This window comes from Microbacterium sp. PF5 (assembly GCF_004794315.1).
Taxonomy (GTDB): domain Bacteria; phylum Actinomycetota; class Actinomycetes; order Actinomycetales; family Microbacteriaceae; genus Microbacterium; species Microbacterium sufflavum.
Genome location: NZ_SSDQ01000071.1, coordinates 1 through 55,234, shown reverse-complemented (window position 1 = coordinate 55,234; position 55,234 = coordinate 1). Strand labels below are relative to the sequence as shown.

At 70.4% G+C, this 55,234-nt stretch carries 59 protein-coding genes and 1 tRNA gene (1 of these 60 cut by a window edge); 31 read left to right on the top strand and 29 right to left on the bottom strand.

Annotated features, from left to right (window positions below; translation table 11 throughout):
* The 3 genes in view from DW297_RS05575 to DW297_RS05565 are tightly spaced (at most 38 nt apart) and all read left to right on the top strand, a layout consistent with a single transcriptional unit that may run on beyond the window.
* Positions 1-583 carry the 3' portion of a DUF262 domain-containing protein gene (locus DW297_RS05575; RefSeq protein ID WP_136030207.1) on the top strand. It extends 1,421 nt beyond the left edge of the window, so only the last 583 of its 2,004 coding nucleotides appear in the window; its start codon lies off the left edge, out of view; its stop codon occupies positions 581-583.
* 1 nt (position 584) lies between these two features.
* On the top strand, positions 585-1,835 hold the full coding sequence (locus tag DW297_RS05570) for an alpha/beta fold hydrolase (protein WP_136030205.1): 1,251 nt from the start codon (positions 585-587) through the stop codon (positions 1,833-1,835).
* Between the two features lie 38 nt (positions 1,836-1,873).
* On the top strand, positions 1,874-2,158 hold the full coding sequence (locus DW297_RS05565; protein WP_136030203.1) for a hypothetical protein: 285 nt from the start codon (positions 1,874-1,876) through the stop codon (positions 2,156-2,158).
* A 62-nt stretch (positions 2,159-2,220) separates the two neighbouring features.
* On the opposite strand, the gene DW297_RS05560 is transcribed toward DW297_RS05565, so the two are convergent.
* From DW297_RS05560 to glgA, 3 genes are all read right to left on the bottom strand, one after another.
* Complete coding sequence (locus DW297_RS05560; protein ID WP_047520045.1) at positions 2,221-2,478, bottom strand: type B 50S ribosomal protein L31; 258 nt, start codon at positions 2,476-2,478, stop codon at positions 2,221-2,223.
* 92 nt (positions 2,479-2,570) lie between these two features.
* Entirely contained in the window at positions 2,571-3,356 is a 786-nt protein-coding gene (locus DW297_RS05555) for an ABC transporter ATP-binding protein (RefSeq protein WP_136030201.1), read from the bottom strand.
* Positions 3,357-3,373: 17 nt separating this feature from the next.
* Complete coding sequence (glgA, locus tag DW297_RS05550; RefSeq protein WP_136030199.1) at positions 3,374-4,558, bottom strand: glycogen synthase; 1,185 nt, start codon at positions 4,556-4,558, stop codon at positions 3,374-3,376.
* A gap of 69 nt (positions 4,559-4,627) precedes the next feature.
* Here glgA and DW297_RS05545 point away from each other — a divergent pair, with 69 nt between their 5' ends.
* The 3 genes from DW297_RS05545 to DW297_RS05535 are packed head-to-tail and all read left to right on the top strand — an operon-like array spanning position 4,628 to position 7,290.
* Entirely contained in the window at positions 4,628-5,869 is a 1,242-nt protein-coding gene (locus tag DW297_RS05545) for a glucose-1-phosphate adenylyltransferase (RefSeq protein WP_136030197.1), read from the top strand.
* Between the two features lie 48 nt (positions 5,870-5,917).
* On the top strand, positions 5,918-6,553 hold the full coding sequence (serB, locus tag DW297_RS05540; RefSeq protein ID WP_136030194.1) for a phosphoserine phosphatase SerB: 636 nt from the start codon (positions 5,918-5,920) through the stop codon (positions 6,551-6,553).
* 41 nt (positions 6,554-6,594) lie between these two features.
* Complete coding sequence (locus DW297_RS05535; protein ID WP_136030192.1) at positions 6,595-7,290, top strand: alpha/beta fold hydrolase; 696 nt, start codon at positions 6,595-6,597, stop codon at positions 7,288-7,290.
* Positions 7,291-7,332: 42 nt separating this feature from the next.
* Here DW297_RS05535 and DW297_RS05530 read toward each other — a convergent pair whose 3' ends face one another.
* Complete coding sequence (locus DW297_RS05530; RefSeq protein WP_136030190.1) at positions 7,333-8,043, bottom strand: beta-ketoacyl-ACP reductase; 711 nt, start codon at positions 8,041-8,043, stop codon at positions 7,333-7,335.
* 127 nt (positions 8,044-8,170) lie between these two features.
* Between DW297_RS05530 and DW297_RS05525 the strand changes: the two genes are divergently transcribed.
* Genes DW297_RS05525 through DW297_RS05515 form a run of 3 tightly spaced genes read left to right on the top strand, consistent with a single transcriptional unit; the run spans position 8,171 to position 9,515 of the window.
* Positions 8,171-8,515, top strand: coding sequence for a DUF3099 domain-containing protein (locus DW297_RS05525; protein WP_136030188.1), 345 nt, complete (start codon positions 8,171-8,173; stop codon positions 8,513-8,515).
* Positions 8,512-8,706: a hypothetical protein gene (locus DW297_RS05520; protein ID WP_136030186.1), complete on the top strand. Its 195-nt coding sequence runs from the start codon at positions 8,512-8,514 to the stop codon at positions 8,704-8,706. Before DW297_RS05525 ends, DW297_RS05520 begins: the two co-directional genes overlap by 4 nt.
* Positions 8,703-9,515, top strand: coding sequence for an SURF1 family cytochrome oxidase biogenesis protein (locus DW297_RS05515; protein ID WP_136030184.1), 813 nt, complete (start codon positions 8,703-8,705; stop codon positions 9,513-9,515). The genes DW297_RS05520 and DW297_RS05515 overlap by 4 nt, the downstream gene beginning before the upstream one ends.
* Positions 9,516-9,533: 18 nt before the next feature.
* Here DW297_RS05515 and DW297_RS05510 read toward each other — a convergent pair whose 3' ends face one another.
* Both DW297_RS05510 and DW297_RS05505 read right to left on the bottom strand, forming a co-directional pair.
* On the bottom strand, positions 9,534-10,124 hold the full coding sequence (locus DW297_RS05510) for a pyridoxine/pyridoxamine 5'-phosphate oxidase (protein WP_205828236.1): 591 nt from the start codon (positions 10,122-10,124) through the stop codon (positions 9,534-9,536).
* Between the two features lie 40 nt (positions 10,125-10,164).
* Positions 10,165-11,763, bottom strand: coding sequence for an ABC-F family ATP-binding cassette domain-containing protein (locus DW297_RS05505; RefSeq protein WP_136030182.1), 1,599 nt, complete (start codon positions 11,761-11,763; stop codon positions 10,165-10,167).
* A 163-nt stretch (positions 11,764-11,926) separates the two neighbouring features.
* On the opposite strand from DW297_RS05505, the gene DW297_RS05500 reads away from it, so the two are divergent.
* The 4 genes from DW297_RS05500 to DW297_RS05485 all read left to right on the top strand — a co-directional run bounded on the left by DW297_RS05500 (position 11,927) and on the right by DW297_RS05485 (position 15,899).
* A complete protein-coding gene (locus tag DW297_RS05500) occupies positions 11,927-12,544 on the top strand; it encodes a DedA family protein (RefSeq protein ID WP_136030180.1) in 618 nt (205 codons plus the stop codon).
* A 5-nt stretch (positions 12,545-12,549) separates the two neighbouring features.
* A complete protein-coding gene (locus DW297_RS05495; protein WP_136030178.1) occupies positions 12,550-13,839 on the top strand; it encodes a sensor histidine kinase in 1,290 nt (429 codons plus the stop codon).
* Positions 13,836-14,507, top strand: coding sequence for a response regulator (locus DW297_RS05490; protein ID WP_136030177.1), 672 nt, complete (start codon positions 13,836-13,838; stop codon positions 14,505-14,507). The genes DW297_RS05495 and DW297_RS05490 overlap by 4 nt, the downstream gene beginning before the upstream one ends.
* A 96-nt stretch (positions 14,508-14,603) precedes the next feature.
* Positions 14,604-15,899: an acyltransferase family protein gene (locus tag DW297_RS05485; protein WP_136030175.1), complete on the top strand. Its 1,296-nt coding sequence runs from the start codon at positions 14,604-14,606 to the stop codon at positions 15,897-15,899.
* 3 nt (positions 15,900-15,902) lie between these two features.
* On the opposite strand, the gene DW297_RS05480 is transcribed toward DW297_RS05485, so the two are convergent.
* Together DW297_RS05480 and DW297_RS05475 are read right to left on the bottom strand one after the other, a co-directional pair.
* Entirely contained in the window at positions 15,903-16,496 is a 594-nt protein-coding gene (locus tag DW297_RS05480; RefSeq protein WP_136030173.1) for an energy-coupling factor transporter transmembrane component T family protein, read from the bottom strand.
* A complete protein-coding gene (locus DW297_RS05475; protein ID WP_205828235.1) occupies positions 16,493-17,197 on the bottom strand; it encodes an energy-coupling factor ABC transporter ATP-binding protein in 705 nt (234 codons plus the stop codon). Before DW297_RS05475 ends, DW297_RS05480 begins: the two co-directional genes overlap by 4 nt.
* A gap of 51 nt (positions 17,198-17,248) precedes the next feature.
* On the opposite strand from DW297_RS05475, the gene DW297_RS05470 reads away from it, so the two are divergent.
* The gene (locus DW297_RS05470) at positions 17,249-17,833 is read left to right on the top strand and encodes a TetR family transcriptional regulator (protein ID WP_136030171.1); all 585 of its coding nucleotides are present in this window, start codon (positions 17,249-17,251) and stop codon (positions 17,831-17,833) included.
* Here the strand turns inward: DW297_RS05470 and DW297_RS05465 are convergent.
* The 7 genes from DW297_RS05465 to sufB all read right to left on the bottom strand — a co-directional run bounded on the left by DW297_RS05465 (position 17,796) and on the right by sufB (position 24,475).
* A complete protein-coding gene (locus DW297_RS05465) occupies positions 17,796-19,166 on the bottom strand; it encodes an MFS transporter (protein WP_136030169.1) in 1,371 nt (456 codons plus the stop codon). The genes DW297_RS05470 and DW297_RS05465 overlap by 38 nt on opposite strands.
* The gene (locus DW297_RS05460; protein ID WP_136030167.1) at positions 19,163-20,317 is read right to left on the bottom strand and encodes a MalY/PatB family protein; all 1,155 of its coding nucleotides are present in this window, start codon (positions 20,315-20,317) and stop codon (positions 19,163-19,165) included. The genes DW297_RS05465 and DW297_RS05460 overlap by 4 nt, the downstream gene beginning before the upstream one ends.
* Positions 20,318-20,413: 96 nt before the next feature.
* Positions 20,414-20,743, bottom strand: coding sequence for a metal-sulfur cluster assembly factor (locus tag DW297_RS05455; RefSeq protein ID WP_017202280.1), 330 nt, complete (start codon positions 20,741-20,743; stop codon positions 20,414-20,416).
* A gap of 10 nt (positions 20,744-20,753) precedes the next feature.
* Positions 20,754-21,524, bottom strand: coding sequence for a Fe-S cluster assembly ATPase SufC (sufC, locus tag DW297_RS05450; RefSeq protein WP_101845421.1), 771 nt, complete (start codon positions 21,522-21,524; stop codon positions 20,754-20,756).
* A 3-nt stretch (positions 21,525-21,527) separates the two neighbouring features.
* Positions 21,528-21,854: a non-heme iron oxygenase ferredoxin subunit gene (locus DW297_RS05445; RefSeq protein ID WP_136030165.1), complete on the bottom strand. Its 327-nt coding sequence runs from the start codon at positions 21,852-21,854 to the stop codon at positions 21,528-21,530.
* Complete coding sequence (gene sufD, locus DW297_RS05440) at positions 21,851-23,056, bottom strand: Fe-S cluster assembly protein SufD (RefSeq protein WP_136030163.1); 1,206 nt, start codon at positions 23,054-23,056, stop codon at positions 21,851-21,853. The genes DW297_RS05445 and sufD overlap by 4 nt, the downstream gene beginning before the upstream one ends.
* Positions 23,057-24,475: a Fe-S cluster assembly protein SufB gene (sufB, locus tag DW297_RS05435; protein WP_136030161.1), complete on the bottom strand. Its 1,419-nt coding sequence runs from the start codon at positions 24,473-24,475 to the stop codon at positions 23,057-23,059.
* 231 nt (positions 24,476-24,706) lie between these two features.
* On the opposite strand from sufB, the gene DW297_RS05430 reads away from it, so the two are divergent.
* From DW297_RS05430 to DW297_RS19200, 3 genes are all read left to right on the top strand, one after another.
* A complete protein-coding gene (locus DW297_RS05430; protein ID WP_136030159.1) occupies positions 24,707-25,852 on the top strand; it encodes a COX15/CtaA family protein in 1,146 nt (381 codons plus the stop codon).
* Positions 25,853-25,917: 65 nt separating this feature from the next.
* The gene (locus DW297_RS05425; protein ID WP_240744529.1) at positions 25,918-26,121 is read left to right on the top strand and encodes a hypothetical protein; all 204 of its coding nucleotides are present in this window, start codon (positions 25,918-25,920) and stop codon (positions 26,119-26,121) included.
* Positions 26,085-26,390: a hypothetical protein gene (locus DW297_RS19200; RefSeq protein ID WP_240744528.1), complete on the top strand. Its 306-nt coding sequence runs from the start codon at positions 26,085-26,087 to the stop codon at positions 26,388-26,390. Before DW297_RS05425 ends, DW297_RS19200 begins: the two co-directional genes overlap by 37 nt.
* On the opposite strand, the gene DW297_RS05415 is transcribed toward DW297_RS19200, so the two are convergent.
* Entirely contained in the window at positions 26,336-27,241 is a 906-nt protein-coding gene (locus DW297_RS05415; protein ID WP_136030155.1) for a heme o synthase, read from the bottom strand. The genes DW297_RS19200 and DW297_RS05415 overlap by 55 nt on opposite strands.
* 249 nt (positions 27,242-27,490) lie before the next feature.
* On the opposite strand from DW297_RS05415, the gene tkt reads away from it, so the two are divergent.
* Genes tkt through pgl form a run of 6 tightly spaced genes read left to right on the top strand, consistent with a single transcriptional unit; the run spans position 27,491 to position 35,589 of the window.
* Positions 27,491-29,587 carry a transketolase gene (gene tkt / locus DW297_RS05410; RefSeq protein ID WP_136030258.1) on the top strand — a complete coding sequence of 699 codons (2,097 nt, stop codon included), beginning with the start codon at positions 27,491-27,493 and terminating at the stop codon, positions 29,585-29,587.
* Entirely contained in the window at positions 29,584-30,696 is a 1,113-nt protein-coding gene (gene tal, locus DW297_RS05405) for a transaldolase (protein WP_136030153.1), read from the top strand. The genes tkt and tal overlap by 4 nt, the downstream gene beginning before the upstream one ends.
* Positions 30,693-32,300 carry a glucose-6-phosphate isomerase gene (locus tag DW297_RS05400; RefSeq protein ID WP_136030151.1) on the top strand — a complete coding sequence of 536 codons (1,608 nt, stop codon included), beginning with the start codon at positions 30,693-30,695 and terminating at the stop codon, positions 32,298-32,300. Before tal ends, DW297_RS05400 begins: the two co-directional genes overlap by 4 nt.
* A 21-nt stretch (positions 32,301-32,321) precedes the next feature.
* Positions 32,322-33,872: a glucose-6-phosphate dehydrogenase gene (gene zwf, locus DW297_RS05395; protein WP_136030150.1), complete on the top strand. Its 1,551-nt coding sequence runs from the start codon at positions 32,322-32,324 to the stop codon at positions 33,870-33,872.
* The gene (locus DW297_RS05390) at positions 33,869-34,804 is read left to right on the top strand and encodes a glucose-6-phosphate dehydrogenase assembly protein OpcA (RefSeq protein WP_136030148.1); all 936 of its coding nucleotides are present in this window, start codon (positions 33,869-33,871) and stop codon (positions 34,802-34,804) included. Before zwf ends, DW297_RS05390 begins: the two co-directional genes overlap by 4 nt.
* A 5-nt stretch (positions 34,805-34,809) precedes the next feature.
* Positions 34,810-35,589, top strand: a complete 780-nt coding sequence (pgl, locus tag DW297_RS05385; protein WP_168442802.1) for a 6-phosphogluconolactonase — start codon at positions 34,810-34,812, stop codon at positions 35,587-35,589.
* An 86-nt stretch (positions 35,590-35,675) separates the two neighbouring features.
* Here the strand turns inward: pgl and DW297_RS05380 are convergent, their stop codons facing one another.
* Positions 35,676-36,779: a DMT family transporter gene (locus DW297_RS05380; protein WP_308194377.1), complete on the bottom strand. Its 1,104-nt coding sequence runs from the start codon at positions 36,777-36,779 to the stop codon at positions 35,676-35,678.
* Positions 36,780-36,840: 61 nt separating this feature from the next.
* Here DW297_RS05380 and def point away from each other — a divergent pair, with 61 nt between their 5' ends.
* Both def and DW297_RS05370 read left to right on the top strand, forming a co-directional pair.
* The gene (gene def / locus DW297_RS05375) at positions 36,841-37,407 is read left to right on the top strand and encodes a peptide deformylase (protein WP_136030144.1); all 567 of its coding nucleotides are present in this window, start codon (positions 36,841-36,843) and stop codon (positions 37,405-37,407) included.
* 118 nt (positions 37,408-37,525) lie between these two features.
* On the top strand, positions 37,526-38,038 hold the full coding sequence (locus tag DW297_RS05370; protein ID WP_206251150.1) for a septum formation family protein: 513 nt from the start codon (positions 37,526-37,528) through the stop codon (positions 38,036-38,038).
* A gap of 3 nt (positions 38,039-38,041) precedes the next feature.
* Here the strand turns inward: DW297_RS05370 and DW297_RS05365 are convergent, their stop codons facing one another.
* From DW297_RS05365 to dusB, 6 genes are all read right to left on the bottom strand, one after another.
* On the bottom strand, positions 38,042-39,457 hold the full coding sequence (locus DW297_RS05365; protein WP_136030139.1) for an amino acid permease: 1,416 nt from the start codon (positions 39,455-39,457) through the stop codon (positions 38,042-38,044).
* Positions 39,458-39,610: 153 nt separating this feature from the next.
* Positions 39,611-39,686 (bottom strand) — tRNA-Asn (locus tag DW297_RS05360).
* Positions 39,687-39,783: 97 nt separating this feature from the next.
* Complete coding sequence (locus DW297_RS05355) at positions 39,784-40,557, bottom strand: ATP-binding cassette domain-containing protein (RefSeq protein WP_136030137.1); 774 nt, start codon at positions 40,555-40,557, stop codon at positions 39,784-39,786.
* A gap of 37 nt (positions 40,558-40,594) precedes the next feature.
* Positions 40,595-42,454, bottom strand: coding sequence for a DNA primase (gene dnaG / locus DW297_RS05350; RefSeq protein WP_136030135.1), 1,860 nt, complete (start codon positions 42,452-42,454; stop codon positions 40,595-40,597).
* Entirely contained in the window at positions 42,454-43,839 is a 1,386-nt protein-coding gene (locus DW297_RS05345) for a deoxyguanosinetriphosphate triphosphohydrolase (protein WP_136030133.1), read from the bottom strand. The genes dnaG and DW297_RS05345 overlap by 1 nt, the downstream gene beginning before the upstream one ends.
* Positions 43,829-44,983 carry a tRNA dihydrouridine synthase DusB gene (dusB, locus tag DW297_RS05340; protein ID WP_136030131.1) on the bottom strand — a complete coding sequence of 385 codons (1,155 nt, stop codon included), beginning with the start codon at positions 44,981-44,983 and terminating at the stop codon, positions 43,829-43,831. The genes DW297_RS05345 and dusB overlap by 11 nt, the downstream gene beginning before the upstream one ends.
* 59 nt (positions 44,984-45,042) lie before the next feature.
* Here dusB and DW297_RS05335 point away from each other — a divergent pair, with 59 nt between their 5' ends.
* Both DW297_RS05335 and DW297_RS05330 read left to right on the top strand, forming a co-directional pair.
* Positions 45,043-45,537, top strand: a complete 495-nt coding sequence (locus DW297_RS05335; protein ID WP_136030129.1) for a glutathione peroxidase — start codon at positions 45,043-45,045, stop codon at positions 45,535-45,537.
* A 154-nt stretch (positions 45,538-45,691) separates the two neighbouring features.
* Positions 45,692-46,888, top strand: a complete 1,197-nt coding sequence (locus tag DW297_RS05330; protein ID WP_168442801.1) for a metallophosphoesterase family protein — start codon at positions 45,692-45,694, stop codon at positions 46,886-46,888.
* A gap of 69 nt (positions 46,889-46,957) precedes the next feature.
* Here DW297_RS05330 and DW297_RS05325 read toward each other — a convergent pair whose 3' ends face one another.
* Positions 46,958-47,632, bottom strand: a complete 675-nt coding sequence (locus tag DW297_RS05325; protein WP_136030127.1) for a DsbA family oxidoreductase — start codon at positions 47,630-47,632, stop codon at positions 46,958-46,960.
* A 56-nt stretch (positions 47,633-47,688) separates the two neighbouring features.
* On the opposite strand from DW297_RS05325, the gene DW297_RS05320 reads away from it, so the two are divergent.
* Positions 47,689-48,300 (top strand): AAA family ATPase, encoded by a 612-nt coding sequence (locus DW297_RS05320; RefSeq protein ID WP_136030125.1) that lies wholly within the window; start codon positions 47,689-47,691, stop codon positions 48,298-48,300.
* Here DW297_RS05320 and DW297_RS05315 read toward each other — a convergent pair.
* Together DW297_RS05315 and recO are read right to left on the bottom strand one after the other, a co-directional pair.
* Positions 48,240-49,043 (bottom strand): isoprenyl transferase, encoded by an 804-nt coding sequence (locus DW297_RS05315; RefSeq protein WP_136030123.1) that lies wholly within the window; start codon positions 49,041-49,043, stop codon positions 48,240-48,242. The genes DW297_RS05320 and DW297_RS05315 overlap by 61 nt on opposite strands.
* Positions 49,040-49,783 (bottom strand): DNA repair protein RecO, encoded by a 744-nt coding sequence (recO, locus tag DW297_RS05310; RefSeq protein ID WP_136030121.1) that lies wholly within the window; start codon positions 49,781-49,783, stop codon positions 49,040-49,042. Before recO ends, DW297_RS05315 begins: the two co-directional genes overlap by 4 nt.
* A gap of 34 nt (positions 49,784-49,817) precedes the next feature.
* Here recO and DW297_RS05305 point away from each other — a divergent pair, with 34 nt between their 5' ends.
* The gene (locus tag DW297_RS05305; protein ID WP_136030119.1) at positions 49,818-50,510 is read left to right on the top strand and encodes a trimeric intracellular cation channel family protein; all 693 of its coding nucleotides are present in this window, start codon (positions 49,818-49,820) and stop codon (positions 50,508-50,510) included.
* Here the strand turns inward: DW297_RS05305 and DW297_RS05300 are convergent, their stop codons facing one another.
* Positions 50,511-51,242, bottom strand: a complete 732-nt coding sequence (locus DW297_RS05300) for a TetR/AcrR family transcriptional regulator (protein ID WP_136030117.1) — start codon at positions 51,240-51,242, stop codon at positions 50,511-50,513. It lies immediately after the preceding gene.
* A 66-nt stretch (positions 51,243-51,308) separates the two neighbouring features.
* Between DW297_RS05300 and DW297_RS05295 the strand changes: the two genes are divergently transcribed.
* Positions 51,309-51,686, top strand: a complete 378-nt coding sequence (locus DW297_RS05295) for a VOC family protein (RefSeq protein ID WP_136030114.1) — start codon at positions 51,309-51,311, stop codon at positions 51,684-51,686.
* Positions 51,687-51,750: 64 nt separating this feature from the next.
* Here the strand turns inward: DW297_RS05295 and leuA are convergent, their stop codons facing one another.
* Positions 51,751-53,505 (bottom strand): 2-isopropylmalate synthase, encoded by a 1,755-nt coding sequence (gene leuA, locus DW297_RS05290; RefSeq protein WP_136030113.1) that lies wholly within the window; start codon positions 53,503-53,505, stop codon positions 51,751-51,753.
* 192 nt (positions 53,506-53,697) lie between these two features.
* Between leuA and DW297_RS05285 the strand changes: the two genes are divergently transcribed.
* Positions 53,698-54,345, top strand: a complete 648-nt coding sequence (locus tag DW297_RS05285; protein ID WP_240744527.1) for a hypothetical protein — start codon at positions 53,698-53,700, stop codon at positions 54,343-54,345.
* A gap of 10 nt (positions 54,346-54,355) precedes the next feature.
* On the opposite strand, the gene DW297_RS05280 is transcribed toward DW297_RS05285, so the two are convergent.
* On the bottom strand, positions 54,356-55,234 hold an 879-nt coding region (locus DW297_RS05280; protein ID WP_136030108.1), incomplete at its 5' end, for an NADP-dependent oxidoreductase.

Sequence of the window (55,234 nt, the reverse complement as noted above, 5' to 3'; positions counted from 1 at the left end):
GCTCGAGCAGGGGCTGACCGAGCGCGTGTTCGGAGCATCGTTCCCGGTCAAGCGCGACGAGGCCTACGCGCGCAGCACCGTGCCGGCCACGCGAGAGCTGACCGCCGCTGCGGCCTGGGGCACCGCCGCCATCACGGCCCGCACGGTCGCGCTGACGACCGAGCTGCTGCGGATCTGGGCCCGCCCTGCCCTGCCGGAGATCGACGACGACGGCCTCACCCCGATCCTCGACGCCGTCCGCCGGCGCGGCTGGCCGGCCGGCTGGGAGCGCGAGTTCGACTACGTCGAGTACCGCGGAGAGCGCTGGGAGGTCTACGACGTCAAGCACCTCTTCAACCGCGTGTTCCGGCGTGCGTGGACCGACACCCGTGAGGCGGCCGTCGCGTACTGCGCCGCGCACGGCGGCCCCATCTACGACGCCCAGGCGTGGAAGGGCCAGTGGGACCGGCTCGACGACGAGCACTCGCTGTACATGGGGTGGGACTCGAACTACATGATGACCGCGGTGCAGGGCGTGCTGGAGGAGTCCGGGCTCGCCTCCGAGGTCTTCGTCAAGTACTCCTACATCGGGAACGTGATGTGACATGACGACCACCGTCCGCCGCCGCCTGCTCGACCTGACCGTCGACGAGCACACCCTGACCGTGCCGCTCGTGTGGGACGACCCCGCCGACCCGCGCACCATCGACGTGTTCGCCGCGGTGGTCGCGCGCGAGGGCGGAGAGCAGCTGCCGTACCTGGTCTTCCTGCAGGGCGGCCCGGGGCACGAGGCGCCGCGGCCGTTCCACTCCTCCACCGCCCCGGCGTGGCTCGACCAGGCGCTCGCGCACTACCGGGTCGTGCTGCTCGACCAGCGGGGCACCGGTCGTTCCACCCCCGTCGGCGACGACGACCTCGCTCAGGGAGCCGACGCGGTGGCCGAGCACCTGACCCACCTGCGCGCCGATGCGATCGTGCGCGACGCCGAGGCGATGCGCGAGCACCTCGGTGCCACCACCTGGAGCGTGCTGGGTCAGTCGTTCGGCGGGTTCACCACGCTCGCCTACCTGTCGACCGATGCCGGGTCGCTGCGCGACGTGTTCATCACCGGCGGCCTCAGCACCGTCGAGCGGCACCCCGACGAGGTCTACGCGCTGTGCTACGACAAGATGCGCATGGCCTCCGAGCGCTACTACCGCCGGTTCCCCGAGCACCGCGACACCATGCGCCGACTGATCGACCTCGCCGACGAGGGCCGCATCGTCCTGCCGGACGGCGAGGTCGTCTCGCGCTCGCGCCTGCGCTCGGTCGGCTCCGCGCTCGGCACCGACGACGGATGGCAGACGGTGTGGTCGCTCCTGGAGCGCGACCCCTCGTCGAACGCCTTCCGGTACGACCTGATGCACGCCATGCCCTTCGGCGGCCGCAATCCGCTGTACTACGTGTTCCATGAGTCGAGCTATGCGAGCGGCCATGCGACCCGGTGGTCGGCCGAGCGCGTCGAACCCGCCGACTTCCAGGACGATCCCACGCTGTTCACGGGCGAGCACATCCGCCGCGAGTGGACCGACACGGTTCCGGCGCTGCGGCCGTGGCGCGAGGTCACTCTGGCCCTGGCCGAGCATGCCTGGCCGCAGATCTACGACCCCGCGGCGATCACCGCCTCGGGTGCGACGGGAGCCGCCGCCGTGTACGTGGATGACGTGTACGTGCCGCTCGAGTTCTCACTCGAGACCGCGCGACTGCTCACCGGGGTATCCCTGTGGGTGACCAGCGAACACGAGCACAACGGCTTGCGGACGGGCCAGGTGCTCTCCCGCCTGATCGACCTCGCCGCGGGTCGACGCCTGCGCTGACGCCCCACGGCGACGCTGCAGCCGCCTATCCTGGGGGCATGCGAGACGTCATGGCGTGGGCGACGGTCGCGCTGGTCCTGGTCACGGGTCCCGCGCTGCTGATCGCCGGGGTGCGACACACGTTCTCGCGCAAGCCTGTCGAGGAGAAGTACGAGCACGCGACCGGCGGCGGGCTCGTCGGCGCATTCGACAGCGTGTGGTCCCCCTCGGCTCACGAAGCCGGCCAGGAGCGCGATCGGCAGACACGGCGCACCGCCCCCGCCCCCTCCCCGGGCGACCCGCCCGACCGCATCCGCGGCACCAGGATCATCATCGACCTGTGACGGGCGCCGGGAATGACGAAGGCCCCGCGTTCCGAGGAACGCGGGGCCTTCGTCGGGGGCCCTTACTTGGAGGAGCCGCCGAAGCCCTTGAAGCGCTGGTTGAACTTCTCGACGCGACCGGCCGAGTCCATGATGCGCTGCTTGCCCGTGTAGAAGGGGTGCGAAGCCGAGGAGATCTCGACGTCGATCACCGGGTACTCCACGCCGTCCAGCTCGATGGTCTTGTCGCTGGTGACGGTGGAACGGGTGAGGAAGGTCTCGCCCGAGCCGAGGTCGCGGAACACGACGGCCTGGTAGTCGGGGTGAATGTCAGTCTTCATGGGATTCCTTAGTTGCTGCCCTGGATTGTGCCAGGGACGAGGGAAGTCTGCGGTGCAGAGAGCACCAAGGGTCGATTCTATCAGATGCCGCGTCAGGACGCGGCGCGGGCGGCGTAGCGGCCACCCTCCTGAGACAGCGTGATCGGCATCCCGAACGCGGCCGTCAGCGACTCGCTCGTGAGCGACTCCTCGATCGGCCCCGCCGCGACGACGACGCCGTCACGCAGCAGCAGCACGTGCGTGAAACCGACCGGGATCTCCTCCACGTGGTGCGTCACCATCAGCATCGCGGGCGTCGACGGCGCCGAGGCGTACCCGCCGAGCAGGCCGAGCAGCTCCTCACGCGAGCCGAGGTCGAGCGAGGCCGTCGGCTCGTCGAGCAGCAGCAGCTCCGGGTCGGTCATGACGGCGCGCGCGATCTGGACACGCTTCTGCTCGCCGTCGCTGAGCGTGCCGAACGTGCGGTCGGCGAGGTGATCCAGACGCCAATCGCGCAACACGCGGAGGGCGCGGCGCTCATCGATGTCCTCATAGCTCTCGTTCCACCGGCCGAGCACCGAGTACGCGGCCGTGAGCACCGTGTTGAGCACGGTCTCGTCACGCGGAACCCGCTTGGCCATCGCGGAGGAGGCGAACCCGATCCGGGGGCGGATCTCGAACACGTCGGTGCGACCGAGCGTCTCCCCCAGCACGGTGACCGTGCCGGCCGTCGGGTGCATGAGCGTGTCGGCCAGCTGCAGCAGCGTGGTCTTGCCCGCGCCGTTCGGCCCGAGGATCACCCATCGCTGATCGTCGGCGACCTGCCAGGTCACGTGATCGATGATGTTGCGCCCCTCTCGGCGCACGACGACGTCAGCGAAATCCAGAGCGATCGGCATGCGGCCAGCCTATCGGCTCAACGGATCAGCTCCGCGTAGAGCGCGCGGGTCGCTTCCGCGATCGCGGTCCAGCTGAACTGGGTCCGCGCCCGCTCCCGTCCGGCTTCACCGTATGCGCGGGCGCGCTCCGGATCCGTCGCGACCTCGGTCAGCACGGCGGCCAGGTCGGCGACGAAGCGCTCCGGGTCGATCGGGGTGCCCGTGCCGTCCTGCACCTGCTCGATCGGCACCAGGCGGCCGGTCACGCCGTCGTCGACCACCTCCGGGATCCCACCCGTGGCCGTGCCGACAACCGCGGCGCCACACGCCATCGCCTCCAGGTTCACGATGCCCAGCGGCTCGTACACCGAGGGGCACACGAACGTGGTCGCTGCGGCGAGGATGGCCGACAGCTCGTCGCGGGGGAGCATGCGCTCGATCCAGATGACGCCCTCGCGAGTCTGCTGCAAAAGCCGCACCCCCTCCTGCACCTCGGCCATGATCTCCGGGGTGTCCGGGGCGCCGGCGCACAGCACCAGCTGCACCTCCGGCGGCAGGAGCCGGGCCGCCTGGAGCAGGTACGGCAGTCCCTTCTGCCGGGTGATCCGCCCGACGAACACCACGGACGGGCGAGCGCGGTCCATGCCGATCGACTCCAGGAACGCGGCGTCCTCGACCGGCCGCCAGCGCTCCACATCGATGCCGTTGTGGATCACCCGGACACGCGCGGGGTCCACCCCGGGATAGCTGCGCAGGATGTCGGCGCGCATCCCCGCGCTCACCGCGACGACGGCGGCCGCGTTCTCGTACGCCAGCTTCTCGATCCCGCTCGACACCGCGTAGCCGCCGCCGAGCTGCTCCGCCTTCCACGGTCGCAGCGGCTCCAGGCTGTGCGCGGTCAGCACGTGCGGGATGCCGTGCAGCTGCGACGCGAGGTGACCGGCGAAGTTCGCGTACCAGGTGTGGCTGTGCACGAGGTCGGCCCCGCCGATCGCGGCGACGATCTCGAGGTCGGTGCCCAGCGTCTGCAGCGCCGGGTTCGCGCCGGCCAGTCCGGTCGGCGTGCGGTACGCGAACGTGCCCTCCTCCTCGCGCGGCGCACCGAAGGCGCGGACCGTCACATCGATGCTCTCGCGCAGGGCGGCGACCAGCTCAGCCACGTGCACTCCGGCGCCGCCGTAGATCTCCGGCGGGTACTCCTTGCTGATCATCTCGACTCGCATGCCTAGACGCTAGCGACCGGCTTGTCCAGACGCTAGTTTCCCCCGCGCGGCGGCATCTATGGTGGAGCCATGTCCGCTCCAAAGAAGGTCTTCGGGATCATCCTCGCCGGCGGCGAGGGCAAGCGACTCATGCCGCTGACAGGGGATCGTGCGAAGCCTGCCGTGCCGTTCGGCGGCCAGTACCGCCTGATCGATTTCGCCATCTCCAACCTGATCAACTCGGGCCTGCGTCAGATCGTGGTGCTCACCCAGTACAAGTCCCATAGCCTGGACCGGCACATCTCGCAGACCTGGCGGATGTCGGCACTGCTCGACTCGTACGTCGCCTCCGTCCCCGCGCAGCAGCGACTGGGCAAGCGCTGGTTCTCCGGCTCGGCCGACGCGATCCTGCAGAGCATGAACCTGATCAACGACGAGAAGCCGGACATCGTCGTGGTGATCGGCGCCGACCACGTCTACCGCATGGACTTCCGCCAGATGCTCGAGGCGCACATCGAGTCGGGCGCCAAGGCCACCGTGGCCGGCATCCGGCAGCCGCTCGCCCTCGCCTCGCAGTTCGGCGTGATCGACGCGGACCCGGAGTCCGGACGCATCCGGCAGTTCCTCGAGAAGCCGACCGACGCCACCGGTCTCGCGGACTCCCCCCACGAGGTGCTGGCCTCGATGGGCAACTACATCTTCGATGCGGACGCCCTGATCGCCGCCGTCGAGGCGGACGGCGAGTCCCCGACGTCGAGCCACGACATGGGTGGCGACATCGTGCCGTACTTCGTCGACCGCGGCGAGGCCGGCTACTACGACATGAAGCAGAACGACGTCCCCGGCTCGTCGCCGCGCGACCGCTCCTACTGGCGGGATGTGGGGACGATCGACTCGTTCTTCGACGCGCACCGTGATCTGATCTCGACACTGCCCGTGTTCAACCTCTACAACATGGAGTGGCCGATCCACTCACAGGCGGTGAACTCGCCGCCTGCGAAGTTCGTGCGCGATTCCGTCGGCCGCATCGGCAACGCGATCGACTCGATCGTGTCCCTCGGCTCCGTCTTGTCCGGCACGCACCTCGAGCGGAGCGTGGTGGGACCGTGGACCCTGGCCGGTGGCGGTTCGACCATCACCGACTCCGTCGTGTTCGATCATGTGCACGTCGGGCAGGGCGCTCGCGTGCACCGGGCGATCCTCGACAAGAACGTCGTCCTCGCGGACGGCGCGACGGTCGGTGTGGACCGTGAGCGAGACCTCGCGCGCGGCTTCACGGTAACGGAGTCGGGCATCACCGTGGTCGGCAAGGGCGTCTTCATCGAGCGCTGAGCCGTCACGCCGTCCGGGCCCGTGCGCCCGCATCGCTAGGCTCGGAGGGTGACCTCCGCGCGCTTCCTCGTCGTCCTTGATGCCGATTCCACGCTCATCCGCAACGAGGTGATCGAGCTCCTCGCCGACGAGGCCGGTCGCCGCGCGGAGGTGCAGGCCGCCACCGAGGCCGCGATGCGGGGCGAGATCGACTTCGCATCCAGCCTCCGCTCGCGCGTCGCCGCACTGGAGGGGGTGCCGGTGTCGGCGTTCGAGCGCGTCCGCGCCCGCATCGAGCCGACCCCGGGCGTCCGCGAGCTCACCGCCGCCGTGCACGCGCGCGGTGGCGTGGTGGGCGTCGTGTCCGGCGGGTTCCACGAGATCCTCGACCACATCGCTCCCGAGCTCGGCGTCGACCGGTGGCGTGCCAACCGCCTCGAGGTCGCGGACGGCGCGCTGGCGGGTCGCGTCGACGGCGACATCGTCGACGGGCAGGCCAAGGCGTCCTGGCTGCAGACCTGGGCGGATGAGCTCCGGGTCCCGCGGCGAGCCACCATCGCCATCGGTGACGGGGCGAACGATCTGCCCATGATGGCCGTCGCCGGACTCGGACTCGCGTTCAACGCGAAGCCGGCCGTCCGGGAGGCCGCGAGCCTCGTCGTCGCCACGCAGGATCTCGCGGAGGTCATCCCTCTCCTGCCGTGAGGGCGGTGGTGGATGTCGGCGGCCAGCGCTAGCGTCGCCGCATGGACATCATCCTCATCCCCGGACTCTGGCTCGACGCGCGCAGCTGGGACGACGTGATACCGGCGCTGGAGCAGGCAGGACACCGCACCCATCCGCTCACCCTTCCCGGTCTCGGGGCTTCCGGTCCGGCCGCCTCCGACATCGGCATGGCGGAGTGGGTGGCCGCGGGCGTGGCCGCCGTCGATGAGGTCGAGGGCGACGTGGTCGTCGTCGGTCACAGCGGAGGCGGCAATGTGGCCTGGGGAGTCGCCGACGCGAGGCCCGAGCGCGTGCGGCGCGTGATCTTCGTCGACACGGTGCCGCCGCCGCCCGGTTCGGGCATCAATGCGTTCGAGGTCGTCGACGGTGCCGTCCCGTTCCCCGGGTGGGACTTCTTCCCCGACGAGGATGTGCACGACCTCGACGACGCGACACGGGCCCGCACGGTCGGGCTGACGCAGAGCGTGCCGGGACGCGTGCCCGCGGACGAGATCCAGCTCGAGAACCCCGCGCGCCACTCCGTGCCGGTGACGCTGCTCATGGGCGGGCTCGACGAGGAGGCGTTCGAGGCGACGATCGCACAGTGGGGTGCATACGCGGAGGAGTTCCACGCCATCGCCGACGCCGAGGTCGTGCGCATCGGGTCCGGCCACTGGCCGCAGTTCTCGGTTCCGCAGCGCCTGGGTGAGCTGCTGGTCGCCGCCGTCGCCCGGTGAGTCCGACGTGCGGACGGGTCGGAGCCCGGGCCTCTCAGCGCGTCAGTGGCCCATCCCGAGGCCGCCGTCGACGGGAATGACGGCACCCGAGATGTAGGCGGCATCATCGCTCGCGAGCCAGGTGACCACACCCGCGACCTCATCCGCCGTCGCGAACCTTCCGGCGGGAATGCTGGCCTGGTACTGCTTCTGCGTCTCCTCCGGGAGCTCCGCGGTCATGTCGGTCTCGATGAACCCGGGCGCGACGACGTTGGCGGTGATGCCGCGGGCCCCGAGCTCACGCGTGATCGACCGGGCGAAGCCGACCAGGGCGCTCTTCGACGCCGCGTAGTTGACCTGACCGGCGGAGCCGTAGAGCCCGACGACGCTGGAGATGAGGATGATGCGTCCGAACCGTGCGCGCAGCATGCCCTTCGAAGCACGCTTGACGACGCGGAAGGTGCCGCCGAGGTTGGTGGCGACCACGCTGTCGAAGTCGTCCTCGCTCATGCGCAGCAGGAGGGTGTCCTTCGTGATCCCGGCGTTGGCCACCACGACCTCGACCGGGCCGAGCTGCTGCTCGACCTCGGTGAACGCGGCATCGAGGGACGCGGCATCGGTGACATCGGCGCGCACCGTGAGCGTGCCCTCCGGACCCTCGCCGCTGCGGGCGGTGACGGCCACGCGGTACCCCTCTCGCACGAAGCGCTCGGCGATGGCGCGGCCGATGCCGCGGTTGCCTCCGGTGACGAGGACGACGCGGTCAGCACTCATGGGGGCACTCCTGCTCTGGTCGGGGGTCGGGTTTCCGAGCCGTGAACGATCCTAGCGACTGCAGCGAGCGTGCCCCGGGCGGAATCGGGGCGCCGCCGAGCCCGCACCGGCGTAGGCTGGAAGCATCGTGAAGAACGCACGTCGAGTCCCGGCCGTCACCTCTCTCCCCCAGTCTCCTGGGGACGAGAGCGACCACCGCGTGCGCCGCTACGCGCTCACGATGACGATCCGCATCGTGTGCTTCGGCCTGATGTTCTTCGTGCAGCCGTTCGGGTGGTACACGTGGGTGTTCGCCCTGGCCGCAGCTGTGCTGCCCTACATCGCCGTGGTGTTCGCCAATGCGGGAAGCGACAGCACGGAGACCTCCGCCGAGTCGCCGTTGCAGGAGCTCGATGCGGCTCCCGGTCCTCCGCCTGTGCAGGAGGCGAACCCCGGCGTCTTCACGATCCGCGAAGGCCGCGCGGAGCAATGACCGATCTGATCTGCTCGCGCGCCGGATGCCGGAGCGCGGCGACCAGCCAGGTCGTGTGGCGCAATCCCCGCATCCACGCCCCCGACCGCGAGAAGATCTGGCTGGCGTGCCCCGAGCACGTGGACTTCCTCCGCGACTATCTGGCCGCCCGTGACTTCCCCGTGACCGTGAGAGACGGTGTGCCCTCGTGAACAACCGCCTGACCCGCTGGGGCGTCTACACCCTGATCGCGATCGGGCTCGCGATCGCCTGCGCCTTCCTGTCGCACTGGCAGTTCGAGCGCAACGAATCGCGGGCCGAGCAGATCGCGCTGGTCGAGCAGAACTACGACGCCCCCGCGGTGCCCCTCACCGAGGTGCTGGGCGACGACGACGTGCTCGATCCCGACGACGAGTGGCGGCCGGTCACCCTGCAGGGCGAGTACCTCGCCGACGAACAGCTGCTCGTGCGCAACCGCCCGCACGGGGGCACGAGCGCCTTCGAGGTGCTGGTGCCCTTCCGCGATGTCGACGGTCGCGTGCTGATCGTCGACCGGGGGTGGGTTCCGCCGGGCGAGGGTGACGTGCCGGACGCCATCCCCGCCCCACCGTCCGGCGAGGTCACGGTCACCGTGCGCCTTCGACCCGGCGAGCCGCTTCCCGCCTCCGGTCGCGGCGCGCCGGAGGGCCAGGTGCCCACGATCCATCTGCCGTCGATCTCCGAGACCATCGACGGTGGCGCCCTCACCGGCGCTTACGGGCGACTGGTGTCGGAGGACCCGGCGGGCTCGGGAACCCTCGGCGGCTTCGAGTCGCCCACCGACGATCCCGGTCCGCACCTGTCGTACGCGATCCAGTGGATCCTGTTCGCGATCATGGGGTTCATCTTCATCGGCTACATCATCCGCACCGAGATCGTGAAGCACCGCGAGGAGCTCGAGGGGAAGCCGGCACCCGTGAAGGCGCCGCGCCGGCGCGACCGCGACGCCGACGTCGAGGACGAGCTGCTCGACGCCCGCTGAGCCCGAGTGCCGCGCCGCTCAGGTGTCGGTCGTACCGCTCACGTGCCGTCCCCAGCCGCCCGGTGCCACCTCGTACACGATCCGAGTGTGCCGTCGATCGGTCGCCCCCTGCCAGAACTCCACCCGCGAGGGCTGCAGGCGCCACAGCACCCAGTCCCCGGCGGCGACCCCGTCCCGCGCGGCCGGAGACCGTGCGGCCAGGTCGGCCGCGCTCTCCGCGGGCGTCGCCTCCCGCACCGGCCCGCGGAGCCGCACCGCCCGGGCGAGCGGCTGCCACCAGAAGTTCAGTGCCGCCACGGCGTGCACGGCGAGCTGGATGCCCTTGCCCGACGAACGAGGCCCCGCGAACGCCCATCCGCGGGCGTCCGCATCCTTGAGGAGGAGCGTGCGCGCATCCGGCATGCCGTCGCGATCGACCGTCGCCAGGGTGGCGGCGTGCGGCTCCGGCACCCCCTGATCGGCAGCGAGCCGGATCCACGAGAGGAACAGCGGCAGGGGCTCCGCCGGGAGCGCGGCGACGTCGACCGGTCGCCCGCGACCGGTGAGCGCCGGCCGGCTCCGCAGCCATGCGCGCATGTCGGACGGATGGTTCGGCGCGGGCGTGCTCATGCTCCCGATGATGTCACGCCGTCGCTCGGGCCGCGCCGGGTCAGGCGAGCTCGATGAGCTCCTGGTACTCCTGGTTCCAGATGTCCTCGACGCCGTCCGGGAGGATGAGCACCCGCTCCGGGTTGAGCGACTGCACCGCTCCGGGGTCGTGCGACACGAGCACCACGGCGCCCTCGTAGTGCGCGAGCGCCCCGAGGATCTCCTCGCGCGACGCCGGGTCGAGGTTGTTGGTCGGCTCGTCGAGCAGCAGCAGGTTGGCCGACGAGACCACGAGCGTGGCGAGCGAGAGGCGGGTCTTCTCCCCACCGGACAGCACCCCGGCGGGCTTCAGGACGTCGTCGCCGGTGAACAGGAACGAGCCGAGCACCTTGCGCGCCTCCGTCTCGGTGATGTGCGGAGCGGCGGAGACCATGTTCTCCAGCACCGAGCGGGAGACGTCGAGGTTCTCGTGCTCCTGCGCGTAGTAGCCCACCTTGAGGCCGTGCCCCGGCTCGAGCTGGCCCGTGTCGGGCTGGTCGACCCCGGCGAGCATCCGCAGCAGCGTCGTCTTCCCTGCGCCGTTGAGTCCGAGGACGACCACCTTCGAGCCGCGGTCGATCGCGAGGTCGACATCGGTGAAGATCTCCAGCGAGCCGTAGGACTTCGACAACCCGGACGCCATGAGCGGGGTCTTGCCGCAGGGGGCGGGCTTCGGGAACCGCAGCTTCGCGACCCGGTCCTCCTGCCGCACCTCGTCGAGTCCGGCGAGCAGCTTCTCGGCGCGCGCGATCATCTGGTGCGCGGCCGCGGCCTTCGACGCCTTGGCGCCGAAGCGCGCGGCCTGCTGCTGCAGCGTCGTCGCCTTCTTCTCCGCATTCGCGCGCTCCTTCTTCCGGCGCTCCTCGTCGGCGGCGCGCTGGCGCAGGTAGTTCTTCCAGTTCATGTTGTAGATGTCGATGACCTGGCGGTTCGCGTCGAGATAGAACACGCGGTTCACGGTCTCCCCCACGAGCTCGACGTCGTGGCTGATGACGATCAGGCCACCCTTGTAGTTCTTCAGGAACTCACGAAGCCACACGACGCTGTCGGCGTCGAGGTGGTTGGTCGGCTCGTCGAGGATCATCGTGTCGGCGTCGGAGAAAAGGATGCGCGCCAGCTCGATGCGCCGACGCTGACCGCCCGACAGCGTCGAGAGCGGCTGGTCGAGGATGCGGTCCGGCAGCGAGAGGTTGTGCGCGATCGACGCGGCCTCCGCCTCCGCGGCGTACCCGCCCTGCGCCTCGAACCGCTCCGTGAGCGTGGCGTAGCGCTTCATGGCCTTCGCCGCGACCGCCGGGTCGTCCGAGCCCATCGCGAGCGATGCCTCCGTCATGCCGAGGTTCAGCTGACCGAGGCCGCGCGCGTCGAGGATGCGCGTGCGCGCGAGGTCTTCGGGGTTCCCGGAACGCGGGTCCTGCGGCAGGTAGCCGAGCTCACCCGATCGGGTGACCGAGCCTCCGGAGGGCAGCACATCCCCCGCGAGCACCTTGGTGAGCGTGGTCTTGCCGGCGCCGTTGCGCCCGACCAGTCCGATCTTGTCTCCGTCGCCCACGCGGAACGACACGTTCTCCATCAGCAGGCGCGCGCCAACGCGGATCTCGAGGTCGTGCACGGCAAGCACAGCGGACGTCCGTTCCTTCGGGGTGGGTGAGCGGCCGATCGGCCAGCCTCCCAGTATATGCCGCCCGGAGAGCCTCACCGCCCGGCAAGATCCCTCCCGAGAGTGAGAGCCGGAATACCGCAGAGGGATGCCCGCTGCGCGACCGCCCGCCTACCGTGCAGGAGTGGACATCCTCAACGAGCTCATCATGCAGGCGATCGCCTCCCCCTGGCTGTACCTGGTGCTGTTCGCCGTCACGGTGATCGACGGGTTCTTCCCGCCCGTGCCGAGCGAGACCGTGCTCGTCGCCGCGGCCGCCGTCGCCGCCTCCACCGGCGACGGAAACCTGCTTCTCCTGGGGCTCGTCGCGGCGGTCGGCGCCACCATCGGCGACAACCTCGCCTTCCTGATCGGACGCCGACTGGGCACCTCACGGTTCGCCTGGATGCGGCGGCCGAGGGTGGTCACGGCCTTCGCATACGCCCAGCGCGCTCTCGATCGACGCAGCGCCACGCTCATCCTCGGCGCGCGGTACATCCCCGTCGGTCGCGTTGCGGTGAACATGTCCGCGGGTGCGCTGGGCTTCCCCTGGCGCCGGTTCCTGCCTCTGAGCCTCATCGCGGGCGCGAGCTGGAGCATCTTCAGCCTCGCGATCGGGCTGCTCGCCGGTGCATGGATCAAGGACCAGCCCCTGCTCAGCGCTCTGCTCGGCATCGGCGTGGCCCTGGTGATCGGTGTCGTGGTCGACCGGATCGCCGCCGCCCGTCGTCGCCGTGCGCCCGTGGCCCACCTGGCAGGATGAGAGTCATGGCACGCCGCCGAGCCCGACCCCCGCGCGCGCCGCGGATGAACCGCCGCACCACCGCCCTCGCGGCGCTGTATGCGGCGGTCGTCGTGCTCTACGCGCTGCTCGTGCCCCTGCAGACCGTACTCTCCGGCACCCCCCTGCCGCTGACGTTCCTCGTCGGCGCGGCGCTGTGCGGAGCGCCGCTCGTCGCCCTCGCCCGACCGCGCACGGCCATCGCGCTGTTCACCGCCGCGACCTTCACCCTGCCGCTCCTCGTGGTCCCCGCGCAGGCCATCCAGTCGCCGTGGCCCTGGTCGGTGCCGGCACTGCTCACCTTCGTCCTGTTCGTGGGGGTCGTGACCTTCGTGCACGGCCCCCGCCTCGGAGCCGTCGCCCTCGTGCTCGGGGCCCTCACGTCGCTCACCGCTCCGCTGCTGCGAGCGGACATGGTCGCCAGCGACGCGTCCGCCGGGAGTGCGACCGCCGACCTCATCGTGACGTCGTCGCTCGCCGCGGCCATGTACCTCATCGCGGTGCTCGTCGCCGGACGTGTCCGCGTGGCCCAGGAGCTCACGCGCGAGCGGGAGCACAGCGCGCTGGAGGAGTCGCGCCGCGCCCTCGTCGAGGAGCGCACACGGATCGCGCGCGAGCTGCACGACGTGGTGGCGCACAGCATGTCGGTCATCCAGGTGCAGGCGTCCACCGCGCGATACCGGATCCCCGGTCTCGACGACACCGCGACGGCCGAGTTCGAGGACATCGCCGCGACCGCCCGCACCTCGCTCACCGAGATGCGGCGCATGCTGGGGGTGCTGCGCACGGAGGACCAGCACGCCGAACTCGCCCCGCAGCAGGGCCTGGACGACGTCCCCGCGCTCGTCGACAGCATCCGCCGCGCCGGCGTCGAGGTGGGGCTCGTGATGGAGGGCACGGATGCCGCGTCCGCCGCGGAGCCCACCGTGCAGATCGCCGCGTTCCGCATCGTGCAGGAGGCGCTGAGCAACGCCGTCCGTCACGCGCCGGGGGCCCGTGTCACGGTGCGCGTGCACGCGGACTCGGCGGCGCTGCGGCTCGTCGTGCAGAACGCCGCGCCGCCGCGACCGCCGGAAGCCCACCCCGGCGGCTACGGGCTGCGGGGAATGCGCGAGCGCGCGGAGATCCTCGGCGGCAGCCTCTCCGCCGGCCCCACGGACGACGGCGGGTGGCGCGTCGAGGCGACCCTCCCCCTGGCCAACGGCTCGACCCCGACCACCGCCGACCACGGCATGACGGCAGCCCCACCGGCCGCAGCAGACGAGGAGACCCCGTGACGATCAGCGTGCTCATCGCCGACGACCAGGCGATGGTCCGTGCGGGTTTCGCCGCCCTTCTCGACGCCCACGACGGGATCCGCGTGGCCGGACAGGCCGCGAACGGCGCCGAGGCCGTGGCGCTGTCCGCCCGGCTCGATCCGGACGTGATCCTGATGGACGTGCGGATGCCGGAGCTCGACGGCATCGAGGCCACGCGCCGCATCCTCGGCACGTCGTATCCCGCCGCTCACGTGCCGCGCATCCTGATGCTCACGACGTTCGACATCGACGACTACGTCTACGACGCGCTGGAGGCGGGCGCGAGCGGCTTCCTGCTCAAGGACGCCCTGCCCGAGGAGCTCGTGCACGCGGTGCGGGTGGTCGCGGGCGGCGACGCCCTGCTGGCTCCGAGCGTCACCCGCCGCATGATCGAGCAGTTCGCCGGACGCCGCCCGCGCGCCCCCCGCTCCGCGACCGTGCTGGCGGAGCTGACCGATCGCGAGCGCGAGGTGCTGGTGCTGATCGGTCGCGGCCGGTCGAACTCCGAGATCGCCACGGACCTCTTCATCGCGGAGCAGACCGTGAAGACGCACGTGGGCAAGGTGCTGTCCAAGCTCGGCCTGCGCGACCGCGTCCACGCGGTGATCCTCGCTTACGACACCGGGCTGGTCGAGCCCTCGTCCTGACTCCCCCCACGGTAGGGGTCTGATCGACACCGCAGGGTGATGCCGCCGCGGACACCCCGTCCCTAGCCTCCGAGGACACCGTTCCGAGGAGGACTCATGGCCATCGTCCAGGCGCTGCCCGCCGCCGCTCCCCCGCCCGCGCCGTCCGCACGACGCGACACCGGCATCGACTTCATCCGCGCGCTCTGCGTGCTCGGCGTGGTGGTGCTGCACGCCATCATGGTGGGCGTCACGGTGGCCGACGGCGCCCCGGTGTTCGAGAACGCGAGCGACGGCACGGGATGGATCGCACCGCTCAGCTGGGTGCTGCAGGTCATGCCGCTGTTCTTCGTGATCGGAGGGTTCTCCGGGCTGCTCGCCTCCCGTCGGCTGCGGGCGAGGGGCGCGAGCACCCTCGACTTCCTGACCGCACGGGTACACCGGCTGCTGCGTCCCGCAGTCATCACGGTCGCCGCGGTCGGCGTGGCACTGGCCGTCCTGACGCTCCTCGGCGTGCCGGCCGAGCTGATCGCGGTCGCAGGCTTCCGCTACGGGCAGCCCCTGTGGTTCCTCGGGGTCTTCCTGCTGTGCCAGCTGCTGCTGCCCGCCCTGGCGGCCCTCCACGAGCGTGCTCCGCTGCGCACGATCGGAGCGCTCGCGGCCGCCTCAGTCGCGGTGGATGCGCTACGCGGCGTGACCGGCGTGGCAGGACTGGGGTTCCTCAACCTCGCCTTCGTCTGGCTCACGCTGCAGCAGCTCGGATTCTTCCTCGCCGACGGGCGCATCGACGCCCTCGCCCGCCGCACCCGGGTCGCCGTCACCGCGGGCGCCGGAGTGCTCCTCACCGTGCTCTTCGTCGCCGGCGTGTACTCCCCCGACCTCATCGCCAACATCAACCCGCCCACCGCCGCGCTCCTGCTGGTCGGCGTGGTCCACACGGGCCTGCTGTCCCTGCACCGCGAGCGGATCGCCCGGGCGAGCAGCACCGCCGCGGCGGCCGCGTTCACGCGATTCGTCACCCGCCGCACGATGACGATCTACCTGTGGCACATGCCCGTGCTGCTGGCGATGGCCGGCGTGACCGCAGTCGTCGCCCTCGGCACCGGTGCCGCTCTCCCGGCGCTCGACGGCCCGGAGTGGTGGCTGACACGCCCGCTGTGGCTGCTGTCGGCGCTGGCCCTGACCGCAGGGGTGGCCGTCGCCGTCGACCGCTTCGAACGACAGCCGGCGCCGACGGGCACCCGATCGTCCGGGCGGCTGGTCTCGGCCGGGCTGCTCGGGCTCGGCGGCGTGGTGCTGCTGCTGGTCGTGGGCACGTCCGTCACGACCGCGGTCGTGGCCGTGGCCCTGCTGATGGCCGCGCTGCGCCTCGCCAGGGCGGCCGAACCGGTGCCAGCGCTCGCGGTCGGGTGAGGCTCAGGCCACGCCGCGCGCGGCGAGGGCGTCGCCCACCCGGTCGGCGTGCCGGAGGGTGAGCACGAGGAGCGGCACCGCCGCGCGCGGCCCCAGGCGCACCCCTCGAGCGCGCTCGGCCTCACGGAGCCGGTGGACGAACGCCGCGACCACCGGCACCATCGTGAGCGTGAGCGACAGCGTCAGCGCGACGACCTCCGGATCGACACCCCAGCGACGCAGCGGCCGCAGCACCGTCTGCAGCACATCGAGCAGGTCGGACATCCGGGTGGTCATCGTCACCAGTGCGGCGACGAGCAGCAGCGCCGCGACCCGACCGGCACCGACCCACGCGGCGATCGGCGAGACGAACACCGCCAGCATCACCCCCAGCACGAGGAGGATCCATCGCAACCGCCACAGTTCGACGAGCAGCGTGCGCGGACTCTGCCCTCCGAGCGGATAGAGCACGACCGTGGCGGCGAGGGCCACGCTCACGACGACGGGCTGCGGCGGAAGCAGGGTCAGACCGAGCGCGCAGAGCACGAGCCCCGCGAGCTTCACCCCCGCCGGCAGGCGATGCAGCACGCTCGTGCCGGGGCGGTAGAGCGAGATCACGCGGACACCCGGCAGTACTCGTCGATCACCGCATCCGGGTGACCCACGGCCACGGCTCGCCCGCCCTCGAACAGCACGGCCAGGTCGCAGCGCGCGGCCAGGTCGAGGTCGTGCGTGGCCACCACGACCTGCGCCTCCTGCGCCATCAGCAGCTCCGCGATGCGCCGGGCGTTGCGCCGGTCGAGAAGCGTGGTCGGCTCGTCGGCCACGAGCAGCCGCGGCTCGGTCACGAGCACGGCCGCCAGCGCGAGCAGCTGCTTCTGCCCGCCGGACAGCGACGACGCCGGCACGTCCGCGTGCGCCTCGAGCCCATGCACCGCGAGGGTCTCGCGCACGCGTCGGTCGACCTCCGCGCGCGGGAGGCCCCGCAGCGACAGGGCGAGATCTTCCGCGGGCGTCGGCATGAGGATCTGCGCGTCGGGATCCGTGAACACGAAGCCGACGCGGCGTCGGAGCTCCCGCGTGTCGCGCACCACGTCGAGCCCGTGCACGACCGCAGTGCCCGCCGTCGGCACGACCAGGCCGTCCAGCACACGCGCGAACGTCGACTTTCCCGAGCCGTTCGCTCCGATCACGGCGATGCGTCGTGCCGTGAGGTCGAGGCTCACGTCATCGAGGATCGCCCGGCCGTCGACCTCCACCCGCACGTGCTCCAGCACGATCGATGCGGCGGCTTCCTCGGCCCGACGCTGCTCGCGCACTCCCACCTCCTGAACACCGTTCACCTGAACGCCGTTCACTATAGTGGGGTCATGACCCCCGAGCCCAATCCGGCCCGACACGACCGCGACAGCGTCGCCCGCAGCGCTCTCGCCCTGCTCGACGAGGTCGGTCTGGCCGACCTCTCGATGCGGCGCATCGCCGCGCGGCTCGACGTGCAGCCCAGTGCTCTCTACTGGCACTTCGCGAGCAAGCAGGAGCTGCTCGCCGATCTCGCCGATCGCATCACCGCGAGCCTCCCCCGCGGAACCACCGGCGTCCTCGCCACCGCCCGCGGCCTGCGGGATGCTCTGTTCGCCCACCGCGACGGCGCCGAGCTCGTGCTGAGCACCTACGCGCTCCAGCTCGGCTCGGCGCACGCGCTCGACGCGCTCATCGCCGCGCTGCGGAGCGACGGCGCCGACGATCCCGAAACCCGCGCGACCGCGATCCTTCACTTCGTCCTCGGCCACGCGACGCTCGTGCAGCAGCGCATGCACGCCGACAGCCACGGCGCCCTGCCACCCTCGGACGAGATCGACGTCACGGCGGGTCTCGACCGCGCGTTCGACCTGGGCGTGCGGGCGCTCGCGGGCGAGGTCAGCGCACTGCGGGCTCCGCGGCGTGCCCGAGCCTGAGACCCGGCACGAGCGCCAGCAGCACGAGACCGAGACCGAACGCGAACACCACGCCGAAGGCACCAGGACCGCCGCCGAGGGTGGCCACGGCGAGCCCCGCGACCGCGATCGCGACCGCGGACCCCGTCGCGTCGGAGATCGACAGCGCCGAGGAGTTGAACCCCTGGTTCGACTCGTCCGAGTAGGCCAGCGTGAGCACCGTCAGGCGCGGATACAGCAGCCCCATGCCGCCACCCGCGAACGCCCACCCGAGGATCACCACGACGGGCGACACCGGGAACACGGCCGCCGCGAGCACCGCCAGCATCGCCACCAGGAGGGCTCCGAGGCTCAGCAGCGTGATGCGGCGGTTGCCCAGCCGCTCGCCGTAGCGCCCCTGCAGCGCCGAGGCTCCAGCCCACGCGAACGCGGCGAGCATGAGCGCCACCCCCGCCCACGTGGCGGTGAAGTCGTACTTCCGGATGAGCAGGTAGGGGATGTAGGCCTCCGCCGCGAAGAACGCGCCGGCCGCCACGCCGCGCATCAGCACGACGCTGGGCAACCCGGCTCCCGCGCGAAGGGTACGGGCGGGGAGCAGCGGCAGCACCGCGACGCCGATCCCGAGGATCGCGGCCACGGCGACCGGCCAGCGCACCCCGTCGTCGAGCTCGGCCGAGACGCCGATCACCACCGCCAGCGCCGCCACCACGACGGCCAGCAGCAAGCGGAGGCGCAGCGCACGCCGGTCCTGGGGTTCGCCGCCGCCCAGGTCGACACCACGCAGCCGGACCGCGATCATCAGGAAGGCGATCGCGGTGAGCACCGCGACGCCCAGGAACGCCCAGCGCCAGTGCAGGTACTCCGCGACCGCTCCCGCGAGGAACGGCCCCACCATCGACGGGACGACCCAGGCGGCCGCGAACGCCGCGAACACGCGCCCGTGCAGCTCCGGCGGGTAGAGCCGCGCGACCACGACGTACAGCGCGACCGTCTGACCGCCGGTGCCGAGCCCCTGCACGAGCCGACCGATCAGGAACTGCGGCATCGACGTCGCGAAGCCCGAGATCAGCAGGCCGACGATGAACAGCGCCACCGCCACGTACAGCGCGCCGCGCGGCCCGCGCGCGTCGGACCAGGCACCGGTCGCGACCATCCCGATCACGCTCGTCGCAAGGGTGCCGGCGAACGCGACGGCGAACAGCGCCTCACCGTCGAGCGCCGCACTCACGATCGGCATGACCGTGGTGACCGCGAGCGCCTCGATCGCGGCGAGGAAGATGAGCGCGACCGCGCCCACCGTCACCCAGATTCGGCCGCGATCCCAGATCGATGCGACGGGCTGCGGCGCGGTCATCGCTCCACGAGCGCGGCGATCCGCTCGACGGCCTCCGTCAGGATCTCCGGGCTCGTCCCGAAGTTCAGTCGCACGTGGCCCGCTCCCTCGGTGCCGAACGCCGGGCCGAAGTGCAGGGCGACCTTCGCATCCCGCAGGATCCGCCTGGCCGGGTTGTCGCCCCAGCCCAGAGCCGACAGGTCGATCCAGGCCAGGTAGCCCGCGTCCGGGATCCGGTAGCGGGCACCGGGAAGATGCCGCGCCAGCAGGTCCTCCAGGAGCACGCGGTTCTGGTCGAGCGTGTCGAGCAGCCCGTCCAGCCACGCATCGCTCTCCTCCGCGAACGCTGCGACCGAGGCGAGCAGACCGAACTGACCGGTGCGCCACTCGACCTCCACGGGGAGCCCTCGCACCACGGCGCTGGTGTCGTCGTCGGCCGTGACCATCAGCGCACACTTCAGGCCGGCGAGGTTGAACGCCTTGCTGGCGCTCACGACCGCATAGCCGACGCGTGCGGCCGTCTCGCTCGCCGCGAGGAAGGGCGTGAACCCGGTCCCCGGCTGGGCGAGCGGCGCGTGGATCTCGTCGGACACGACGGCGGCGCCGTACTCGGCAGCGATCTCCGCCAGCGCGGCGAGGGCGTCTCGGTCGTGCACCGTGCCGGTCGGGTTGTGCGGGTTGCACAGCAGGATCGCGGTCGCACCGTCGTCGAACGCCCCGCGGATCCCGTCGAGGTCGAGCTCCCACCCCGTGCCCGTGTCGCGCAGCGGCACCCGCAGCACCTCCGCACCGGCCTCCTCCACGAGGTCGTAGAACGGCGGGTACACGGGCGGGGTGACGACGACCCGCTCCCCCGGCTGCGTCACGCGGCGCAGGATCTCCACGATGCCCATGCTCACGTCGGCCGTGCTGCGAGTGCGTGCGGGATCCACCGCCCAGTCGTAACGGCGGCGCGCGAAGCCCGCGAACGCCTCGGCCAGCGGCGTCTTCGAGGCGATGTACCCGGTGTCGCCACGCTCGACCGCACGGTGCAGGGCCGCGGTGATCGCGGGGGCGAGGGGGAAGTCGGTCTCGGCGACGAAGAGCGGAAGCACATCGGCGGGGTACTCGCGCCACTTCTCGCTGCTGCGCTCACGGAGCTCCGCCAGGGACAGGGCCTGAACATGCAACATTCGATCTCCCGAGTTCTCGTCCCCGCCTCACCGCGGAGTCAGCGAAGCGGGCGCGTCTCCGCGCCCGCTTCGTCGTGCATCACTGTGTCTTCAGCGTCAGATCGCGAATCCCAGCGCGCGCATCATGTCGCGCCCGTCGTCCGTGATCCGCTCCGGACCCCACGGCGGCATCCACACCCAGTTGATGCGGAACCGGTCCACGACGTTGTCGAGAGCCTGCGCGGTCTGGTCTTCGAGGACGTCGGTCAGCGGGCAGCCCGCGCTGGTCAACGTCATGTGGATGACGAGAGCATCGTTCTCGTCATCCCAGGCGAGGTCGTAGATGAGGCCGAGGTCGACGACGTTGATCCCGAGCTCCGGGTCCATGACGTCCTTGAGCGCCTCGGTGACCGCGTCGTACTTCTCATCCGTGAGGGTCGCTGTCATACGGCTCAGCCTACGCCTCGATCGGGGCGGAAGGGTCGAGGAACCGGTCGTAGCCCTCGTTCTCCAGCCGGTCGGCGAGCTCGGGCCCGCCCTCTTCGACGATCTTGCCCGCGACGACGACGTGCACGAAGTCGGGGCGGATGTACCGCAGGATCCGGGTGTAGTGCGTGATCAGGAGCACGCCGAGTCCCGTGGACTCCTTGGCACGGTTCACGCCCTCGGACACGATCTTCAGCGCGTCGACGTCGAGACCCGAGTCGGTCTCGTCGAGCACGGCGAACTTCGGCTTGAGCACCTCGAGCTGCAGGATCTCGTGGCGCTTCTTCTCGCCGCCGGAGAAGCCCTCGTTGACGTTGCGCTGCGCGAACTTCGGGTCCATGCGCAGGTTCGCCATGGACTCCTTGACGTCCTTGGTCCACTGGCGGATCGAGGGCGCCTCGCCGTCGAGCGCGGTCTTCGCCGTGCGCAGGAAGTTCGTCACGGTGACGCCGGGGATCTCCACCGGGTACTGCATCGCGAGGAAGAGCCCGGCGCGGGCGCGCTCGTCGACGCTCATCGCCAGCACGTCCTCACCGTCGAACGTGATCGAGCCGGAGGTCACCGTGTACTTCGGGTGACCGGCGATCGTGTAGGCCAGGGTCGACTTGCCCGAGCCGTTGGGGCCCATGATGGCGTGGGTCTCACCGGTGTTCATGGTGAGGGTGATTCCGTTGAGGATCGGGGTGGTCCCCGCCTCGGTCTCGACCGTCACGTGCAGGTCGCGGATCTCGAGAACAGACATTCTTCAGACTTCCTTCGTCACAGCAGGATCGATGAGCACGTCGTCGCCGTCGATCTCGACGACATAGACCGGGACGGGCTCGTAAGCGGGGAGGTTCTGGGGCTTGCCGGTGATCAGGGAGAAGGCCGAGCCGTGAGCCCAGCACTCCACCGTGTCGCCTTCCACGAAGCCCTCGGACAGCGAGATGTCGCCGTGCGTGCAGGTGTCGCCGATGGCGTGGATCACGCCATCGCCGTCCTTGATCACCGTGATGGGCACGCCGCCCGGCTCGACGCGGAGCGGGGTGTCCTGCTCCAGGTCGGAGACCGCGCAGACGCGCTCGGCGGTCACGCGTCCACCTCGGCGAGCTCGGCCTCGATGGCGGCGAGCAGCTCCGCCTCGAGCGTCGGGATACCGAGGCGCAGCACGATGTCGGTGAGGAAGCCGAGCACGACGAGACGCCGCGCCTCCTCCTCCGGGATGCCGCGGGCCTGCAGGTAGAAGAGCTGCTCGTCGTCGAAGCGACCGGTCGCACTCGCGTGGCCCGCGCCGACGATGTCGCCCGTCTCGATCTCGAGGTTCGGGATCGAGTCGGCGCGCGCCCCCTCGGTGAGCACCAGGTTGCGGTTCGCCTCGTACGAGTCGGTGCCCGTGGCGTCGGCGCCGATCAGCACGTCGCCGATCCACACACTGTGCGCGCTCGCGCCCTGGAGGGCACCCTTGTAGAGCACGTCGCCCGTGGTGTGCGGACCCTTGTGGTGCAGGTAGACCTGGCTCTCCAGGTGCTGCCCGGCGTCCGCGTACGACAGCCCGTAGAGGTAGCCCTCGGAACCCGCGCCCGCGAGCTCCACGCTCGGGTTCACGCGCACGAGGCCGCCGCCGAAGCTCACCACGAAATGCTTGAGCGTGGCGTCGGAGCCGACGCGGGCCTGGTGCGCGGCCGCGTGCACCGCGTCGTCCTCCCATTGCTGCACCGTGACCACGGTGAGCTTCGCGCCATCGCGGACGATGATCTCCACGTTCTGCGCGTACTGCGCGGAACCCTTGTGCTGCAGCACCACGGTCGCGACGCTGTGCTCCAGCGCCTCGATCACGATGTGGGCGTCGGCGCGGCGGTCGGCACCCGTACCCGTGACGGAGATGAAGATCGGCTCGGCGACCTCCTCCTCACGCGGGATGCGCACGTGCACCGCCTCGCTCGCACCCTGCCAGGCGACGGCGGCCGTGATGTCCTCGGGGAGGAAGACCTCGCCGCGCGGAGCGGCGCCGATGGCGAGCGGTCCTGCCACGTACTGCCCGCCGGAGCTGAAGGCGTACGCGACGCCGTCGTTCGCCTCTGCCGTCTGGAACAGCGGCGTCAGCTGCGCGACCGGCGTGTGCTTCCAGTTGACCTCACGGCCGCTGGGGGCGCCGAAGTCGTCCGGGTCGTACGAGTGCGGGCGCTCGGAGCGCGTCTGCACCGGGACGAATCCGGCGTCGGCGACCTGGGCGGCCGGGTCGATGTGCGCGTTCGTGTGCTGCGCCTCCGTGGGCGCTGTCGTCGAGGCCGCCATTTAGCCGACCGATCCTTCCATGCCCATCTCGATGAGCTTGTTCAGTTCCATCGCGTACTCCATCGGCAGCTCGCGCGCGATCGGCTCGATGAAGCCGCGCACGATCATCGCCATCGCCTCGTCCTCGGGCATGCCGCGGGACTGGAGGTAGAAGAGCTGCTCCTCGCTGACCTTCGAGACCGTGGCCTCGTGGCCGAGCTGCACGTCGTCGACGCGGATGTCGATCGCCGGGTAGGTGTCGGAGCGCGACTTCGTGTCCACGAGCAGCGCGTCGCAACGGACGGTGTTCGCCGAGTGGTGGGCGTTGGCGTCGACGCGGACCTCACCGCGGTAGCCGGCGCGACCGCCGCCGCGGGCGATCGACTTCGAGACGATCGACGACTGCGTGTACGGCGCCATGTGGATCATCTTGGCGCCCGCGTCCTGGTGCTGACCGGGACCGGCGAAGGCGACCGAGAGGGTCTCGCCCTTCGCGTGCTCGCCCATCAGGTAGATCGACGGGTACTTCATCGTCACCTTGGAGCCGATGTTGCCGTCGACCCACTCCATGGTCGCGCCCTCGTGTGCCACGGCGCGCTTGGTGACCAGGTTGTAGACGTTGTTCGACCAGTTCTGGATCGTCGTGTAGCGCACGCGGGCGTTCTTCTTCACGATGATCTCGACCACGGCCGAGTGCAGCGAGTCGGACTTGTAGATCGGAGCCGTGCAGCCCTCGATGTAGTGGACGTAGCTGTCCTCGTCGGCGATGATCAGGGTCCGCTCGAACTGGCCCATGTTCTCGGTGTTGATGCGGAAGTACGCCTGCAGCGGGATCTCGACGTGCACGCCCTTCGGGACGTAGACGAACGAGCCGCCCGACCACACGGCCGTGTTGAGTGCGGCGAACTTGTTGTCGCCAGCCGGGATGACCGTGCCGAAGTACTCCTCGAAGAACTCGGGGTGCTCGCGCAGCGCCGTGTCGGTGTCCATGAAGATGACGCCCTGGGCCTCGAGGTCCTCGCGGATCTGGTGGTACACGACCTCGGATTCGTACTGCGCGGCGACGCCGGCCACGAGGCGCTGGCGCTCTGCCTCGGGGATGCCCAGGCGCTCGTACGTCTCGCGGATCTCCTCGGGGAGGTCCTCCCAGCTCTGCGCCTGCTTCTCGGTGGAGCGGACGAAGTACTTGATGTTGTCGAAGTCGATGTCGCTGAGGTCGGCGCCCCACGTCGGCATCGGCTTGCGACCGAAGAGCTGATACCCCTTCAGACGGGTCTTCAGCATCCACTCGGGCTCGTTCTTGAGGGCAGAGATCCCGCGGACCACCTCTTCGGAGATGCCGCGTTTCGCCACGGCACCCGCGGCGTCCTCATCGTGCCAGCCGAACTCGTACACCCCCAGACCGTCAAGCTCCGGGCGGTCGATCAGCACATCCGACATGCAACACTCTCCTCACAGGTCCCAAACGGTGTCATCCGCCCCGACACACCTGATCCCCGTCGAGTCTGCGGGAGCGGGTGCCGTTGGTGGGCCCTCATCATCGGCGCTTCCATCGCGCCTAAACTGTTGACGATGCTTCAGCGCGGTCAGCGCTCATCGCAACAATCCGATTCTACAGGTTCCGCCTGGCGGACGGGCCGCGCGCCACGTCGCCGACGAGCCGGAGGACTCATGCCCGAGACGACCATCACCACCCCTCCGACGACTCGGACGACCCCCGTTCCGCGATCCCGCGGGTGGGCGAAGGCGCTGACCGTCTTCGCGTGGCTCTCGTTCGTCAGCGAGACGATCATCATCGGCACCGGCGGCGCGGTGCGTCTGACCGGCTCCGGCCTCGGCTGTTCCGACTGGCCGCTGTGCACGCCCGAGTCGCTCGTGCCCATCCTCGAAGTGCAGGGGGTGCACGGCATCATCGAGTTCGGCAACCGCCTGATGACGGGCGTCGTCGGCATCATCGCGCTCACCGTCGTGCTGCTCGTCCTGTACACGGTGAACGGGCGTCGCGCGGTCACGAAGGCGCTGTGGTTCGCGCTCGGCGGCATCGTCGCGGCCGGCATCGCCTTCGCGATCGCCTTCCCCTTCCACTTCCCCGCCTCGCCGATCGCTTCCGGCGTGCTGCTGCTCGCCGTCATCGCGGCCGCCGTCCACTCCGTCCGCACCACGGCCACGCGTCGCGACCTCGTGCTCCTGGCGTGGCTCGTGCTGATCGGTGTGGTGGCTCAGGCCCTCGTCGGAGGCATCACGGTCCTGACCGGGCTGAACCCCTTCATCGTGGGCTTCCACTACACCTCGTCGTTGCTTCTCGTATGCGTCACGGCCGCGTTCCTCGTGCGCCTCAAGACCGCACCGGGGCCCCGCGAACGCGCCGTGCCGAGCTGGTTCGCGATCGTCACGCATGTGACAGGACTCGCGCTCGCGGTGACGATCCTGTTCGGCGTCCTCACCACCGGCTCCGGGCCGCACTCGGGTGATGCGGACGTGCTGCGCCACGGCTTCGACGCGACCGTCCTCGCGCACGTGCACTCCTGGCCCGGCTACGTGCTGGCCGCCCTGGTGCTGTTCCTCACGATCACCGCCTGGGCACTCCGCCTGGAGCCCCGCCGCTGGCTGCTCGTGCTCGTGCTCGCGATCCTGGTGCAGGTCGGCGTCGGGGTGTGGCAGGCGCGCGAGGGGCTGCCGCCGATCCTGGTCGGCATCCACATGGTGCTCGCCTCGCTGTCGGCCGCGACGTACACCGTGGTCGTGCTGCACCTGAAGCGCCCGGTGCGGACGGACGTCGCGGCCGAGGAACCCGCCCCGGCGCTCACCGGGCGCTGAGCCGCACAGACGATCCATAGCGTGCGCACCGGGGCCTCATCAGGGCATCGGTCAGCCTGGTCGGCATGCACAGAACACTGACCAGAAGCATCGGATTCTGGATTCTCCTCATCGTGTCCCTCGCCGCGATCGGCGTCGGCGGATGGCTCATCGCCGGCCAGATCGGCACCATGACGAGCACCCTGCTCGATGGCACGGCCACGGGGGTGGAGGTCTACGTCGGCAGTCGCTCGTGGTGGTCGGAGCCGCGGTGCTCGGCGCCGGCCTGATCGGCCTGCTCCTCGCCCTCGGCCTCGTGGCGGCGCGGGCACTCGTCCCGGCCGTGCCCGTCGCGCTCGACGCCGGAATGGATGAGCCGTCCCCCAACGAGGTCATCGCCGCGACCGGGTCCGCGACCGATCAGGATGCGACGGCGACCACGGACGCCGCCAACACGCCGGCGGACGACGCGTCAGCGTCCGCGGCGTCGGAGGACGCTGCGGATCAGAACGGCAGCAGCGGGTCGACCGCGACGGCCACGAAGATCAGCGTCAAGTAGGTGATCGAGGCGTGGAAGACTCGCATCGGCCGCGCCTCGGTCCCCCGCACCGCCTGGTTGTACAGGCGGTGCGACTCGTAGATGAACCAGCCGCCGAAGACCAGCGCGGACACCGTGTAGACGAGACCCATGTTCGCGATCGGCACCAGCAGCAGCGAGCACGCGACGGTCGCCCACGCGTAGAGGATCACCTGGAGGCCGACCTGCGAGGCGTTGCGCGTGACGCCGAGCATCGGGACGTCGACGTCCTCGTAGTCGTCCTTGTACTTCATCGACAGCGGCCAGTAGTGCGGCGGCGTCCACAGGAAGACCAGCAGGAACAGGATGAACGCCGGCCAGTCGAGAGAGCCCGTGACGGCCGACCAGCCGATGAGCACGGGGAAGCAGCCCGCGATGCCGCCCCAGATGATGTTCTGCTCGGTGCGGCGCTTGAGGATCATCGTGTAGATCACGACGTAGAAGAAGATGGCCGAGGCCGAGAGCACTGCGGTGAGCCAGTTGGTGGTGAACCAGAGCCAGACGGTGGACACGATCGCGAGAGTCCAGGAGAAGATCAGCGCGCCGCGCGGGCTCACCTCGCCCGTGACCAGCGGACGGTTCTCCGTGCGGTGCATGTGCGCGTCGATGTCGCGGTCGAGATACATGTTGAAGGCCCCGGCCGAGCCGGCGCTCATGGATCCGCCGATGACGGTCGCGAGGACCAGCCAGAGGTTCGGGAGACCGCCCTGGGCGAGGAACATCACCGGGACGGTCGAGACGAGGAGGAGTTCGAGGACTCGGGGCTTCGTCAGCGTCACGTAAGCGCTCACCGTGCGACCGATGGACGACTTCCGTACGGTCTGATCAGACATCGTCGAGATCTCGATCGCCTCCTCCGCGCGCGTTACGGGACAACCTCTCCAGTGTATGACACGCGATGACGCCTTCCGTGCCCCCCGGCCACCGATCGGATCCACCGTCACCGCTATGCTGAAGGCACTCGCGCGCCCGATGCTGCGCACACCCCCACCCGTCCTCGAGGCGGTGCGGAATGCGCCAGGGAAGTTGCGGATGCGCCAAGGAATACGGGCGCCCTCGAAACTGTCGGAAAGGGCATGAACGTGTCGGAATTGCAGTGGGACGAGATCGATCGACGCGCGGTGGACACCGCCCGGATCCTGGCGGCCGATGCGGTCGAGAAGGTCGGCAACGGCCACCCCGGCACGGCGATGAGCCTGGCTCCCGCGGCGTATCTGCTGTACCAGCGCGTCCTGCGGCACGACCCCGCCGACACCGACTGGCTCGGCCGCGACCGGTTCATCCTCTCCGTCGGACACTCGTCCCTCACGCAGTACGTGCAGCTCTACCTCGGCGGCTTCGGCCTGGAGCTCGATGACCTCAAGGCGCTGCGCACGTGGGGATCGAAGACCCCCGGCCACCCCGAGTACGGACACACGAAGGGCGTGGAGATCACGACGGGTCCGCTCGGGCAGGGCCTCGCCTCCGCCGTGGGCTTCGCGTACGCCGCCCGCTACGAGCGTGGGCTGTTCGATCCGGAGGCCGCGGCGGGCACGAGCCCGTTCGACCACTTCGTCTACGTGATCGCCGGTGACGGCGACCTGCAGGAGGGCGTGACCAGCGAGGCCTCGTCGCTCGCGGGCCACCAGCAGCTGGGCAACCTCATCGCGATCTACGACTCCAACCAGATCTCCATCGAGGACGACACCAACGTCGCGTTCACGGAGGATGTCGCCGCCCGCTACGCCTCCTACGGCTGGCACGTGCAGACGGTCGACTGGAAGAAGACGGGCGAGTACGTCGAAGACGTCGCCGAGCTCTACGCCGCCATCGAGGCCGCGAAGGGCGAGTCCGACAAGCCCTCGCTCATCATCCTCAAGACCATCATCGGCTGGCCCTCGCCCGGCAAGCAGAACACCGGCAAGATCCACGGCTCCGCCCTCGGCGCGGACGAGCTCGCCGCGACCAAGAAGGTCCTCGGGTTCGACCCGGAGCAGACGTTCGTGGTGGCCGACGACGTGATCGCCCACACGCGCGGCCTGGCCGAGCGCGCGGCCGAGGAGCGCGCCGCCTGGCAGAAGTCGTTCGACGCCTGGGCCGAGGCGAACCCGGAGCGCAAGGCGCTGCTCGACCGCGTCGAGGCCCGCGAGCTCCCCGCCGACATCGCCGACGCGCTGCCCGTGTTCGAGGCCGGCAAGGACGTCTCGACCCGCGCCGCGTCCGGCCAGGTCATCAACGCCCTCGCCGCACAGCTGCCCGAGCTCTGGGGCGGGTCCGCCGACCTCGCCGAGTCCAACCTCACCACGATCAAGGACGCGGCGTCGTTCATCCCCGAGGAGTGGTCGACGCACGAGTGGTCGGGCACCCCCTACGGCCGCGTGCTGCACTTCGGCATCCGCGAGCACGCGATGGGCGCGATCGTGAACGGCATCGTGCTGCACGGGCCGACGCGCGCGTTCGGCGGCACCTTCCTCATCTTCAGCGACTACATGCGCCCCTCGGTGCGTCTGGCCGCTCTGATGAACGTGCCGAGCATCTTCGTCTGGACGCACGACTCCGTCGCCCTCGGTGAGGACGGACCCACCCACCAGCCCATCGAGCAGCTCGCCACGCTGCGCGCGATCCCGAACCTCGCCGTCGTGCGCCCCGCCGACGCGAACGAGACCGCCGCCGTCTGGCTGGAGATCCTCCGCCGCCACGAGGGCCCCGCCGGCATCGCCCTGACGCGACAGAACATCCCGGTGTTCGAGCGCGGCGACGGCGAGGCCTCCGGCGACACCTTCGCCTCCGCCGCTCAGGCCGTCAAGGGCGCGTACGTGCTCGCCGAGGCCCCGAACGGCACGCCCGACGTCATCATCGTCGCCACCGGATCCGAGGTCCAGCTCGCGGTGAACGCCCGCGCGGCCCTCGCCGAGGAGGGCGTGAACGTGCGCGTCGTCTCGGCCCCGTCGCTCGAGTGGTTCGCGGAGCAGGACGAGGCGTACCGCGAGAGCGTGCTGCCGTCGTCGGTCACGGCGCGGGTGTCGGTCGAGGCCGGCTCCGTGCTCACGTGGCGCGGCATCGTCGGCGACCGCGGTCGTTCGGTCGGCATCGACCACTTCGGCGCCTCCGCCGACTACAAGACCCTCTTCGAGAAGTTCGGCATCACCACCGAGGCCGTCGTCGCGGCCGCCCGCGAGACCATCAAGGAGAACGCATGAGCACCCCCACCGCACAGCTCGCCGAGGCCGGCGTCAGCATCTGGCTCGACGACCTCTCGCGCACCCGCATCTCCTCCGGTAACCTCGCGGAGCTGATCTCGTCGCGCAACGTCGTCGGCGTCACCACGAACCCGACGATCTTCGCCAACGCGATCACCGACAAGAACGACACGTCGTACGACGCGCAGGTCACCGAGCTCGCCGCGTCCGGCGCCTCGGCGGAGGAGGCCGTGTTCGCGGCCACCACGCAGGATGTGGGTGCCGCGCTCGACATCTTCCGCCCGGTGTGGGAGCAGTCCGGTCACGTGGACGGCCGCGTGTCCATCGAGGTCTCCCCCGACCTCGCGCATGACACCGACGGCACCGTCGCGCAGGCGAAGGAGCTGTGGGCGAAGATCGACCGCCCGAACCTGCTCGTGAAGATCCCGGCGACCAAGGCCGGCCTCCCGGCGATCACCGAGGCGATCGCGCACGGCATCAGCGTCAACGTGACCCTGATCTTCAGCCTGGAGCGGTACGCCGAGGTCATCGACGCCTACCTGACGGGCCTGGAGCGCGCGAAGGACGCCGGTGTCGACCTGTCGACCGTCCACTCCGTCGCGTCGTTCTTCGTCTCCCGCGTGGACACCGAGACCGACAAGCGCCTCACCGCGATCGGGACCGACGCCGCCGAGGCCCTCAAGAGCAAGGCCGGCCTGGCCAACGCCCGCCTGGCCTACGAGCTGTTCGAGCAGAGCTTCGAGACCGACCGGGCGAAGGCCCTCCTCGCGGCGGGGGCGAACGCCCAGCGTCCGCTCTGGGCGTCGACCGGCGTGAAGGACCCTGCGCTGCCCGACACCCTCTATGTCACCGAGCTCGTCGCCCCCGGCGTCGTCAACACCATGCCGGAGAAGACCCTCGAGGCCACCTTCGACCACGGCGTCGTCACCGGCGACACCATCACCGGCGGCTACGACGAGGCCCGTCAGGTCTTCGCCGGGCTGGAAGAGGTCGGCATCGACTTCACCGACGTCACCCAGGTGCTCGAGGACGAGGGCGTCGCCAAGTTCATCGATTCGTGGCACGACCTGCTCACCCAGGTCGCCGAAGCACTGGAGGCACAGCGATGACCTTCGCGATCCACGCCTCGGGCGCCGCGCGCGCAGCGATCGAGGAGACCGTCCCGAGCCTCGTCCACGACCTGGTCGCCTCGCGCATCACGAGCGGCGACGCCACGCTGTGGGGTCCGGCGGCCGAGGCCGAGGCCTCGATCCGGCTCGGGTGGGTCGAGGCGGTCTCCGTCTCCCGGCCGCTCGTCGCCGAGATCGTCGCCCTGCGCGAGGAGCTCGCCGCGAAGGGAGTCACGCGCGTCGTGCTCGCCGGCATGGGCGGATCGTCGCTCGCGCCCGAGGTGATCGCGCAGACCTCGGGGGTCCCCCTCACGATCCTCGACTCCACGGCGCCCGGCCAGGTGCTGGCCGCGCTCGACGAGGGCCTCGCCGAGACCGTGCTCGTGGTGTCGTCGAAGTCCGGGTCCACGGTCGAGACCGACTCGCAGCGTCGCACGTTCGAGGCGGCGTTCCGCGACCTCGGCATCGACCCGACCGAGCGCATCGTCGTCGTCACCGACCCGGGCTCGCCGCTCGACGCCTCCGCGCGCGAGGCCGGGTACCGCGTGTTCAACGCCGACCCGAACGTGGGCGGCCGCTACTCCGCGCTGACCGCGTTCGGCCTGGTGCCGTCCGGCCTCGCGGGCGTCGATATCGACGAGCTGCTGAACGAGGCCGAGGCCTCGCTGCTCGAGGTCGCCGTCGACTCCGCCGAGAACCCGGCCCTGCGCCTTGGCGCGGCCATCGCCGCAACCACCCCGCGCCGCGACAAGCTGGGTCTGATCACGGACGGCACCCACATCAAGGGCCTGCCCGACTGGATCGAGCAGCTCATCGCCGAGTCCACGGGCAAGGAGGGAACCGGCATCCTCCCGGTCGTGCTGCTCCCCGTCTCCCCCGAGCTCGACCCCGTGCCCGCCGACCTGCAGATCGTGCGACTGGTCGACGACGCGAACGAGTTCCACCTGCACGAGCGCCACGAAGGTGAGATCCTCGTCAGCGGCACGCTCGGCGCGCAGTTCATCGTCTGGGAGTACGCCACCGCCATCGCCGGGCACCTGCTCGGCATCAACCCGTTCGACCAGCCCGACGTCGAGTCGGCGAAGGTGGCCGCGCGCGGCCTCCTCGACGCCCGACCCGAGCCCACCGCCCCCGCGTTCGTGGAGAACGGCGTCGAGGTGCGCGTGTCGGACCCGGCTCTCGCGGCCTCCGGCACGGTCGAGGGCGTGCTCGACGCGCTGTGGGCGCAGCTGCCCGCCGACGGCTACGTGTCGATCCAGGCGTACGTCAACCGTCTCGAGGTGCCGCAGCTGCAGGGCCTGCGCGAGCTGATCGCGGCCGACTCCGGTCGTCCGACCACGTTCGGCTGGGGCCCGCGCTTCCTCCACTCGACCGGCCAGTACCACAAGGGCGGCCCGGCGCAGGGGGTGTTCCTGCAGATCCTGGAGCGCACGGACGTCGACCTGGAGATCCCCGATCGTCCGTTCACGTTCGGTCAGCTCATCCAGGCGCAGGCCGCCGGCGACGCGGGCGTGCTCGCGGAGCACGGGCGTCCCGTCGTCTCGCTGACGATCACGGAGTCGTCCGACGACGTGCTCACCCTCTTCGAAGCCGCACAGAAGTAACAGCAGGAGAAGCCCCCACCGATGACTGTTCCCCTCTCGCGCGGGCACAACCCGCTGCGCGACCCCGACGATCGCCGGCTCAATCGGATCGCGGGGCCCAGCGCCCTCGTGATCTTCGGCGTCACGGGAGACCTGTCGCGCAAGAAACTCATGCCCGCGGTGTACGACCTCGCCAACCGCGGCCTGCTGCCCCCCGGGTTCGCTCTGGTCGGGTTCGCCCGACGCGACTGGGAGGACCAGGACTTCGCGCAGGTCGTGTACGACGCGGTGAAGGAGCACGCCAGGACGCCGTTCCGCGAGGAGACCTGGGCGCAGCTGTTGCAGGGCATCCGCTTCGTGTCCGGCGAGTTCGACAACCCGGACTCCTTCCGCAAGCTCAGGGAGACCGTCGAGCGTCTCGACGTGGAACGCGGCACGATGGGCAACCACGCGTTCTACCTGTCGATCCCGCCGAAGGACTTCCCGCTGGTGGCGAAGCAGCTCAAGGACTCCGGGCTCGTCGGGCAGGACGCCGACGACGACGAGCGGTGGCGGCGTGTGGTCATCGAGAAGCCGTTCGGGCACGACCTCGAGTCAGCCCGCGCGCTGAACGCGGCGCTGGAGGTCGCGTTCCCCGCCGACTCGATCTTCCGCATCGACCACTACCTCGGCAAGGAGACGGTCCAGAACATCCTGGCGCTGCGCTTCGCCAATGAGCTGTACGAGCCGATCTGGAACCGCAACTACGTGGACCACGTGCAGATCACGATGGCCGAGGACATCGGCGTCGGGGGACGCGCGGGGTACTACGACGGCATCGGGGCGGCCCGTGACGTGATCCAGAACCACCTCCTGCAGTTGCTGGCGCTCACCGCGATGGAGGAGCCGATCAGCCTGTCGGCGGAGCATCTGCGCGCCGAGAAGGAGAAGGTGCTCGCCGCCGTGCACGTGCCGGAGGACCTGTCGCTCGCGACGGCCCGCGGGCAGTACGCCGGTGGCTGGCAGGGCGGCGAGAAGGTGACCGGCTTCCTCGACGAGGAGGGCATGAACCCCGAGTCCACGACCGAGACCTACGCGGCCATCAAGCTGGAGATCGACACGCGACGCTGGGCGGGCGTGCCGTTCTACCTGCGCACCGGCAAGCGCCTCGGCCGTCGCGTGACCGAGATCGCCGTCGTGTTCAACCGGGCACCGCAGCACCTCTTCGGCCGGGGCAACGCCTCCGAGCTCGGACAGAACGCGCTCGTCATCCGCGTGCAGCCCGATGAGGGTGTCACGATCCGGTTCGGCTCGAAGGTCCCCGGCACAGGCTCGAACGTGCGCGACGTCACGATGGACTTCGGCTACGGCCACGCCTTCACGGAGGCGAGCCCGGAGGCGTACGAGCGGCTCATCCTGGACGTGCTGCTCGGAGACCCGCCGCTCTTCCCGCGGCACGAGGAGGTCGAGCTCTCCTGGAAGATCCTCGACCCGGTGGAGAAGTACTGGGCGGCCCAAGGCGGCCCGGTGGAGCAGTACGCTCCGGGATCGTGGGGCCCGGCGTCCGCCGACGACCTGCTGGCCCGCGACGGACGAGTCTGGAGACGCCCGTGATCATCGACCTTCCCGACACGACCGTCAGCCAGGTCGCGAAGCAGCTCGTCAAGGTGCGCGAGGAGGGCGGCGCGGTCGCCCTCGGACGCGTGCTGACGCTCGTCATCTCCGCGCGCAACGGAGTCGCGGAGGCCGCGATCGACGCGGCCAACGACGCCTCGCGTGAGCACCCGATGCGCGTGATCGTGCTCACGACCGGAGACGGCGAGTCCCGCCTGGACGCACAGATCCGTGTGGGCGGAGACGCCGGAGCCAGCGAGGTCGTGGTGCTGCACGCCTACGGCGACGCCGCCAGCAACGAGGAGAGCCTGATCACCGGGCTCCTGCTCCCCGACGCACCCGTCGTGGCGTGGTGGCCGGAGGAGGCTCCGGCGTCGCCGTCGTCCTCCCCGCTCGGCCGCATCGCGCAGCGCCGGATCACCGACGCCGCGACCTCGCCCGATGTGCGCGACCGGCTCGCGCTGCTCGGCCGCACGCACGCGCCCGGCGACACCGACCTCGCGTGGACGCGGCTCACGCACTGGCGCGAGCAGCTGGCCGCCGTGCTGGATCAGCCGCCGTACGAGACCATCACCGCCGTCGAGGTGCGCGGGGCCGCCGCCTCCCCCTCCACGGCTCTGCTCGCCGCGTGGCTGCAGATGGCGCTGGACGTGCCGGTGCGGTGGTCGTACGAGAGCCCGGAGGAGTGGCAGGAGGGCATCAAGTCCGTGCGTCTGACGCGTGAGTCCGGTGACATCCTGCTGGAGCGTCCCTCGCCCGGCATCGCCGTGCTCACGCAGCCGGACCAGCCCAACCACGACCTCCACCTGCCGCGGCGCACGCTGCGCGAGTGCCTCGCCGAGGAGCTGCGCAGATTGGATCCAGATCTCCTGTACGGTCGAGTCATCACGGATGGCTGGGAGAAGCTCGGTCCGCCCGAGACGGGAGAGTGACACCGATGTCGGAATCGTCCGCAGAGAAGCGGGTCGTGGTCGAGGCCACCCCGACAGCCCTCGCCCTCCGGGTCGCCGATCGTTTCCTCACCCGCGTCAAGGCGCGCACCAGGAACGGTCGCGTCGCCCACATCGCCCTCACCGGCGGTTCCATGGGCGGGGCCGTGCTCCGTGCGGTCGCCGACAACCCGCGCGCGGCGGACATCGACTGGTCGCTCGTGCACTTCTGGTGGGGCGACGAGCGCTTCGTTCCCCGCGACGACTCGGACCGCAACGCGCTCCAGTCCCGCAACGCCCTGCTCGACCACATCCCGGTGCCCGAGGAGAACATCCACGAGGCCGCGGCGTCCGACAGCGGTCTGAACCTCGACGAGGCCGCTGCCGCGTACGCGGCGGAACTCGCCCGGTTCGGCACGGACGACCACCCCTGGCCGTCCTTCGCGGTGTGCTTCCTGGGCGTCGGTCCCGACGGCCACATCGCCTCGCTGTTCCCGGATCGCGAGGAAGTGACGGTCACGGACGCCGCCGCGCTGCCGGTGCGCGATTCCCCCAAACCCCCGCCGGAGCGGATCACGCTCACGCGTCCGGTCCTGAACTCGTCCAAGCGGGCCTGGCTCGTGCTGACGGGAGCGGACAAGGCCTCCGCGCTGGGCCTCGCACTGGCGGGCGCGAGCTACACGAGCGTGCCGGCGGCCGGTGCCAAGGGGCGCAAGCGCACGGTGTACTTCGTCGACGAGGCCGCAGCGTCCGAGGTGTCGCCCGACCTCATCGATCAGACCTACTGAGCCGGTCCTCCGGCCGCGGTCGCGCGCCCGCTCGTCCTCGGGGACGGGCGGGCGTCTGCGTGCGTCGCGTCGAACCGAGGACGAGGCTACGGGGCGTCGGGGCGCGTGCGCGCCTCGGGGTCGTCGCCAGAGCGCGGCGCTTCAGCGGCGGACGTCTCCTCGACGGCAGACGCCGCGTCGCGCATCGGTGACGGCGGTGCGGCGGCTGCGGCATCGTCCGCGTGCGTCGGAGCCGAGCTGCCCCGGGTGATGCCGAGCTCCTGGCTGTCGCTGAGCACCTGCGGGTGGTAGCGCGCGAGGCCCACGACACCCCACACGGCGATGCCCCCGGCGATCGCGAAGATGATGAGCACCCACCACGGCGCGGCGGCCGCCTCGCCCAACACGACCATGCCGATGAGCACCGCCACGAGCGGGTCGACGACCGTGAGTCCGGCGATCACGAGGTCGGGGGGTCCCGAGCTGTAGGCGGTCTGCACGAAGTACGCGCCCACGGCCGCGGCCGACACCAGGGCAAGCACGCAGACGGCGGTGATCCATTCGAACTGGCCCGCCTCGATGCGCTTGATGACGACCTTCGCGAGCGTCGCCACGAAGCCGTACAGGATGCCGGCCCCGATCACGTAGAACAGCGCGCGCATGCGGTGACGCAGGATCAGCCAGCACGCACCGAGCACGATGATGACGACGAGCAGGAGGGCGAGGATCACGAACAGTTCGCGGTCGGTGACGTCCTGCTCCGTCGCGAAGATCGCCGCGAAGAACACGAACAGGAAGATGCCGCCGACGCACGCCACGATCGCCGTGAGCGACTGCCTGGTCGGGGAATGCCCGGAGATCCGCGCGTTGAGGAGCGTCGTGATGACCAGGGCGATCGCGCCGAGCGGCTGCACGACGATCAGTGGCGCCTGCACGAGGGCTGCGAGCTGGCAGACGATCGCGAGGCCGAGCATCAGCGTGCCGATGATCCAGGACGGGCGCGTGAGCAGACCCTTGATTTGGGCGAACGTGAGCCCGGAGGTGCCGGTGGAGCCGCTCAGCCGCTCGACCTTCTCCACCCCGCGGTGCTGGTACTGCGCGCCGAGCGACATGAAGACGGCACCGGCCAGGGCGAGAGGGATGCCGAGAAGGATCCCCGGGTTCTGGAAGGCACCGACGAGCTGGTCGCCGACGTCTTCGGCCATCCCCATCCACACCCCTGCGCTCACACTACGACCCTACCCGGAGAGTCTCGCGGACTAGGGTTGTGACGTGCCCGTACTTCCGATTCGCATCATGGGCGATCCCGTCCTCCACTCCCCCGCATCCCCCGTCGAGCAGATCACCGAGGAGGTGCGCACGCTCGTCTCCGACATGTTCGAGACGATGGACGCCGCTCCCGGCGTCGGGCTGGCCGCCCCGCAGGTCGGGGTGCCGTTGCGCATCTACACGTACAACTACGTCGACGACGAGGACCGCCCCTGGCGAGGCGTGCTGATCAATCCCGTGCTGTGGATGACGCCCCCCGAGCCGGGCGCACCCGACCCCGATCTCGAGGCGGAGGGATGCCTGTCGTTCCCCGGCGAGCGGTTCCCGCTCCGCCGCTCCGATCGCGTGCGCGTGACGGCGATCGACCTCGACGGCGCGCCGGTGACGCTCGAAGTGGATGGGTGGCGTGCTCGCATCATGCAGCACGAGTTCGACCACCTCGACGGAGTGCTCTACATCGATCGACTGTCGGACGCCGACTGGAAGACCACGCAGAAGATCGCCCGCAAGCGCGGATGGGGCCGCCCCGGTGTGAGCTGGCTGCCCGGGGTGGACGACCTCGAGGGCTGAGCGCTTTCAGCCCACGCACAGCATCCGTCGAGTTGCGTCACAGACTTCGGGCACTATAGCGTGTTCGCGGCGGGGATATATCAGCATGCCCCGCACCACGCTTTGGAGGGGAAACATGATGAAGATGCGCACTCGTCGCGCGCTCGTGCTCGCAGGATCGATCGCGGCGGCCTCGCTCGCCCTGAGCGGCTGCAGCGCGATCAACAGCATCCTGGGCAGCGGCTCCGGTGACGCGAACCGCGACGAGGAGACCGGCCAGGTGACGGAGAGCGCCAACATCGACGTCTTCTCCGTGAAGCTCGGCGACTGCATGCTCGAGACCGGCTCGGGGATGCTCACCGACGCGAACGTCGTGCCGTGCACCGAGCCGCACGACGAAGAGGTCTTCCACGAGATCACGATGGACGACGGCGACTACTCGGAGGACGCCATCGGCGCCGCGTCCGAGGGGTGCATCGGCGACGCGTTCACCTCGTTCGTCGGTATCGGCTACCAGGAGTCGGCCCTCGACGTGACCACGCTCACGCCGAGCCAGGACTCGTGGGAGCAGGCGAACGACCGCGTGATCCAGTGCCTGATCGTCGACCCCGCCGGGCAGGTCGAGGGCTCCCTGGCCGGCGCCGCGCGCTGACGGTCAGTCCACCACCGCATCGGCGGCCGGGAGCGATCCGCTCCCGGCCGCCTTCTGCGTCGAGCCGCCTCCGGCGCGGTGACGGAGCATGCCGACGACACTGACGAGCACCGCGATCGCGAGCGAGATCGTGATCTGCCAGAGGGTGTCCGGCTGGAGGAACATCGCCAGGCACAGAGCGACGATCACCGCCACGACGACGTAGCTGAGCACCGGAAAACCCCACATGCGCAGGGGCACCTGCACACCTCGGCGCATCGCCGCCCGCCGCAGCCGGATCTGCGACACGGCGATCACGAGCCAGACGAAGAGGGCGATCGCCCCCGACGAGTTCAGCAGGAACAGGAAGACCGTGTCGGGATACAGGTAGTTCAGCCCGACCGTGATGAACCCCACGACCGTCGCGGCCAGCACGGCGTACCGGGGCGAGCCGTTCCGCGCCGTGCGGCCGAGCAGCGCGGGGGCGTCGCCCCGCCGAGCCAGCGAGTAGAGCATGCGGCTCGCCGTGTAGAGGCCCGAGTTCAGGCACGAGAGCACCGCCACCAGCACCACGACGTCCATGATCACCGCCGCCACCGGGATGCCGATCGCGTCGAGAACCGCGACGAACGGGCTCTTCGCGATCGAGGCGTCGTTCCAGGGCAGGAACAGCACGATCAGGGAGATCGACCCGACGTAGAAGACGATGATCCGCCACACCACGGAATTGACCGCCTTGCGGACGGCCACGGTGGGGTTGGTCGATTCCCCGGCGGCGATCGTCGCGATCTCCGAGCCGAAGTACGAGAACACCACGACGAGGATGCTCGAGAACGCGGCGAGCACGCCGTTCGGGAAGAACCCGCCGTGGGCCACGAGATTGTCGAGCCCCGGTGGGGGGAACCCGGGGAACGCGCCGAGCGCCGCCAGCACCCCGATCATGAGGAACGCGGCGATCGCGACGACCTTGACCCCGGCGAACCAGAACTCGAACTCGCCGTACGACGCGACGGACGCCAGGTTCGTGAGGGTGAGCACCACCATGAGCGCCAGAGCGAATCCCCACTGCGGGACTCCGGGCGTCCACCGGTGGAGGATCAACGCGCCGGCGGTCGCCTCGACGCCGAGGACCACGATCCAGAACCACGCGTAGAGCCAGCCGATGCTGAAGCCCGCCCATCGACCGATCGCGCGGTCCGCGTACGTGGAGAAGGAGCCGCTGTCGGGGTTCATCACCGACATCTCCCCCAGCATGCGCATCACCAGCACGACGATCACCCCGGCGGTCGCATAGGCGATGATCGCGGCGGGTCCTGCGGCGTGGATCACCGCCCCCGAACCCACGAACAGCCCGGCGCCGATGACGCCTGCGATCGCGATCATGGACATGTGGCGCGACTTGAGCCCTGAGCGCAGTTCGCGGGGGTCGGATGTCGTCATCGATCTCTCCTTCGACCGCGAACGAGGTCAGCGGTGCGACGAGAGTAACATTTTACTGTGGACAGACCGATACTCTGCAGAGTGGTCTCGTCCGCAAGGACGCGCGTCTCGGGAGACCAGAAGAGCCCCCTCCGCAGAGGGGGCTCTTCTCGTTGGCTCCCCGGCTTGGACTCGAACCAAGAACCTGCCGGTTAACAGCCGGCTGCTCTGCCAATTGAGCTACCGAGGAATGTGCTCCGCTGTGCGGGCAACTCGACAAGCTTAGCAAACTCCGAAGGCCGTTCGTGACACCGACGGCCCTTCGGCGGACGCCGGGCGTGTCGCCATCAGCCGCGGGAATCGGTCTCCGCGTTGGGCACCCAGAGCAGGTCCTTCCCCACCCCTCTCGCCACCACGTGGCCGCCGCGCAGCATGAGCGTCTCGGCGTTGAGCTCGCGGATGAAATCGGCGTCGTTCGTCACCAGCAGCGCCGCCATGCCCTCCTCGGTGCGTCGCCGCGTGATCGCGTCGAACACCACCGGGCGCACCTCGAGGTCGAGGTTGGCCAGCACCTCGTCCGCGATCAGGACCCGCGGCTCGAGCACGAACGACCGGGCGATCGCGACGCGCTGCCGCATGCCCGCGCTCAACTCGTACGGGAACTTCGACGCCGTCCCCAGGGGCAGGTGCAGCTCGTCCAACAGCGTCGCGACACGGATCGACAGCGCCTTGGTGTTGACGCGGCGCTCGCGGATCAGGATCGGCTCGGCGATGACCTCGTTGACCGTGAGCCGCGGCGGCAGATCCGCGCCCGCACCCTGCGGCACGAATCCCGTGCGGTATGTGAGGATGCGGTGCTTGCGACCGGGACGGCGGATGTCGATGCCGCAGACCTGGGCGCTGCCGCCCACCACGCGCACGGAGGGGTCGGTGGACCCGGCGAGAGCGGCGACGAGCGTCGACTTCCCCGACCCCGTGGGTCCGGCGACGCAGATGAGCCCGCCGGGCGCCAGGGTGAACGTGACCCCGTCCACGGCGCGGTTCGGTGTGCCGTGGCCGATGCGGTCGATCACCAGATCGGAGCACTCGATCGCGGACGTGGAGACGGGCCTGCGGGACATGTCTTCCATCCTGCCCGCTGCACCGCGCCCCGCCCCGTTACGACTCGGCCGAGAAGCGCTGACGCTCCACGTCGATGTCACGGAGACGGACCCGCAGAGCCCGCCCGCCGTCGGAGTCCGCCGGGACGCGCTGCACCGCACCCAGGAGCTCCTGCTTCTCCCGCTCGAGCTGCCGCACCACCAGCCGCCGCGCGAGATCCGTCGCGGAGGCGACCGCCCCCGCCTCGTCGCGCGCCGGGAACGGCGTCATCAGCAGCTCGCCGCCGAGCGACCGGTACGGCTCCCGCACCGCATTGACCGCATCGGTCACCCACCCCGGCCTGCTGCGGTCCGGAGCTGCCGCGATCGCCTCGCGCACCGCGTCGAGCCCCGGTGTGCGGAACGGCTGCGACAGGGCACGGTCGAGCAGCACCGCGTCGATCTGGTGCCCGTACTGCAGCGCACCCATGAGGGCGTCGCGCTCCACGGCCACATCGGCGGTGCGGGGCAGGCTCGCCAGCGTGACCGCGGCCACCGCGGGAGCACCCGAGGTGGCGTCGGGGGTCGAGGTCTCGCGCCTCGGCGCACCGGTCGCCGCGCCCCGAGCCGCCCGCTCGACCTCGCCGTGCACCTCGGTCGGGTCCATGCCCAGACGGCGTGCCAGTACACGCTCGTACCCCGGGCGCAGCAGACGGTCCCGGATCTCCGCCACGATCGGCGCCGCGGCCCGGAGCGCGCCCACGCGGCCCTCCACGGTCGAGAGGTCGAAGCCGGCGAGCTTGCGGTCGATCGCGAACTCGAACATCGGCTGCTTGGCGTCCATGAGCCCGCGCACGGCCGCATCGCCGCGCTGCAGGCGGAGGTCGCACGGGTCGAGCCCGTCCGGAGCCACGGCCACGAAGGTCTGCGCGTTGAAGCGGCCGTCCTCCGTGAACGCCCGCAGCGCGGCCTTCTGCCCCGCCTCGTCGCCGTCGAACGTGAACACGACCTCGCCGGAGGCGTTGTCGTCGCCCATGACACGGCGCAGGACCTTGATGTGCTCGGTGCCGAACGCCGTTCCACACGTCGCGATCGCGGTCGTGAGACCGGCGAGGTGACACGCCATCACGTCGGTGTAGCCCTCGACGACAACGACGCGCCGGGGGTCGCCGCGGGCGATGTCGCGCTTGGCGAGGTCGAGCCCGTACAGCACCTGCGCCTTCTTGTAGATCGGGGTCTCGGGGGTGTTCAAGTACTTGGGGCCCTGGTCGTCGTCGAAGAGCTTGCGCGCGCCGAACCCGATCGTCTGTCCCGACACGTCGCGGATCGGCCACACCAGTCGCCCGCGGAACCGGTCGTACACACCGCGCTGCCCGGTCGACACGAGTCCCGCGGCGCTGAGCTCGTCGCGCGTGAAGCCCTGCGCCGACAGCGCTTTGAGCATCCCGTCCCACCCGCGCGGCGCGAAGCCCACCCCGAAGTGCGCGGCCGCTCCGGCGTCGAAGCCCCGCTCGCCGAGGAACCGACGCGCGGCTTCGGCGTCGGGGGTCAGCAGCTGGGCGCGGAAGAACTCCGCCGCCGCCGTATTCGCCGCGTACAGGCGGCTGCGGCCACTGGTCTCCGGGGCCGCTCCCCCGTCTTCGTAGTGCAGGGTGTAGCCGATGCGGCCCGCCAAGCGCTCGACCGCCTCCGTGAAGCTCACGTGGTCCATCGCCCGGAGGAACGAGTACACGTCGCCCGATTCCCCGCAGCCGAAGCAGTGGTAGTAGCCGACCTGCTGGCGGACGTGGAAGCTCGGGCTCTTCTCGTCGTGGAACGGGCACAGCCCCTTGAGGGATCCGACCCCCGCCGACTTCAGCGCCACGCGCTCGCCCACGATGTCGGCGATGTTCGTGCGGGCCTTCACCTCGTCGACGTCGGCCTGCCGGATCCGCGGCATCAGTGCGCCCCTTCGGCGACGGGACGCCGCGTGACGGGGGTGCGCGTGCCGGGTCTCGCGTGACGCGGGGTCCAGATGCCGACCTCCGCCGGGTCGATCTCCCCGACGAGCCGGTTGTGCCAGTCCACCGCGCTCTGGTCGGTCAGGCTCGCGATCTGATCCACCACGACCCTCGCCCGCTCCGCGTCGCTCTCGGCGGCGACGAAGTCGGCGGCGAACGCGGGCTCCAGCACGTCGGCCCCGGCCGACCACAGCGCATCGGTCGACCACAGCGCGTCGGCGAGGCGCTTGAGCACCCGCCGCTGCTCCTTGTACACGCCCTTTCGTGCGTCGATCGTGACGATGGCCTGACCCATGATGCCCTTGAGCACGGCGATCTCGACCTCGATCACGCGCGGCACGATGACGTGCGCGTTGTAGCGGACCAGCGGTGCCGTGCCGTAGGCCTCGCGCGTCGCGGACACGGCCGCACGGGCGAAGCGCCCGATCAGGTCGCTGGTGAGGTTCTTCAGCCGTGCGAGCGACTGCCGCGAGCGGTCGAACGACGCGAGCCACATCGGCTGCGATGCCAGACGGTAGAGGGCGTCGGCGAGCTCGTCGCGCGTGAAGTCGTAGCCCACCCACTGCTGGATGCGGCTGAGCAGCGCCTCATGGGCCGCGGGGTCGGCGAGCTGCGCCACGTCGACGTAGCCGTTGACGATCGCATCCTCGAAGTCGTGCACCGAGTAGGCGATGTCGTCGGAGAGATCCATGATCTCGGCTTCGATGCACCGCAGGCGGCCGGGCGCCCCCTCGCGCATCCAGCGGAACACCGCCTCGTCCTCCGGGTACACACCGAACTTGAGCCGGCCGCCCGGGTCGGGCACGGGGCTGTCCACCGTCCAGGGGTACTTGCAGGTCGCGTCGAGGCTGGCCCTGGTCAGGTTCAAGCCGACCGAGTGCTCGTCCGCATCGAGCACCTTGGCCTCGAGGCGCGTGAGGATGCGCAGCGACTGCGCATTGCCCTCGAAGCCGCCGATCGGCTCCGCCCACTCGTTCAGCGCCCGCTCGCCGTTGTGACCGAACGGCGGGTGGCCGAGGTCGTGGCTCAGGCAGGCGGTGTCGACCACGTCGGCGGAGACGCCGAGCGCCGCGGCGAGCTCGCGACCCACCTGCGCCACCTCGAGCGAATGCGTCAGGCGGTTGCGCGCGAAGTCGGCCGTGCTCGCCGGGCTGAGCACCTGCGTCTTGGCGGCCAGACGGCGCAGCGCGGCCGAGTGAAGCACGCGGGCCCTGTCGCGCGCGAAGTCGTCGCGCTCGGAGCGGTGCGTCTCGGCGAAGAAGCGCTCGGCGTCGCGCGGGTGGTAGCCGTCGGCGCGACCGCCGACCGAGGGGTCATCCGCCACTGTTCTCGATCTCCGCTCCACGCATCATCTCCGAGGCGCTGGAGGCCAGCTCGCGCGACTCCAGCCACTTCTCCGGCAGCGCCGTCTTCTTCGGGTGGCCGGCGCGCCCGCGCTGCCCCTCGGCGTCGGCTCCAGGGTACGGTGCCGACCGGTCGAGGCGACCCAGCAGCTCGTCGATCTCGGCGAGGCTCGACGCCGTCGCCAGGCCCGTGCGGATGTCGCCGCCGACGGGGTAGCCCTTGAAGTACCACGACACGTGCTTGCGCACGTCGCGGCACCCGCGGTCCTCGTCCTCGAAGAACTCCACCAGCAGTTCGGCGTGACGGCGGAACGCATCCGACACGAAGCCGAGAGTGGCGTCGACCGTCTTGCCCTCGCCACCGAACGCGTTGGCCAGCTCGCCGAACAGCCACGGCCGCCCGAGGCAGCCGCGACCGACCACCACACCGTCGCAGTCGGTCTCGGCCATCATGCGCACGGCATCGTCGGCCGACCAGATGTCACCGTTGCCGAGCACCGGGATGCTCGTGACGGCCTGCTTGAGCTCGCCGATCGCGTTCCAGTCCGCGTGGCCGGAGTAGAACTCGCTCGCGGTGCGGGCGTGCAGCGCCACCGCGGCCGCCCCGGCGTCCTCCGCCGCGCGCCCGGCGTCGAGGAACGTGAGGTGATCGCGGTCGATGCCCTTGCGCATCTTGACCGTGAGCGGGATGTCGCCGGCGGCCTTCACGGCCTGATCCACGATGTCGGCGAACAGCTTCGACTTCCAGGGCAGAGCCGCCCCGCCGCCCTTGCGCGTGACCTTGGGCACCGGGCAGCCGAAGTTCAGGTCGATGTGGTCGGCGTGGTCCTCCGCCACGATGATGCGCACGGCTTCCGCGATCGTCTTCGGATCGACGCCGTAGAGCTGGATGGACCGCGGCGTCTCGGACTCGTGATGACGGATCAGCCGCATCGTGGTCTCGTTGCGCTCGACCAGCGCGCGCGACGTGATCATCTCGCTCACGTACAGCCCCGCGCCGTACTCCCGGCACAGTCGCCGGAAGGCCGTGTTGGTGATGCCCGCCATGGGTGCGAGCACGACCGGCACGTCGAGGTCGATCGGGCCGATGCGGAGGGGGCGGGCGGGGGCGGTGGCGACAGTCATGGCACGTCCATTCTCCCAGACCCGGAGCCCCTGCGGATGCGGCGACCTAAGCTGTGCATATGACCGATTCCGCGCTCCGTTCGATCCCGTTCACCGACGCTCAGGGTCAGGAGAAGACCCTCGACGATCTCGGTGCCGACGTGGTGATGGTGGTGAACGTGGCGTCCAAGTGCGGGCTCACCCCGCAGTACGAGCAGCTGGAGGAGCTGCAGCGCCGTTTCGGCGACCGCGGCTTCACGGTCGTCGGCTTCCCGTGCAACCAGTTCTTCGGTCAGGAGCCGGGCTCGGTCGACGAGATCCTCGAGTTCTGCTCCACCACGTACGGCGTGACCTTCCCGGTCAACGACAAGGTCAAGGTCAACGGCAGGAACGCGTCCGAGCTGTACAAGGCGCTCAAGGAGACCCCTGACGCGGGCGGCAAGGCCGGACGGGTGGAGTGGAACTTCGAGAAGTTCCTGGTGCTGCCCGACGGAGAGGTGCTGCGCTTCCGCCCGAAGCAGAAGCCGGACTCCCCCGAGATCGTCGAGGCGATCGAGGCCGCACTCTCCCGCTGACCCGGGGCCGCGCTCGTTCACCCCCGCGTCACCCGGAACGGGCTGCTCGCGGCCCTCGAACGGCCGCGGTGTTCACGCGCTCGTCAGACCCTCGCCATCCGGCGCCCCTAGTCTCCCCTGCGGCCACACCCGCCGCAGATGAAGGAGACACCGCATGCCCGACCGACTGCCGATCAGCCGGCGAACCGTCCTCACCGCCGGAGCGCTCGGCGCCCTCGGCTCCGCCCTGCCCCTCGGCACCACCGCCGCCGCCGCCGACACGACCGTGGCCGCCTCGACAGCGAAAGCCGCGCGTGGACTGCGGTTCCGCGCCGACGGGACCTTCACGGTCGTGCAGTTCAACGACACGCAGGACGATGAGCAGACCGACCGCCGCACCGTCGAGCTGATCGAGAAGGTGCTCGACCAGGAGCAGCCCGACCTCGTGGTGATCAACGGCGACGTGATCACGGGCGGATGCGAGACCCGTCTCGCCGTGAAGCAGGCGATCAACAACGTCGTGTGGCCGATGGAGTCCCGCGGCATCCCGTGGGCGGTGACCTACGGCAACCACGACGAGGACTCGCTCCCGCAGTCGGGCGTGGACGAGGCGGGGATGCTGAAGATCTACCGCTCGTACGAGTACAACGTGAATGCGGAGAACACGCGCGGCGTGACCGGCACCAGCAACACGCTGCTGACCATCGGCTCGTCGGCGAAGAAGAACCGGGAGGCGTTCGCGCTCTGGCTGCTGGACTCCGGCCGCTACGCCCCGGACGCCCTCGCCGGACAGGACTTCGCCGGCTACCCGACCTGGGACTGGGTGCGCATGGACCAGGTCGCCTGGTATCGCGAGCAGTCGCAGCGGCTCGAGCAGCGCGCCGGCCGCAAGGTCCCCGCCCTCATGTTCCTCCACATCGCGCTCTGGGAGCACCGGTTCATGTGGTGGGGCGGCGTGGACACCCGCACGGAGACCGACGCCGCCCGCGGCCGCGCGCGCCACGGCATCGTCGGAGAGCGCAACGAGGACGAGTGCCCCGGGCCCTTCAACTCGGGCATGTTCAACGCGATCGTCGAGCGCGGCGACGTGAAGGGCGTGTTCGTCGGCCACGACCACGTCAACGACTACATGGGCGACTACTACGGCGTGCTGCTCGGCTACGCGCCGGGAACCGGCTTCGGTGCGTACGGCCTCGACGGAGCGGAGCGCAACCGCCTCCGCGGCGGGCGTGTGTTCGAGCTGACCGAGAGCGGGGATCAGGTGAGCATCGCCTCGCGGGTCGTCTATGCGAAGGACCTCGGCATCGATCTCACCGCCGACGACCAGCCCATGGAACCCCTGCCGCTGGCACCTCGCCAGCAGCGCGTCTGACGCGAACGAGAGAACGGCGGGGGCCCGCGATCGGGTCCCCGCCGTTCTGATGCTCTCGGCCGGCGGCGGTCAGGCCTCGACGGCCTCGCCGCGCTGCGCCCACAGGTCGCGGAGCACGTTCTCGAACGCTGCCGGCGGCTGCGCACCGCTGATGCCGTACTGGCCGTCGACCACGAAGAACGGCACGCCCTGGATGCCGTACGCCCGGGCCTGCGCCTGATCCTGACGCACGTCGGGCAGATACTGCTCGCTCTCGAGCGCCGCGCGGGCCCTGTCGGCGTCGAGGCCGACCTCGGCCGCCAGCGCCACCAGGTCGTCGATGCGACCCACGTGCTTGCCCTCGGTGAAGTAGGCGGACATCAGCCGCTCCTCCATCTCGTGCTGAAGCCCCTCGGCCTTCGCGAAGTGCAGCAGCTCGTGCGCCTTCACGGTGTTGGTGTGCTGCAGCAGGTCGAAGCGGTACTCGAGCCCCGCGTCCGCGGCCACCCCGGTGACGTGCGACAGCATCTGCTCGACCTGCTCGCGCGGCATGCCCTTGTGTCCGGCGAGGAAGTCGACCTCGTCGCCGTGGAAGTCGACGGGCGTGTCGGGCGAGAGCTCGAACGAGTGGAACGTGACGGTGACCCGCGGGGCGTCCTCGTCGGCGGAGACCGCCTCCAGACCCTTCTCGAGATTGCGCTTGCCGATGTAGCACCACGGGCAGGCGATGTCGGACCAGATGTCGATGGAGATGGGTTCAGTCACACCTTCATCCAACCGCATGCACTCCCGGGGTATTCCGTGCTCGGTAGGATGCTCGGATGCTCTCCGCCGACGACCCGCTCCCTCGTCGGCCGGAGCGCGTGCTCGTGGCGGGCGTCACGGGCTCGGGCAAGACCACCCTCGCGCGTCGCCTCGGCGAGCTGTGGCGGCTCCGCCACGTCGAGATCGACGCGCTGTTCCACGGGCCGGGCTGGACTCCGCGCCCGGAGTTCCTCGACGACGTGCGCGCCTTCGCGGCGGAGGACCGCTGGGTGACCGAGTGGCAGTACACGAGCAAGGGCACCGACGCGTTCCTGACGCCGCGCGCCCAGCTCGCGGTCTGGCTCGACTACCCGTACCCGGTGGTGCGGGGACGGCTGCTGCGGCGGACGCTGGCCCGCGGCATTCTGCGGAAGGAACTCTGGAACGGAAACCGCGAGAAGGGGCCGTGGAACCTGCTCAACCGCGACCCCGAGCAGAACATCCTCGCGTGGCAGACGAAGACGCTGCACACCTGGAGCGAGCGGATGCCGGGCTACGTCGAGCGCTTCCCGCACCTCATCGTCGTGCGGCTGACACACCCGCGCGAGACGGAGCGCTGGCTGCGTGCTCAGGCCGAGGCGTCGGGGGTGTCGATCGCGCCGCCGAAACGCCGGTCGCGCGACAGGTAGACGCCGATCGCGCGCCACAGCTCCTCGCGCGAGAAGTCGGGCCACAGCGTGTCGAGGAACACCATCTCGGCGTAGGCCGACTCCCACAGCAGGAAGTTCGACGTGCGCTGCTCGCCCGAGCTGCGCAGGAACAGGTCGACATCGGGCATGTCGGGCACGTAGAGGTGACGCCGGACGGTCTTCTCGGTGATCGCGTTCGGCTTGAGGCGCCCGGCCGCGACATCGGCGGCGATCGCCCGCATCGCGTCGACCAGCTCCACGCGGCCGCCGTAGTTCACGCACATCGTGAGCGTGAGCACGTCGTTGCCGCGGGTGAGCTGCTCGGCGTACTGCAGCTCCTTGATGACGCTGCCCCACAGGCGCGGCTTGCGCCCGGCCCACCGCACCCGTACGCCCCACTCGTTGAGCTGGTCGCGGCGGCGGTGCAGCACGTCGCGGTTGTAGCCCATCAGGAAGCGCACCTCCTCGGGCGACCGGGCCCAGTTCTCGGTGGAGAAGGCGTAGACCGAGAGGTGTTTCACCCCGGCCTGGATCGCGCCGGCGACCACGTCGAGCAGCACCTCCTCCCCCGCCTTGTGCCCCTCGATGCGGCTGAGGCCACGGCGGTTCGCCCAGCGGCCGTTGCCGTCCATCACGATCGCGACGTGTTCGGGCACCGCGGGGAACGGCGGCGGATACACCCCGGTCCAGTCGAGCGGCCGGTAGGCGACGGCGTCCTTGTGCGTGTAGGGCTTCGGGCTCACCGTGCTCCTTCTCCCGGGGTGGTGGTGACGTGCGCGAGAGAGCGGATGCCGCGCTCCAGGTGCCACTGGGCATAGGCCGCCACCAGGCCGGAGGCGGCAGCGGTGTCGGCGTGCGGGGCGGCGTCGATGAGCTCCCAGTCGCCGCGGATGAGCGCGCGCAGCAGTGCCAGGGTCTTCTCGGCGATGCGCGGACTGCCCGCGGGGGCGTCGGCGTGGCACACGAGCCCGCCCAGCTGTGCGACGAACACGGTGTGCGGACCCGGGGCACCACAGCGGGCGCAGTCGTCGAGCGACGGCGCCCACCCCGACAGCGACATCACGCGCAGGAGGTAGGAGTCGAGGATGCTGCGCGGCACGTGCTCTCCGCGCGAGAGCGCACGCAGTCCGCCGACCAGCAGCAGGTACTGCTCCGGTGTGGCCTCCGCGTCGCTCAGCCGGTCGGCAGTCTCGACCATCGCGTTGGCCGCGGTGAAGCGGTCGTAGTGCGCCGCGATGTCGGTGCCGTACGCGCCGAGCGACTCCGCCTGCTGCACGATGTCGAGCGAGCGCCCCTCGTACAGCTGCACGTCGGCGACCATGAACGGTTCGAGCCGCGAGCCGAACTTCGACGACGTGCGCCGCACGCCCTTCGCGACCGCCCGCACCTTGCCGTGCCGGCGCGACAGCATCGTGACGATGCGATCCGCCTCGCCCAGCTTGTGGGTGCGCAGGATCACCGCTTCGTCTCGGTAGGTGGGCACCTTCCGATTATCCTCCGTGCGGGACAATGGACGGGTGACCGAACCGCTCTTCACCATTCCGCTGTGGGCGGACCTCCTCGGCGTCGGGCTCGGCGGGGTGCAGGGTGCCATGTTCGCCGCCGGATTCCAGGGGCAGCGGCGGCTCGACTGGCTCGGCGTCGCGATCATCGGGATCATGATCGGCATGGGCGGCGGTCTCATCCGCGACATCCTGCTCGGGCAGACGCCCGCGACCCTGCAGAACCAGTGGTACCTGGTGACCGCCGCGGGTGCCGCGCTCCTCGGCATGCTGCTCGCGGGGCTGTTCACCCGCCTCAACACCGCGATCGTGGTGCTCGACGCCGTGGTGATCGGCATGTTCGGTGCCTTCGGCACGAGCAAGGCCCTCGCGTTCGGCATCCCCGAGGTGCCCGCCGTGTTCATCGGCGTCTGCGCCGCGGTCGGCGGGAGCGTGCTGCGCGACATGCTGATGGGCCTGCCGACGGCGATCATGCACGTCGGCTCGCTGTACGCGGTCGCGGCTGCGGCCGGATGCACGTTCATCGTGATCGCGAACGCGGTCGGCATGCCGATCACGCTGGCCGCGATCGTCGGCATCGTCGTGACGGCGGTCATCCGGATCCTGGCGGTCACGTTCGACGTGTCCCTGCCGGAGCAGCGCCGCCTCTACCGCCGCAAGGTCGCCGCGGAGACCGGGGCCATCGCGATCGTCAAGCCGAAGGACTGATCAGGGCGCCGCGTCTCGGGTCTCGATCAGACCGGCGAGCCCGTCGATGACGCGCGCGAGCCCGAATTCCCAGGCCGCGTCCGCATCGGACGGGCCGCCCATGGCCTCGCCAGCGGCCCGGCCCACGGCTTGCGCCAGGGGGTAGTCGTCGCCGAGGTAGCCCGCGAGCCGCGGAGCGGCGTCCGCCCAGATCGGCGCGAAGTCCTCCGCTTCCGCGGCGTCACGCAGGCGTGCGGCGGCGGACCGCGTGAACTCCCGCACGAACGTGAGGGCCGCATCGCGCTCCACGTCGTCGAGGCCGAGCCCGTCGAAGACGCGGAGCTCGCGGTCGTACGTCGCGATGGTCCCGGGGCCGAAAGCGGTGCGCGGGTCGTGCACGTCGAGCAGCCAGGGGTGCGCGCGGTAGAGGGCGAGGTTGTGCGCGGCGACGAGGCGGACGCGGGCTCGCCACCCGTCGGCATCGCCCGACGGTGCGCGCTGTCCGTGGACCGCGTCGGCCATCAGCACGAGCAGATCCGCCCGGCTGTTGACGTGCGTGTAGATCGACATCGGGGTGAGGCCCAATGCCTGGGCCAGAGCGCGGATGGTGACCGCGGCGAGGCCGTCGGCATCGGCCAGGTCGATCGCGCGCGTCACGACGTCGTCGGTGGAGTGGCGGGCTCGCGGTCCACGGCGCGACGAGGTCTCAGCGGCACTGTCACGCCACAGCAGATCGACCAGATTCTTCGCCATCGGGAATAGCCTAGCCGTCGGCGCACTTAACCCTGTACGTTGTACGTTGTTTAGAACAGGAGACCCATGAACATCACCCAGACCGCCCTCTCGCTCAACGTGCCCGACATCGCCGCCTCCGCAGCCTTCGCCACCACCCACTTCGGATTCACGGAGGCCATGTCCGCCGAGGGCTTCGTGTCGCTCGAGCACCCCGGTTCCCCGCCGAACCTGATCTTCCTGCAGACCGGGCTCCCCACGTTCCGCCCGGAGGAGATCGCCGGATCGGCAGGCCAGGGCACGCTGCTGGTGTTCGTCGTGGACGACCTCGACGCCGCCTTCGCCCGCATCGCCGCCGCCGGCGCCCGCGTCGTCACACCGCCGGAGACCGAGCCGTGGGGCGAGCGCTACTGCCAGTTCGCCGACCCCAACAGCCTCATCTGGCAGCTGGTGCAGTGGGTCTGACCACCCGCCGGAGCACGCGGAAGCGGCCGGGCCCTCGGGACCCGGCCGCTTCCGTGGTGCGACCTCAGACCGCCGCGAGCTCCTGCTGGCGCGTGCGGATCGACCGGTTCACACCCGACACGATCGCCTTGAGCGACGCGGTCGAGATGTCGCCGTCGATGCCGACACCCCACAGACGCTGGTCGCCCACCTGCAGCTCGACGTAGGCCGCAGCCTGCGCGTCACCGCCCGCACTGAGAGCGTGCTCGACGTAGTCGTACACCGTGATGTCGAAACCTTGTCCGCGCAGCACCTCGACGAACGCGGCCACCGGACCGTTGCCGTTGCCGGAGACCGCGACCTCCTGGTCGTCGTCGCGCAGCACCACGTCGAGCACCACGTCACCCGACATGTCGCTGCGGGTCTGCGTGGCCAGCAGCTCGAAGCGGCCCCACTTCGCCTCGGTGTCGGTCGCCGGCAGGTACTCGTCGGTGAAGATCGACCAGATCTGCTCGCTCGTCACCTCGCCGCCCTCGGCATCGGTCTTGGCCTGCACGACGCCGGAGAACTCGATCTGGAGCTTGCGGGGCAGATCGATCGCGTGGTCGGACTTCAGCAGGTAGGCGACGCCGCCCTTGCCCGATTGGGAGTTCACGCGGATGACGGCCTCGTACGAGCGGCCCAGGTCCTTCGGGTCGACCGGCAGGTAGGGCACGGCCCACTCGATCTCGTCGACCGTGACGCCCTGCGCGTCGGCCTTCGCCGCCATCGCCTCGAAGCCCTTCTTGATCGCGTCCTGGTGCGAGCCGCTGAACGCCGTGAACACGAGGTCGCCGGCCCACGGGCTGCGCTCCGGCACGGGCAGCTGGTTGCAGTACTCGACCGTGCGCTTGACCTGGTCGATGTCGCTGAAGTCGATCTGCGGGTCGATGCCCTGCGTGAACATGTTGATGCCCAGTGCCACCAGGTCGACGTTGCCCGTGCGCTCGCCGTTGCCGAACAGGCAGCCCTCGATGCGGTCGGCGCCGGCCATGTAGCCCAGCTCGGCGGCGGCGATCGCGGTGCCCCGGTCGTTGTGCGGGTGCAGCGACAGGATCACGTTCTCGCGGTGGGCCAGGTGGCGGCTCATCCACTCGATCGAGTCGGCGTAGATGTTCGGCGTGGCCATCTCGACCGTGGCAGGCAGGTTGATGATCACCTTGCGGTCGGGCGTCGGCTCGAAGATCTCGATGACCTGGTTGCACACGTCGACCGCGAACTCGAGCTCGGTGCCCGTGTAGCTCTCCGGCGAGTACTCGTAGTAGACCTGCGTGTCGGGGATCGTCTTCTCGAACTTCCGGCACAGGCGGGCGCCCTCGAGGGCGATGTCGATGATGCCCTGCTTGTCGGTGCGGAAGACCACCTCGCGCTGCAGCACGCTCGTGGAGTTGTAGAGGTGGACGATGGCCTGCTTCGCGCCGGCGATGGCCTCGTAGGTGCGGGCGATCAGGTGCTCGCGCGCCTGGGTCAGCACCTGGATCGTGACGTCGTCGGGGATCAGGTTCTCTTCGATGAGCTGGCGCACGAAGTCGAAGTCGGTCTGGCTGGCCGAGGGGAAGCCGACCTCGATCTCCTTGTACCCCATGCTCACGAGCAGCTCGAACATGACGCGCTTGCGCTCGGGGGACATCGGATCGATGAGGGCCTGGTTGCCGTCGCGGAGGTCGACCGCGCACCAGCGCGGGGCTTCGGTGATGCGGGCGTCGGGCCACGTGCGGTCGGGCAGGTGGACGGTGATCTGCTCGTGGAAGGGCCGGTACTTGTGGATCGGCATCGCGGACGGGCGCTGAGTGTTCTGCATGATGGGCTACTTCTCTTCGTCGGAATGGACGGGCCAACACAAGCGCCGCGACGAGGAAGGCCCTAGTGTCAGGACTCGTCGCGGCAGCTAAGAAGAAGCAGACCGCCGAAAGGCATGGCGCCATGCTAGCAGGGTCGGTGCGGCCGTTTCGACCGCGCTGAGACGATGAGCCGACGCGGGACACTGATGGACATGAGCCCTTCCTCGCGTCGCCTGCTCCTCGTCGCCGCCACCGTGACCGCAGCGGTCACCCTGAGCGGGTGCGCGGTCGGACCCCGTGCGACCCTCCCACCGACCAGCACCACCGTGCCCTCCGACCAGCGGCTGGAAGACGCGCACCCCACGCCCCCGGAAGGCCGCGTGCTCGGAACGGGCACCGTGATCGACGGAACGGACGGCCCCACGCTCTGCCTCGGCGCGGTCATGGATTCGTCCCCTCCGCAGTGCGCCGGCGTGCCGCTCGACGACTGGACGTGGGACGGCGTCGACGGCAGTGTGAGCGCGCGTGACACGCGGTGGGGGTCGTACGCGGTGTACGGCACCTTCGACGGTGAGCGTCTGACCGTCTCGGATCCGCCGATCCTCCTCGCCCTGTTCGACCCGGTGGCGCCGGAGGATCCGACGGGCGGGAAGACGGGCATCACCCCGGAGGGCGAGCTGACCAGGGTGCAGGAGGACATCGCGGCGCGGCTCGGACCCGGGGCGGTCTTCGTCGTCACCGACCGTGGGTACGTGTGGCTGCAGGTTTCATGGGACGACGGCACGCTCCAGCGCGCGGCCGACGCCGAGTACGGAGACGGCGTGGTGATCGTCGAGTCGCTGCTGCGCGAGGTCGACTAGTCCTCGGGGATCAGCGGTCCTCGGGGATCAGCGCGAGCTTGCCGCCGGGGTGACCGGTGGAGAGCAGCCGGTGCGCGGCCGGTGCCTCGGCGAGCGGGAACGTGCGGGCGACCGGGACGACGAGGTCGCGGTTCTGCGCGAGCGCGAGGAGTTCGCTGCGCACCTCATCGCGGAAGCGGGCGCTGTCGGGCATCGACCCTGCGATCGCCAGAAGCCCGTCGGCGGAGGCCCGCGCGAAGTTCGCGATCGTGACGATGCGGCGGTGATCGGCCACCAGGGCGCGGGACACGTCGATCGCCTCGTCGGTGCCCACGGCGTCGAGCGCCGCAGCGATCGGTCCGTCCGCCAGCTCGGTCACCCGGTCGGCGAGACCCGGGCCGTACGCGACCGGGATCCCCCCGAAGCGTCGTACCTCATCGAAGCGGTCCGGCGCGGCGGTGCCGATCACTCGCACCTCGCGCAGCGCGGCCTGCTGCAGCACGCTGACCCCCACCGCTCCCGACGCCCCGTGCAGCAGGACCGTCTCGCCCGGTGCCGCCCCGGTGACCGCGAGCATCTCGGCCGCGGTCGTGCCGACCAGCAGGAGGTTCGCGGCCTCGGGGTGCGTGAGCGTCGTCGGCTTCGCGAAGACCTTCGCGGCGGGCACGGTCACCTCGGTCGCATAACCGCCCTGCACGCGGAAGGCCACGACCTCGTCGCCGACCGCGGCCTCACCGGAACCGATACGGGTCGCGGGGCCGATGGCCGTGAGCTCGCCCGACACCTCGTAGCCGATCGGCACCGGGAACTCGACCCCCGGACGAGCTGCCGCGACATGCTTCGCATCGGCCGGATTCACCCCGGCCGCGCGGACGCGGATCGTGACCTCGCCCTCGCGCGGCGCCGCGGG

Excerpts from the sequence above, each read along its gene's own strand:
- leuA (WP_136030113.1), bottom strand. The coding sequence starts at position 53,505 with ATGCAGAACACTCAGCGCCCGTCCGCGATGCCGATCCACAAGTACCGG.
- DW297_RS05285 (WP_240744527.1), top strand. The coding sequence starts at position 53,698 with ATGAGCCCTTCCTCGCGTCGCCTGCTCCTCGTCGCCGCCACCGTGACC.
- DW297_RS05430 (WP_136030159.1), top strand. The coding sequence starts at position 24,707 with ATGCCCGAGACGACCATCACCACCCCTCCGACGACTCGGACGACCCCC.
- DW297_RS05365 (WP_136030139.1), bottom strand. The coding sequence starts at position 39,457 with ATGACGACATCCGACCCCCGCGAACTGCGCTCAGGGCTCAAGTCGCGC.
- sufD (WP_136030163.1), bottom strand. The coding sequence starts at position 23,056 with ATGGCGGCCTCGACGACAGCGCCCACGGAGGCGCAGCACACGAACGCG.
- DW297_RS05465 (WP_136030169.1), bottom strand. The coding sequence starts at position 19,166 with ATGACCGCGCCGCAGCCCGTCGCATCGATCTGGGATCGCGGCCGAATC.
- glgA (WP_136030199.1), bottom strand. The coding sequence starts at position 4,558 with ATGCGAGTCGAGATGATCAGCAAGGAGTACCCGCCGGAGATCTACGGC.
- DW297_RS05320 (WP_136030125.1), top strand. The coding sequence starts at position 47,689 with ATGCTCTCCGCCGACGACCCGCTCCCTCGTCGGCCGGAGCGCGTGCTC.
- DW297_RS05335 (WP_136030129.1), top strand. The coding sequence starts at position 45,043 with ATGACCGATTCCGCGCTCCGTTCGATCCCGTTCACCGACGCTCAGGGT.
- DW297_RS05545 (WP_136030197.1), top strand. The coding sequence starts at position 4,628 with ATGTCCGCTCCAAAGAAGGTCTTCGGGATCATCCTCGCCGGCGGCGAG.
- pgl (WP_168442802.1), top strand. The coding sequence starts at position 34,810 with ATGTCGGAATCGTCCGCAGAGAAGCGGGTCGTGGTCGAGGCCACCCCG.
- DW297_RS05330 (WP_168442801.1), top strand. The coding sequence starts at position 45,692 with ATGCCCGACCGACTGCCGATCAGCCGGCGAACCGTCCTCACCGCCGGA.
- DW297_RS05560 (WP_047520045.1), bottom strand. The coding sequence starts at position 2,478 with ATGAAGACTGACATTCACCCCGACTACCAGGCCGTCGTGTTCCGCGAC.
- DW297_RS05415 (WP_136030155.1), bottom strand. The coding sequence starts at position 27,241 with ATGTCTGATCAGACCGTACGGAAGTCGTCCATCGGTCGCACGGTGAGC.
- DW297_RS05400 (WP_136030151.1), top strand. The coding sequence starts at position 30,693 with ATGACCTTCGCGATCCACGCCTCGGGCGCCGCGCGCGCAGCGATCGAG.
- tal (WP_136030153.1), top strand. The coding sequence starts at position 29,584 with ATGAGCACCCCCACCGCACAGCTCGCCGAGGCCGGCGTCAGCATCTGG.
- DW297_RS05495 (WP_136030178.1), top strand. The coding sequence starts at position 12,550 with ATGGCACGCCGCCGAGCCCGACCCCCGCGCGCGCCGCGGATGAACCGC.
- sufB (WP_136030161.1), bottom strand. The coding sequence starts at position 24,475 with ATGTCGGATGTGCTGATCGACCGCCCGGAGCTTGACGGTCTGGGGGTG.
- sufC (WP_101845421.1), bottom strand. The coding sequence starts at position 21,524 with ATGTCTGTTCTCGAGATCCGCGACCTGCACGTGACGGTCGAGACCGAG.
- DW297_RS05520 (WP_136030186.1), top strand. The coding sequence starts at position 8,512 with ATGACCGATCTGATCTGCTCGCGCGCCGGATGCCGGAGCGCGGCGACC.
- DW297_RS05380 (WP_308194377.1), bottom strand. The coding sequence starts at position 36,779 with ATGGGGATGGCCGAAGACGTCGGCGACCAGCTCGTCGGTGCCTTCCAG.
- DW297_RS05555 (WP_136030201.1), bottom strand. The coding sequence starts at position 3,356 with ATGCCGATCGCTCTGGATTTCGCTGACGTCGTCGTGCGCCGAGAGGGG.
- DW297_RS05570 (WP_136030205.1), top strand. The coding sequence starts at position 585 with ATGACGACCACCGTCCGCCGCCGCCTGCTCGACCTGACCGTCGACGAG.
- DW297_RS05460 (WP_136030167.1), bottom strand. The coding sequence starts at position 20,317 with ATGTTGCATGTTCAGGCCCTGTCCCTGGCGGAGCTCCGTGAGCGCAGC.
- DW297_RS05425 (WP_240744529.1), top strand. The coding sequence starts at position 25,918 with ATGCACAGAACACTGACCAGAAGCATCGGATTCTGGATTCTCCTCATC.
- DW297_RS05455 (WP_017202280.1), bottom strand. The coding sequence starts at position 20,743 with ATGACAGCGACCCTCACGGATGAGAAGTACGACGCGGTCACCGAGGCG.
- DW297_RS05295 (WP_136030114.1), top strand. The coding sequence starts at position 51,309 with ATGAACATCACCCAGACCGCCCTCTCGCTCAACGTGCCCGACATCGCC.
- DW297_RS05370 (WP_206251150.1), top strand. The coding sequence starts at position 37,526 with ATGAAGATGCGCACTCGTCGCGCGCTCGTGCTCGCAGGATCGATCGCG.
- DW297_RS05565 (WP_136030203.1), top strand. The coding sequence starts at position 1,874 with ATGCGAGACGTCATGGCGTGGGCGACGGTCGCGCTGGTCCTGGTCACG.
- DW297_RS05470 (WP_136030171.1), top strand. The coding sequence starts at position 17,249 with ATGACCCCCGAGCCCAATCCGGCCCGACACGACCGCGACAGCGTCGCC.
- DW297_RS05485 (WP_136030175.1), top strand. The coding sequence starts at position 14,604 with ATGGCCATCGTCCAGGCGCTGCCCGCCGCCGCTCCCCCGCCCGCGCCG.
- DW297_RS05535 (WP_136030192.1), top strand. The coding sequence starts at position 6,595 with ATGGACATCATCCTCATCCCCGGACTCTGGCTCGACGCGCGCAGCTGG.
- DW297_RS05510 (WP_205828236.1), bottom strand. The coding sequence starts at position 10,124 with ATGAGCACGCCCGCGCCGAACCATCCGTCCGACATGCGCGCATGGCTG.
- dnaG (WP_136030135.1), bottom strand. The coding sequence starts at position 42,454 with ATGCCGCGGATCCGGCAGGCCGACGTCGACGAGGTGAAGGCCCGCACG.
- DW297_RS05530 (WP_136030190.1), bottom strand. The coding sequence starts at position 8,043 with ATGAGTGCTGACCGCGTCGTCCTCGTCACCGGAGGCAACCGCGGCATC.
- zwf (WP_136030150.1), top strand. The coding sequence starts at position 32,322 with ATGACTGTTCCCCTCTCGCGCGGGCACAACCCGCTGCGCGACCCCGAC.
- DW297_RS05355 (WP_136030137.1), bottom strand. The coding sequence starts at position 40,557 with ATGTCCCGCAGGCCCGTCTCCACGTCCGCGATCGAGTGCTCCGATCTG.
- dusB (WP_136030131.1), bottom strand. The coding sequence starts at position 44,983 with ATGACTGTCGCCACCGCCCCCGCCCGCCCCCTCCGCATCGGCCCGATC.
- DW297_RS05300 (WP_136030117.1), bottom strand. The coding sequence starts at position 51,242 with ATGGCGAAGAATCTGGTCGATCTGCTGTGGCGTGACAGTGCCGCTGAG.